General features: G+C 49.4%; 52 protein-coding genes and 1 pseudogene (2 of these 53 cut by a window edge). 20 read left to right on the top strand and 33 right to left on the bottom strand.

Going from position 1 to position 57,671, the window contains the following annotated elements:
• On the top strand, positions 1–1,794 hold the 3' end of the coding sequence (rpoC, locus tag EDI28_RS20265) for a DNA-directed RNA polymerase subunit beta' (RefSeq protein WP_128785705.1). The gene continues 2,424 nt to the left of window position 1, outside the view; only the last 1,794 of its 4,218 coding nucleotides appear in the window; its start codon lies off the left edge, out of view; the stop codon is at positions 1,792–1,794.
• A gap of 280 nt (positions 1,795–2,074) precedes the next feature.
• Here rpoC and rsd read toward each other — a convergent pair whose 3' ends face one another.
• Positions 2,075–2,557 carry a sigma D regulator gene (rsd, locus tag EDI28_RS20260; RefSeq protein ID WP_128785704.1) on the bottom strand — a complete coding sequence of 161 codons (483 nt, stop codon included), beginning with the start codon at positions 2,555–2,557 and terminating at the stop codon, positions 2,075–2,077.
• Between the two features lie 160 nt (positions 2,558–2,717).
• Here rsd and nudC point away from each other — a divergent pair, with 160 nt between their 5' ends.
• Entirely contained in the window at positions 2,718–3,485 is a 768-nt protein-coding gene (nudC, locus tag EDI28_RS20255) for an NAD(+) diphosphatase (protein ID WP_128785703.1), read from the top strand.
• Between the two features lie 229 nt (positions 3,486–3,714).
• Positions 3,715–4,782: a uroporphyrinogen decarboxylase gene (hemE, locus tag EDI28_RS20250; RefSeq protein ID WP_128785702.1), complete on the top strand. Its 1,068-nt coding sequence runs from the start codon at positions 3,715–3,717 to the stop codon at positions 4,780–4,782.
• Between the two features lie 100 nt (positions 4,783–4,882).
• On the opposite strand, the gene EDI28_RS20245 is transcribed toward hemE, so the two are convergent.
• Positions 4,883–5,479 (bottom strand): uracil-DNA glycosylase family protein, encoded by a 597-nt coding sequence (locus EDI28_RS20245; protein ID WP_128785701.1) that lies wholly within the window; start codon positions 5,477–5,479, stop codon positions 4,883–4,885.
• Positions 5,480–5,497: 18 nt separating this feature from the next.
• Positions 5,498–6,409 carry a D-2-hydroxyacid dehydrogenase gene (locus EDI28_RS20240; protein WP_128785700.1) on the bottom strand — a complete coding sequence of 304 codons (912 nt, stop codon included), beginning with the start codon at positions 6,407–6,409 and terminating at the stop codon, positions 5,498–5,500.
• Between the two features lie 154 nt (positions 6,410–6,563).
• Here EDI28_RS20240 and EDI28_RS20235 point away from each other — a divergent pair, with 154 nt between their 5' ends.
• Both EDI28_RS20235 and brnQ read left to right on the top strand, forming a co-directional pair.
• A complete protein-coding gene (locus tag EDI28_RS20235; protein ID WP_128785699.1) occupies positions 6,564–7,151 on the top strand; it encodes a YjaG family protein in 588 nt (195 codons plus the stop codon).
• A 516-nt stretch (positions 7,152–7,667) separates the two neighbouring features.
• A pseudogene (gene brnQ, locus EDI28_RS20230) lies at positions 7,668–9,008 on the top strand (branched-chain amino acid transport system II carrier protein).
• Positions 9,009–9,094: 86 nt separating this feature from the next.
• On the opposite strand, the gene EDI28_RS20225 reads toward brnQ, so the two are convergent.
• Entirely contained in the window at positions 9,095–10,150 is a 1,056-nt protein-coding gene (locus EDI28_RS20225) for a CNNM domain-containing protein (RefSeq protein ID WP_128785698.1), read from the bottom strand.
• A gap of 228 nt (positions 10,151–10,378) precedes the next feature.
• Between EDI28_RS20225 and hupA the strand changes: the two genes are divergently transcribed.
• Complete coding sequence (gene hupA / locus EDI28_RS20220) at positions 10,379–10,651, top strand: nucleoid-associated protein HU-alpha (RefSeq protein WP_036831349.1); 273 nt, start codon at positions 10,379–10,381, stop codon at positions 10,649–10,651.
• A gap of 41 nt (positions 10,652–10,692) precedes the next feature.
• Positions 10,693–11,391: a DUF1481 domain-containing protein gene (locus tag EDI28_RS20215; protein WP_128785697.1), complete on the top strand. Its 699-nt coding sequence runs from the start codon at positions 10,693–10,695 to the stop codon at positions 11,389–11,391.
• 75 nt (positions 11,392–11,466) lie between these two features.
• Here the strand turns inward: EDI28_RS20215 and purD are convergent, their stop codons facing one another.
• Positions 11,467–12,756, bottom strand: a complete 1,290-nt coding sequence (purD, locus tag EDI28_RS20210) for a phosphoribosylamine--glycine ligase (RefSeq protein ID WP_128785696.1) — start codon at positions 12,754–12,756, stop codon at positions 11,467–11,469.
• A gap of 113 nt (positions 12,757–12,869) precedes the next feature.
• Entirely contained in the window at positions 12,870–14,477 is a 1,608-nt protein-coding gene (gene purH / locus EDI28_RS20205) for a bifunctional phosphoribosylaminoimidazolecarboxamide formyltransferase/IMP cyclohydrolase (protein ID WP_128785695.1), read from the bottom strand.
• 236 nt (positions 14,478–14,713) lie between these two features.
• Between purH and zntR the strand changes: the two genes are divergently transcribed.
• Positions 14,714–15,139 (top strand): Zn(2+)-responsive transcriptional regulator, encoded by a 426-nt coding sequence (gene zntR / locus EDI28_RS20200; RefSeq protein ID WP_128785694.1) that lies wholly within the window; start codon positions 14,714–14,716, stop codon positions 15,137–15,139.
• A gap of 39 nt (positions 15,140–15,178) precedes the next feature.
• Positions 15,179–15,460, top strand: coding sequence for a pyrimidine/purine nucleoside phosphorylase (gene ppnP / locus EDI28_RS20195; protein ID WP_128785693.1), 282 nt, complete (start codon positions 15,179–15,181; stop codon positions 15,458–15,460).
• A 62-nt stretch (positions 15,461–15,522) separates the two neighbouring features.
• Here the strand turns inward: ppnP and EDI28_RS20190 are convergent, their stop codons facing one another.
• Positions 15,523–16,032, bottom strand: a complete 510-nt coding sequence (locus tag EDI28_RS20190) for a fasciclin domain-containing protein (protein ID WP_128785692.1) — start codon at positions 16,030–16,032, stop codon at positions 15,523–15,525.
• 370 nt (positions 16,033–16,402) lie between these two features.
• Between EDI28_RS20190 and EDI28_RS20185 the strand changes: the two genes are divergently transcribed.
• On the top strand, positions 16,403–16,918 hold the full coding sequence (locus EDI28_RS20185) for a Spy/CpxP family protein refolding chaperone (protein ID WP_128785691.1): 516 nt from the start codon (positions 16,403–16,405) through the stop codon (positions 16,916–16,918).
• A 282-nt stretch (positions 16,919–17,200) separates the two neighbouring features.
• A complete protein-coding gene (locus EDI28_RS20180; RefSeq protein ID WP_128785690.1) occupies positions 17,201–18,427 on the top strand; it encodes a tyrosine-type recombinase/integrase in 1,227 nt (408 codons plus the stop codon).
• A 22-nt stretch (positions 18,428–18,449) separates the two neighbouring features.
• Here the strand turns inward: EDI28_RS20180 and EDI28_RS20175 are convergent, their stop codons facing one another.
• The 19 genes from EDI28_RS20175 to EDI28_RS20085 form a co-directional block, all read right to left on the bottom strand.
• Positions 18,450–18,923, bottom strand: a complete 474-nt coding sequence (locus EDI28_RS20175; protein ID WP_128785689.1) for a hypothetical protein — start codon at positions 18,921–18,923, stop codon at positions 18,450–18,452.
• Between the two features lie 266 nt (positions 18,924–19,189).
• Positions 19,190–20,062 carry a DUF4435 domain-containing protein gene (locus EDI28_RS20170; RefSeq protein WP_164918596.1) on the bottom strand — a complete coding sequence of 291 codons (873 nt, stop codon included), beginning with the start codon at positions 20,060–20,062 and terminating at the stop codon, positions 19,190–19,192.
• A complete protein-coding gene (locus tag EDI28_RS20165) occupies positions 20,059–21,378 on the bottom strand; it encodes an AAA family ATPase (protein WP_128785687.1) in 1,320 nt (439 codons plus the stop codon). The genes EDI28_RS20170 and EDI28_RS20165 overlap by 4 nt, the downstream gene beginning before the upstream one ends.
• Before the next feature lie 123 nt (positions 21,379–21,501).
• Positions 21,502–22,353 (bottom strand): TIR domain-containing protein, encoded by an 852-nt coding sequence (locus EDI28_RS20160; protein WP_128785686.1) that lies wholly within the window; start codon positions 22,351–22,353, stop codon positions 21,502–21,504.
• Positions 22,354–23,239: 886 nt separating this feature from the next.
• Positions 23,240–25,735: a phage/plasmid primase, P4 family gene (locus tag EDI28_RS20155; protein ID WP_128785685.1), complete on the bottom strand. Its 2,496-nt coding sequence runs from the start codon at positions 25,733–25,735 to the stop codon at positions 23,240–23,242.
• A 2-nt stretch (positions 25,736–25,737) separates the two neighbouring features.
• The gene (locus EDI28_RS20150) at positions 25,738–26,322 is read right to left on the bottom strand and encodes a hypothetical protein (protein WP_128785684.1); all 585 of its coding nucleotides are present in this window, start codon (positions 26,320–26,322) and stop codon (positions 25,738–25,740) included.
• 99 nt (positions 26,323–26,421) lie between these two features.
• On the bottom strand, positions 26,422–26,646 hold the full coding sequence (locus EDI28_RS20145; protein ID WP_128785683.1) for a helix-turn-helix transcriptional regulator: 225 nt from the start codon (positions 26,644–26,646) through the stop codon (positions 26,422–26,424).
• 66 nt (positions 26,647–26,712) lie between these two features.
• Positions 26,713–27,585: a hypothetical protein gene (locus EDI28_RS20140; RefSeq protein ID WP_128785682.1), complete on the bottom strand. Its 873-nt coding sequence runs from the start codon at positions 27,583–27,585 to the stop codon at positions 26,713–26,715.
• A gap of 103 nt (positions 27,586–27,688) precedes the next feature.
• On the bottom strand, positions 27,689–27,985 hold the full coding sequence (fis, locus tag EDI28_RS20135) for a DNA-binding transcriptional regulator Fis (protein ID WP_005372656.1): 297 nt from the start codon (positions 27,983–27,985) through the stop codon (positions 27,689–27,691).
• A 22-nt stretch (positions 27,986–28,007) separates the two neighbouring features.
• Entirely contained in the window at positions 28,008–28,973 is a 966-nt protein-coding gene (gene dusB / locus EDI28_RS20130) for a tRNA dihydrouridine synthase DusB (RefSeq protein ID WP_164918597.1), read from the bottom strand.
• Positions 28,974–29,136: 163 nt separating this feature from the next.
• Positions 29,137–30,021 (bottom strand): 50S ribosomal protein L11 methyltransferase, encoded by an 885-nt coding sequence (prmA, locus tag EDI28_RS20125; RefSeq protein ID WP_128785681.1) that lies wholly within the window; start codon positions 30,019–30,021, stop codon positions 29,137–29,139.
• Between the two features lie 166 nt (positions 30,022–30,187).
• Positions 30,188–31,648: a sodium/pantothenate symporter gene (gene panF, locus EDI28_RS20120; RefSeq protein ID WP_128785680.1), complete on the bottom strand. Its 1,461-nt coding sequence runs from the start codon at positions 31,646–31,648 to the stop codon at positions 30,188–30,190.
• Positions 31,641–31,922, bottom strand: a complete 282-nt coding sequence (locus EDI28_RS20115) for a YhdT family protein (protein ID WP_128785679.1) — start codon at positions 31,920–31,922, stop codon at positions 31,641–31,643. The genes panF and EDI28_RS20115 overlap by 8 nt, the downstream gene beginning before the upstream one ends.
• Positions 31,923–32,116: 194 nt before the next feature.
• Positions 32,117–33,460 (bottom strand): acetyl-CoA carboxylase biotin carboxylase subunit, encoded by a 1,344-nt coding sequence (gene accC, locus EDI28_RS20110; RefSeq protein ID WP_128785678.1) that lies wholly within the window; start codon positions 33,458–33,460, stop codon positions 32,117–32,119.
• Between the two features lie 12 nt (positions 33,461–33,472).
• Positions 33,473–33,931, bottom strand: coding sequence for an acetyl-CoA carboxylase biotin carboxyl carrier protein (accB, locus tag EDI28_RS20105; RefSeq protein WP_128785677.1), 459 nt, complete (start codon positions 33,929–33,931; stop codon positions 33,473–33,475).
• A gap of 27 nt (positions 33,932–33,958) precedes the next feature.
• Positions 33,959–34,411: a type II 3-dehydroquinate dehydratase gene (gene aroQ, locus EDI28_RS20100; protein WP_128785676.1), complete on the bottom strand. Its 453-nt coding sequence runs from the start codon at positions 34,409–34,411 to the stop codon at positions 33,959–33,961.
• Between the two features lie 445 nt (positions 34,412–34,856).
• A complete protein-coding gene (gene acs / locus EDI28_RS20095) occupies positions 34,857–36,806 on the bottom strand; it encodes an acetate--CoA ligase (RefSeq protein ID WP_128785675.1) in 1,950 nt (649 codons plus the stop codon).
• 199 nt (positions 36,807–37,005) lie between these two features.
• Positions 37,006–37,629 (bottom strand): 3'-5' exonuclease, encoded by a 624-nt coding sequence (locus EDI28_RS20090; protein ID WP_128785674.1) that lies wholly within the window; start codon positions 37,627–37,629, stop codon positions 37,006–37,008.
• A gap of 9 nt (positions 37,630–37,638) precedes the next feature.
• Positions 37,639–39,441, bottom strand: a complete 1,803-nt coding sequence (locus EDI28_RS20085) for a DUF294 nucleotidyltransferase-like domain-containing protein (protein ID WP_128785673.1) — start codon at positions 39,439–39,441, stop codon at positions 37,639–37,641.
• 220 nt (positions 39,442–39,661) lie between these two features.
• On the opposite strand from EDI28_RS20085, the gene EDI28_RS20080 reads away from it, so the two are divergent.
• Positions 39,662–40,825: a 3-phenylpropionate MFS transporter gene (locus EDI28_RS20080; RefSeq protein WP_128785672.1), complete on the top strand. Its 1,164-nt coding sequence runs from the start codon at positions 39,662–39,664 to the stop codon at positions 40,823–40,825.
• A 124-nt stretch (positions 40,826–40,949) separates the two neighbouring features.
• On the top strand, positions 40,950–44,399 hold the full coding sequence (locus EDI28_RS20075) for a hybrid sensor histidine kinase/response regulator (protein WP_128785671.1): 3,450 nt from the start codon (positions 40,950–40,952) through the stop codon (positions 44,397–44,399).
• Position 44,400: 1 nt separating this feature from the next.
• Here the strand turns inward: EDI28_RS20075 and EDI28_RS20070 are convergent, their stop codons facing one another.
• The 7 genes from EDI28_RS20070 to EDI28_RS20040 are packed head-to-tail and all read right to left on the bottom strand — an operon-like array spanning position 44,401 to position 50,689.
• On the bottom strand, positions 44,401–46,503 hold the full coding sequence (locus tag EDI28_RS20070; protein ID WP_128785670.1) for a flagellar biosynthesis protein FlhA: 2,103 nt from the start codon (positions 46,501–46,503) through the stop codon (positions 44,401–44,403).
• A gap of 16 nt (positions 46,504–46,519) precedes the next feature.
• Positions 46,520–47,647 carry a flagellar biosynthesis protein FlhB gene (gene flhB, locus EDI28_RS20065; RefSeq protein ID WP_128785669.1) on the bottom strand — a complete coding sequence of 376 codons (1,128 nt, stop codon included), beginning with the start codon at positions 47,645–47,647 and terminating at the stop codon, positions 46,520–46,522.
• Entirely contained in the window at positions 47,647–48,423 is a 777-nt protein-coding gene (fliR, locus tag EDI28_RS20060) for a flagellar biosynthetic protein FliR (protein WP_128785668.1), read from the bottom strand. Before fliR ends, flhB begins: the two co-directional genes overlap by 1 nt.
• 4 nt (positions 48,424–48,427) lie before the next feature.
• Entirely contained in the window at positions 48,428–48,697 is a 270-nt protein-coding gene (locus tag EDI28_RS20055; RefSeq protein WP_128785667.1) for a flagellar biosynthetic protein FliQ, read from the bottom strand.
• A gap of 2 nt (positions 48,698–48,699) precedes the next feature.
• Positions 48,700–49,428, bottom strand: a complete 729-nt coding sequence (gene fliP, locus EDI28_RS20050) for a flagellar type III secretion system pore protein FliP (RefSeq protein ID WP_128785666.1) — start codon at positions 49,426–49,428, stop codon at positions 48,700–48,702.
• On the bottom strand, positions 49,428–49,784 hold the full coding sequence (gene fliN / locus EDI28_RS20045) for a flagellar motor switch protein FliN (RefSeq protein WP_128785665.1): 357 nt from the start codon (positions 49,782–49,784) through the stop codon (positions 49,428–49,430). The genes fliP and fliN overlap by 1 nt, the downstream gene beginning before the upstream one ends.
• Positions 49,785–49,795: 11 nt before the next feature.
• Positions 49,796–50,689, bottom strand: a complete 894-nt coding sequence (locus EDI28_RS20040; protein ID WP_128785664.1) for a flagellar motor switch protein FliM — start codon at positions 50,687–50,689, stop codon at positions 49,796–49,798.
• Between the two features lie 881 nt (positions 50,690–51,570).
• Here EDI28_RS20040 and EDI28_RS20035 point away from each other — a divergent pair.
• The 7 genes in view from EDI28_RS20035 to fliI are tightly spaced (at most 24 nt apart) and all read left to right on the top strand, a layout consistent with a single transcriptional unit that may run on beyond the window.
• Positions 51,571–52,446, top strand: a complete 876-nt coding sequence (locus EDI28_RS20035) for an OmpA family protein (RefSeq protein ID WP_128785663.1) — start codon at positions 51,571–51,573, stop codon at positions 52,444–52,446.
• Positions 52,443–53,885 (top strand): sigma-54 dependent transcriptional regulator, encoded by a 1,443-nt coding sequence (locus EDI28_RS20030; RefSeq protein ID WP_233353481.1) that lies wholly within the window; start codon positions 52,443–52,445, stop codon positions 53,883–53,885. The genes EDI28_RS20035 and EDI28_RS20030 overlap by 4 nt, the downstream gene beginning before the upstream one ends.
• 24 nt (positions 53,886–53,909) lie before the next feature.
• On the top strand, positions 53,910–54,254 hold the full coding sequence (gene fliE, locus EDI28_RS20025) for a flagellar hook-basal body complex protein FliE (protein WP_128785662.1): 345 nt from the start codon (positions 53,910–53,912) through the stop codon (positions 54,252–54,254).
• A gap of 13 nt (positions 54,255–54,267) precedes the next feature.
• Complete coding sequence (fliF, locus tag EDI28_RS20020; RefSeq protein WP_128785661.1) at positions 54,268–55,968, top strand: flagellar basal-body MS-ring/collar protein FliF; 1,701 nt, start codon at positions 54,268–54,270, stop codon at positions 55,966–55,968.
• Entirely contained in the window at positions 55,958–56,962 is a 1,005-nt protein-coding gene (fliG, locus tag EDI28_RS20015) for a flagellar motor switch protein FliG (protein WP_128785660.1), read from the top strand. Before fliF ends, fliG begins: the two co-directional genes overlap by 11 nt.
• Before the next feature lie 2 nt (positions 56,963–56,964).
• Positions 56,965–57,666, top strand: a complete 702-nt coding sequence (gene fliH / locus EDI28_RS20010) for a flagellar assembly protein FliH (protein ID WP_128785716.1) — start codon at positions 56,965–56,967, stop codon at positions 57,664–57,666.
• Positions 57,659–57,671: the 5' end (the start) of a flagellar protein export ATPase FliI gene (gene fliI / locus EDI28_RS20005; protein ID WP_128785659.1), read on the top strand. 1,328 nt of this gene lie beyond the right edge of the window; the window shows 13 of its 1,341 coding nt (coding positions 1–13); it begins with the start codon at positions 57,659–57,661; its stop codon lies off the right edge, out of view. Before fliH ends, fliI begins: the two co-directional genes overlap by 8 nt.

Raw genomic sequence — 57,671 nt, 5'->3', positions numbered from 1 at the left:
GTTATCACAACGGATGATTGTGGTACACACGCTGGTATCACAATGATGCCGCTAGTCGAAGGTGGTGATGTTAAAGAGCAACTAGGTGATCGTGTTCTTGGTCGTGTTGTTGCTGAAGACGTTATCAAGCCAGGTACTAACGAGGTTCTTGCTCCACGTAACACGCTTCTTGATGAGAAGTGGTGTGACATCCTGGAAGAGAACTCAGTTGACCAGGTGAAAGTACGTTCGGTTGTAACCTGTGAGAATGACTTCGGTTGTTGTAAGTTCTGTTACGGTCGTGACCTGGCTCGTGGTCACTTGGTTAACCAAGGCGAGGCAGTGGGTGTTGTTGCTGCTCAGTCAATCGGTGAACCGGGTACACAGCTTACGATGCGTACGTTCCACATCGGTGGTGCGGCATCTGCAGCAGCTGCAGAAAACAGCATCCAGGTTAAGAACAACGGTTCGATGAAACTACACAATGCCAAGTTTGTTACTAACAACGAAGGCAAGCTAGTTATCACTTCTCGTGCGTCAGAAATGAGCGTTATCGATGAGTTCGGTCGTACCAAAGAGAACTACAAACTGCCATACGGCTCGCACCTGACTAAAGGTGATGCTGCGGAAGTTAAAGCTGGCGAAGTTATCGCTAACTGGGACCCGCACACAATGCCAATCATCACGGAAGTGGCAGGTCGTGCTCAGTTTGTTGACCTGATTGATGGCGTAACGATTTCTCGTCAGACTGATGAGCTAACGGGTCTGTCTATGATTACTGTACTTGACGCTGCAGAGCGTACCGGTGCAGGTAAAGACATGCGTCCGACAGTTAAGCTAGTTGATGAAAACGGTAACGATGTAATGATCGCCGGCACCGAGATGCCAGCACAGTACTTCTTGCCGGGTAAAGCAATCATCCAGCTTGAAGACGGTGCCATGGTTGGTATCGGTGATACGCTAGCACGTATCCCTCAGGCATCTGGCGGTACGAAAGATATCACCGGTGGTCTGCCACGAGTTGCTGACCTGTTCGAAGCACGTAAGCCGAAAGAGCCAGCAATTCTTGCTGAAATCACGGGTATGGTTTCGTTCGGTAAAGAGACAAAAGGCAAGCGTCGTCTGATCATCACACCTGCCGAAGGCAATGCATACGAAGAAATGGTTCCTAAGTGGCGCCAGCTAAACGTATTCGAAGGTGAGAAGGTCGAGAAGGGTGATGTAATCGCCGATGGTCCAGAGGCTCCGCACGATATTCTACGTCTACGTGGTGTACACGCAGTTGCAGAATACATCGTGAACGAAGTTCAGGAAGTTTACCGACTACAGGGCGTTAAGATTAATGATAAGCACATTGAGACTATCATTCGTCAGATGCTACGTAAGGTAACTATCAGCGTCGCTGGTGACTCTGAGTTCCTTCCGGGTGAGCAAGTTGAGTTCTCTCGTGTAACAATCGCGAACCGTAAGCTAGAAGCTGAAGGCAAGCTACCTGCTACATACGAGCGTGACCTACTGGGTATTACGAAAGCGTCTCTGGCAACAGAATCGTTTATCTCGGCAGCATCGTTCCAGGAAACGACTCGCGTACTAACAGAAGCTGCGGTTTCTGGTAAGCGTGACGAGCTACGTGGCCTGAAAGAGAACGTAATCGTTGGTCGTCTGATCCCTGCTGGTACCGGTTATGCGTATCACCAGAAACGTCAGCGTCAGCGTGATGCAGAGCTAGAGCCTGTAGCACCTCAGGTTGATGCAGAGCAAGCGTCTCAAGATCTTGCAGCACTGCTAAATGCTGGCCTGAGCGACGAAAACTAATTAGGTTTCGTCTCTTGAGTTGAGCAAGAAAAAGGCACCCAATTGGGTGCCTTTTTGTTATTGGGGCTTTCAAAAAAATCCCCAGAGGATATCGCTCTGGGGATCGTAAGAGTTTCAGGGCAGAGGTAGCTTGTGTATTCATTCGTGGCGCAGGTATTACGTGGCAGAATGTTGGAGTTTCTGCGGGTCAGCGATAGGAACGGTGAATAACCCTAAGCCATGACACCTAAGTTCAGGGCCGTTAATCATCCGTATCCGTGTTCTCGCCTAAATTTTGGGTTTACGCACCCGGCGGACACGCTAAGCTTTCACTGATCAGCTCGATTAAGTTATCTTCCAGAGCGAACCGAAGCTCAATCAGTTCACCGACCGAGGAAAGGTCACTATCTAAATCAGGGATATCACCACCTTCATCGATAGCACAATAACGATCGGTGAAATTCAGTAAAGGATCGGTAGTTTGGGTGATTTGTGAATAGAGTAGCGAGATATCTTCGGTTGGTGAGTAACCTGTTGCATTCCAGCGTTCCATGACCATGTCATAGATTTTGAAATGGCCTTCGGAGATATAATCGACAAGTTGCTGGCTGAAAAGTTGAAGTTGTGAAGAGGTTGGAAGCTGGCGTGTATTGTTTTCAAACGGGGGGAGTCCCGCTAACTTGCAATAGTCGATCAGTAGCTGCTGACGGGACATCAGCCAGTGATCAATGACATCGCTGGTGCCGCCCCACTGTTTTTGTACTTGTTCGAATTTACTTAACATGACCATGCCCTCATGATCGATCAGTACCGACACAAGGGGTACTGATAACGATACCTGTGAAACTCTTAAAAAAGAGAACCTTGTATTACGGATTAATATTCCGTCATTAAGTTTAGATTGCCAGTAAAAACCGAACCCTGCAAGGATGGATGTGACATTGATGTTAAAAAAACAAGAATTAGCGTATTGGTGTGTAGTTAAAGATCGCAAATTATATATGAGCAATCATACACTTCCACTAATGACCCAGGATCAGATAGGCTTAAATAGCAAACAGGCACGCTATATTGGTGAGTATAATGAAAGGCCTGTTTATTGGCTGGAAGCTACTGAAAATCATAAGGAAGAGGACTTCTATTCTCAAAGAGAATTACTGACTCTCGACAGCGAGCTGTTCAACCTGGCAGGAAAAGCGACTCAGCTTTCTCATATGCTCCATAGCCAGGCCTTTTGCCCGGCCTGTGGTGAGCCGTGCAAGTTGGCATCGAATGACTTGGCGATGGTTTGCCAAGGCTGCCATACCCACCATTATCCGCGATTATCCCCCTGCGTGATTGTTGCTGTCCGTAACCAAGACAAAATTCTCTTGGCCCAGCACCCTCGGCATAAAACTGGCATGTATACAGTGATTGCTGGATTTGTGGAGGCCGGAGAAACGCTGGAACAGTGTGTCGCCAGGGAAGTTGAGGAAGAAACTGGGGTCAAGGTAGCGAACATTCGCTATTTCGGCAGTCAGCCGTGGGCATTTCCGTCTAACCTGATGATGGGCTTTCTGGCTGATTATACAAGTGGTGAGCTTAAGCCCGATTATGAAGAGCTAAGTGATGCTATCTGGGCGACAAGCGATCAATTGCCTGCATTGGCTCCGGAAGGAACGATTGCCAGAGCGTTGATTGATTACACCCTAACCTTGATGGCGGATCGATAGGATAAAAAAACCCTCCTAAATGGAGGGGCAAGGTGCAGTTATTTGCTCTCTACGAGCAAAATCATTGTTATTATTGCTAGCGCGCAGATTTTGTATCATGGGAACCCTGTGAGTCGCAAACCTAGTGAACAGATTGTTGCTATAAATATGATCGGCTTAACAATTGGACTCTTTTGTTGCTGTCACGGAGTGATACAATACGCCGCAGAATTAACCCATGGAGTCCAGAATGAGCGAATTAAAGAATGACCGCTACCTACGTGCGCTGTTGAAGCAACCGGTAGATTGCACACCTGTATGGATGATGCGTCAGGCAGGCCGCTATCTGCCAGAATACCGCGCTACACGTAGTGTTGCTGGTGACTTCATGTCGCTATGTAAAAATGCTGAGCTGGCGAGTGAAGTGACTCTTCAGCCGCTACGCCGTTTTCCGCTGGATGCCGCAATTCTGTTCTCAGATATCCTGACTATCCCGGATGCGATGGGCCTGGGGCTGTATTTCGAGGCGGGTGAAGGACCTAAGTTTGAACGTCCGATCACTTGCAAGGCAGATGTCGATAAAATTGGTTTGCCGGATCCAGAAGGCGAGTTGCAGTACGTGATGAATGCCGTCCGCCAAATCCGCAAGGATCTTCAGGGCGAGGTACCACTGATCGGTTTCTCTGGCAGTCCTTGGACGCTGGCAACTTATATGGTTGAAGGTGGAAGCTCAAAGGCATTCACCAAGATCAAAAAGATGATGTACGCAGAGCCGCAAACATTGCACCTGCTACTGGATAAACTAGCTGACAGCGTGATTGAGTATTTGAATGCCCAAATTAAAGCGGGTGCACAATCTGTGATGGTATTCGATACCTGGGGCGGCGTTCTGACCCCGCGTGATTACAACGAGTTCTCGCTGCGCTACATGCACAAGATTGTTGACGGCCTGATCCGTGAAAACGACGATCGCCGTGTGCCTGTTACTCTGTTTACCAAAAATGGCGGTATGTGGCTGGAGCAAATTGCTGCCACGGGCTGTGATGCTGTAGGTCTGGACTGGACGATCAATATTGCTGATGCCAAGCGTCGTGTTGGTGACAAAGTAGCCCTTCAAGGCAATATGGATCCTTCAATGCTATATGCTCAACCAGAGCGTATTCGTCAGGAAGTAGCGACGATTCTGGAAGGATACGGCGACGAAGGTACCGGCCACGTGTTTAACCTGGGCCACGGTATCCACTTGGATGTGCCGCCTGAAAACGCTGGCGTATTTGTGGAAGCAGTACACGAGCTGTCTAAGCCGTATCACAAATAAGAGCAAATACGAGACCCTAGGTGACTAGTCGTTCCTAGGTTGAGTATGAAGAGCCCATGCAGTTTACAGCGTGGGCTTTTTGCTTTCTCGCTTCTCGAAACTAGCTTCTTGAAATACCCAAATGCTGGTGGACGTAGTCGCGGATATACGGTACCACCTCAGCTTCAAACCATGGGTTTTTCTTCAGCCACAAGGTATTGCGAGGTGAAGGATGGGGCATGGGGATGAATTCAGGTGCCCATTGACGCCATGCTTTCACTGTTTCGGTCAGTGTCTTGGGTTTGTTTTGCAGGTAGCGTTGCTGGGCATATTGGCCGACCAATAACGTCATACCGACATTAGGCAGCAATGGCCAAACCTGCGGGTGCCATTGCGGAGCACATTCCGCTCTTGGAGGGAGATCGCCGGATTTCCCTTTTCCCGGGTAGCACAGCCCCATCGGCATGATAGCGATTTGTGCCGGATCATAGAACGTGTCGCGATCGAGCTCAAGCCATGCCCGCAGCCGGTTGCCGCTTGGGTCGTTCCACGGGATCCCGGTTTCATGAACACGCGTGCCCGGAGCCTGGCCGACAATCATCAGTTTTGCGGTGCTGGCAGCCTGTATCACTGGGCGGGGTCCGAGGGGAAGGTGATCCTTGCAGGTCTCGCAGTGGCGGATTTGATCCAGCAGGTTATCAAGTTGTTGAGTTGCCATAGCTGTTGCCTTTAGTCACTAATAACCACGGTTGAAATCAACTTGGTACATCATTGGCTGTTGTTGGATATATCGTTGATAGTTTGCTTTAAATATTTCGAAAACCTGTTCAGGAAAGCTTTCTGCTGCGATATGAGGAGTAATGGTTATGTTAGGGTTCTGCCAGAAAGGGTGGCTCTCGTTGAGCGGCTCCTGCTTGAATACATCAAGATAGGCATGGGTTACGCAGCCTTGCTCGATAGCGGTCAGCAATCCCTGTTCGCATACGGCATTACCACGCCCCACATTAAACAGTAGCGTATTGCGGCAGTGGCTCAAGGTACGGGCATTGAAAAGATCATCGGTCTCCGTCGTAGCAGGGAGGGTGGAGACCAGAATATCAGCCGTCGCCAACCCATCAGCCAGCTGGGTGAGGGGGTAAATTCGGTCAAAGCTAGTTTCTCCTGTCTGGCCTGAACGGTTAATACCGATGACTTCAAGGCCAAAGGCTTTGGCAACCCGTGCCAAATGAGTCCCGATGGAGCCGGTGCCAAGAATGACCATGGTTCTCTTGTCCAGCGGAGAATACGGAAATCGTCGCCATTGGGCTTGAGATTGTTGTTGCCGGTATAGGCTGAGCTGGCGGGTATGATCAAGGGTATACCCCATGACATATTCCGCGATCAACTGGCCAAAATGACCCCGAATATTGGTCAGGGTATAGTCTTGTCGGATATCTGGCCGGATCAGCGCATCAATCCCCGCATAGGTAGATTGCAGCCAGCGTAGCGCCGGATAACGCTCAAGGTAAGCGGCTATGCGAGGGGGATCGGCTAAAATGATGGAGGCTTGCGCTGGGTCTTCCGTGATTTCAAGTGCTGGTAGCTGGGCCTGGGCGAGCAATTTCCGGTAATCATCATATTGTCTTGCCACAATCAGTAATTTATTCATTCTTGTTCCTTTTATGCTGGTGACCGTTACCCTGGCAACTTTACTGCGAGCGACATCTATATATAGGAGTTGTTGGATATTGGAGCCGCTTAATATTGAAGTAGCTTGGGTATACAAGTACACTTCGGTGCAAATCACAACTGCAGATTATCCCATGCTAAAGAATCCAGTTCAGCTTCGCCTTGAAAAATTAGAACCGTGGCAACACATCACCTTTATGGTCTCTCTGTGTGAGCGAATGTACCCCAACTATGCACTGTTCTGTCAGGAAACTGAATTTGCGGATGAGCAGAAATATCGTTCGATTCTGGATAGTATCTGGGAAATCCTGACAGTCAAAACGGCAAAGATTAATTTCGAAAGGCAACTAGAGAAGCTAGAAGAGTTGGTGCCTAGTGCCGATGAGCATGATCTTTATGCGGTAAACCCGGCGATTGATGCCTGTGTCGCTTTGGCTGATTTGCTGCATGCCATGCTGGATCGTGATTTAATGCTGGAAACCCTGACGAAGCTGAGTTCTCTGTCTGCGGAAACCGTCGCTGATCTTGAGTTTGCTCAGACTGGTGTTGAGATTACCAACGAGAACCAGAAAGAGAACGAAGCGATTTGTGCCGAGTGGGATATGCAGTGGGCAATTTTCCGTGCCCTGAAAGAAGCTGAACGACGTGATATCGAGCTGATTAAGGATCTACGCCAAGAGTTGCGTGATGAGCCGGTCAGCAACATAGGTATCGAGCTGTAAGCCGAATGACCAAATTGAAAAAAGGAGCCGGAAGGCTCCTTTTTTGTACCTCCTTATATATCCTTATTCGGCAAGAGTGGCGATGGTTTTACTTATAGGGGGATTGTTGTGATGTTGTTAAGTTGATAGATCTGGTTTTTGGGTGTTACCTTGGTGTTATCAACTGCTTTGTTGCTAATTTTTGACCCAATACACTTATCTGGTGCTGCCGTCTTGTGTGATGTGTCTAAGGGCGTATATAACAAAGACTGGTCCGCAGCTTACTATCGCTGACGGAGTATATTCATCTGTCAAAGCGGGACAACGCATGAAAGCAATCCAGCCTTCAGTATCAGCATACAATAGCAGTCACCTTGCTATTGCTGCTTGCGCGCTCCTCCTGCTCTCTCTGAACCTTATTCGGAGCTGACAGGCTTTATCTTTTTTCTGTCAGCTTGTGAAGAAGCTGGCAGGGTCCCTTTAAAATCAATTCTCCTTCCCGTTTCCTCCAAGCTGAATGCTATACAGAGGAACACTATGCTGAATTCAACGTTAAGTTCAGGGCTGAACCCAAGATTAAATGCGCGTGATATCGCTGCCTTAGGCTTTATGACCTTTGCCATGTACTTAGGTGCCGGAAATTTGATTTTTCCGCCATTTCTAGGCTTTCAGGCCGGTGAACATTTTCTGGGCAGCATGATTGGCTTCTTGCTGACAGGTGTTGGACTGCCAGCGTTTGCATTGGTGATGGTGGCTCTGGTTAGAGGGTCTGATAATCTGACGGCAGCCTTACCGCGTCCACTTGCGACGAGTTTCTGGGTCATGGTTTTTATCGTTATCGGGCCGGCTTTTGTGATCCCTCGTGCTATTACCGTGGCTTACCAGTTTAGCTTGGTGCCCTTCATCGGCGATACGGGATTGATACCATTCTCCGCGGCTTTTTGTATGGCGACGGTTTTGTTTGCACTGTTCCCCGGTTAGCTGGTGGATACGTTGGGTAAGTGGTTAACGCCTTTGCTGTTGGTCATTTTGTCAGTCTTGGCTGTTCTGGCTTTCCTGTATCCTTCCGGCGAGGTGATGATTGCGCAAGGTCCGTATATTGACGGGGCATTTGCCGAAGGGCTGACACAGGGCTATATGACCATGGATGCGCTGGGTTCGATCGGTTTTGGTTGGATTATTTTCCGTGCGATCCAGAGTATGGGCATCAGCTGCCCGAAAGCCACGGCAAAATATACTGTTATTGCGGCAGTTATGTATGCCGTAGCAATGTCCGTGGTGTACTTGTCATTGGCGTATATCGGTGCGACTAGTGCTGATTTGGGGACTGATTTTACCAACGGCGGGGAAATACTTACAGCCTTCACCAACTATCACTTAGGTCTTACCGGTATTGTGTTGCTGGGAGCGGTGATGGTGTTGGCATGCCTGACGACGGCTATCGGGGTAACGACGGCAGGCAGTGAGTTTTATAGCACGGCTTTCTCAGCCATTTCATACCGCCGTAGTGTATGGGGAACCATGATCCTGGCGGGCCTGGTGGCGAATGTTGGTTTGGAGCAGTTGCTTGCGGTGACATTACCGGCCGTGGTCGCCTTGCATCCTATTGCGATAGCGCTGCTATTGGTTGCACCAGTCAGAAAAGTGCTAGCGCCAAGCATGGTCTTGGTCACGGTGGGCACGGCATTGGTTTTTGGTTGTATTGATGCCGTTCATATTTTGGGCCAGATGCCGGAAAATATGGGGCAGGAGCTAGAGCAGCACCTACCGCTGTATCGCTACTATGCGGGGTGGATTGTACCTACCGTAAGTATGCTGTTGGTAGGGTTAGTATGGTCGCGAGTGATGACCAAAAAACTACAGCTGGCGAAAGCCTAGATCGGAAACATTACTCTGGATCAAAGGTAAAACAAAGGGGCCATCGGCCCCTTTGTTTATTACTCAGTGTTTATTGTTCAGTGCGATCACTCATCATCTTTGCTTTCAATCACACCGTGGAGTTTCTTCCATTTCTCCCAGCGCTGATAGGCCAGTTGCTGCATGTCGGTGCTGGTATCCGCTTCATCGACAATCTCTTCGCCGACCAGGCTCTCGAAAATGTCCTCCAGGGTGATCAGTCCTTGTACGGTACCGTACTCATCAACCACCAGTACCAGTTGTGAGCGCTCTTTCATCAGTTGTTCGAAGGCTTTTGGTACACTGGCATTATTCATAATCACCGGGATCGGGCGCATCAGGGTGCCCAGCTCTTGCTGTCCTCGGCCGGCATGGCTTTCGGCAAACAGCTCAAGACGATGGACGAAGCCGATGATGTTGTCCTTTTGCTCACTGTAAATGAGTGGGCGGGAAAACGGGCTGTCTTTGTGCTCAGACAGGAACTCGTTGATTGGCTGCTCTGCCTCAACCCGGAACAAAACGGGACGCGGTGTCATGATTTTGGTAACGCTGACCTCACGGAACTGAAGCAGGTTGGTCATGATTTTTGACTCGCCCTCTGCGAGTTCGCCTGATTCTTTGGCGAGCATGGCCATTGCCGACAATTCGTCACGCAGTTTCGGCGGCTCATGGCCTTGTGACAAGCGTCGGGTAATTTGCTCTGATACCCAGACAAACGGTGTCAGTGCCCATACCATCCAACGCAATACGATTGCGGATTTGGGAGCCAACTGGCGCCAATAGGTTGCGCCGATAGTTTTGGGAATGATTTCTGAAAACAGCAGAATACCAATCGTCAGTATGGCGGAAAATAGACCCAGCCATTGGCTGCCGAATACGACCGCTGCTTGGGCGCCGGCGGTCGCCGCACCAATAGTGTGAGCGATGGTGTTAAGGGTGAGGATCGATGCCAACGGGCGGTCGATATTGTCTTTAAGGGCAGCAAGACGAGGTGCTGCCGGATGGTTCTGCTGGCGCAGAGTGCCAATATAACTTGGCGAAATACTGAGGAGCACGGCTTCGAGCACCGAGCAAATAAACGAAACACCAATCGCAATAGCGATGTAAATCGTAAGGAGTATCATGCTTACCTTGTCAGCTTAATAAGGAAATTACGCCTATATTAATTGGTGCGATAGGGAATAAATACAACTATTTCATTTTGCGTATTGGTAACATTTTGTGAACTTGCGCTCAGTTTATGGTTAAAGAGTCCGCACATAACCACATGATGGCCGACAAACCTTTGCCACACGGGCTTCTTTTGAATTAGAGTTGATGCGTCTGAAGAAAAACCTTAGAAGGGAAACCTAATGAACAAGACCCAACTTATTGACCTGATCGCTGAAAAAGCAGATCTTTCTAAAGCTCAAGCGAAAGTTGCACTAGAGTCAACTCTAGACGGCATTACCGATGCGCTTAAGGAAGGTGACCAGGTTCAACTAATTGGCTTTGGTACATTTAAAGTAAACCACCGCGCAGCACGTACTGGCCGCAACCCGCAAACTGGTCAGGAAATCCAGATCGCAGCTGCGAACGTTCCTGCATTCGTAGCGGGTAAAGCACTGAAAGACGCAGTGAAATAATCTATACTCCGCCAGGTTATTCATCTGGCGGAGTTATTGCTATGAAACGTCTTCTTCCTTTTTTTCTTATCTCGCTCCTGGCTGGATGTGAAACCACCGCTGTTCCCGAAAATTCCATTACCCCCGTTCTGACCCATACTGGCGGCCAGACGATGGGCGATGCTACCTCGCTGTACTGGTACTCTTCCCAGCAAAACCGGCCGGTGAAACTGGCTGAAGTGGTCACTGCCGGAGACTACGGTCAATACCAATCTGATTATCGCTGGCGCGATGGCAAGTTACGTGAGATTAAGCGTGATGGAACGCGGCTATACGAAAAGACCCTCAAACCTTTCACCCTTCATGTCCGCTATGACACCCAGGGTAGCGCGGTGTTCCAGCGTTATACCGTAGATGGCTCTGTGCTGCCGTTGTCTGACTCCCAGCTCTATCAGCTTACCCAACAGGCCGAGAATGCTATCAGCATTGTTAAAAAGCAGCGTAAAGACGATTTATCGCTGGTGCAGGGGCATTGGCAGGGTAACCGCTTGATTCGCTGTGGCAGCGAAAAGTCGTTGGAGATGACTTTCAATCCGGCTTTGCCTGAGTTTACTGCCCGGCAGCTTAGCCAACAGGGGCAGAATCGCTTCATCGTGGTGTCAGGCAAGGTTCGTCGGGATAAGGTCGAGGCGAGCCAGTTGTTGATGCTCGCTGATGACAGCGGACAATGTATTGCTCCTCCTGCTTTGCTTGAAAAGTAATCCTGTTCTTTTTTGAAAGCGAAACAAAAAACGCGCTGTGGACAGCGCGTTTTTTATTTGCATCTAGCGCCGGCGCTAGGCTTGTTGTTCACGCTCTATCGCACGGTAGCCGATATCATTACGATGGAACATACCATCCCAGCTTACCTGCTTGGTAAGTTCATAAGCGTGTTGCTGGGCTTCTGAGACAGTATTGCCAAGCGCGGTGGCACAAAGTACACGGCCGCCGTTTGTCACGATATCACCAGATTGATTATTCGCGGTGCCAGCATGGAAAATCTTCTGGCCGTCAACTTGCTCTGTTGGTAGGCTGATAACATCACCTTTGGCGTAATCTGCCGGGTAGCCGCCGGCTGCAAGTACCACACCAATAGAAGCGCGCGGGTCCCACTTTGATTCCGCCTGATCAAGCTTCTCATCAATCGCCATTAGGCAAAGGTCGACCAGATCAGACTCCATACGCATCATGATTGGCTGGGTTTCAGGATCACCGAAGCGACAGTTGTACTCAATGACTTTTGGGGTACCGTCAGCTGCGATCATAAGACCTGCGTATAGGAAGCCTGTATACGGGTGACCTTCGGCATCCATACCACGCACCGTTGGGTAGATAACTTCTTCCAGAATACGCTCATGAATCTCAGGCGTAACCACAGGTGCTGGTGAGTAAGCTCCCATGCCTCCCGTATTAGGACCGGTGTCTTTGTCACCGACACGCTTGTGATCTTGGCTGGTGGCCATTGGCAGAACGCTTGAGCCGTCGACCATGACGATAAAGCTCGCTTCTTCACCTTCCAAGAATTCCTCGATAACTACACGGCTGCCTGCTTCACCGAAGGCGTTACCTGCAAGCATGTCTTTAATCGCGCCTTCTGCTTCCTCGAGGGTCATCGCCACAATAACGCCTTTACCGGCGGCTAAGCCATCAGCTTTAACCACGATAGGGGCACCCTGCTCACGAACGTAGGCCAAAGCCGGTTCAATATCGGTAAAATTGGCGTATGCACCTGTTGGGATATGATGGCGAGCCAGAAAGTCTTTAGTGAATGCTTTGGAACCTTCTAGCTGAGCGGCAGCTTGTGTAGGGCCGAAGATTGGCAGGCCCGCCTCACGGAAAGCATCAACCACGCCGATAACCAACGGCGCTTCAGGGCCAACAATGGTCAGTTCGATGGCTTTTTCTTTGGCAAAGGCAACCAAGTCGGTAATATCTTCAACACCGATTGCCACGTTTTCAAGCTTTGGTTCAAGGGCCGTGCCGGCGTTACCCGGAGCAACATACACCGTGTCAACGTTTGGGTTCTGTGCGGCTTTCCAACCCAGTGCGTGCTCACGGCCGCCGGCACCAATAATCAATACATTCATAATATTCCCTTTGATTACTCCTCCCCTTTTTAAGGGGAGGTTGGGAGGGGTTAAGATAGCTAGCGCTTCAAACCCCCTCTAACTCCCCCTTGAAAAGGGGAAGAACCAAAAAATTAGTGGCGGAAGTGGCGCATACCCGTAAAGATCATCGCCATGCCGTGCTCGTCGGCGGCATCAATCACTTCCTGGTCGCGCATCGAGCCGCCCGGCTGGATAACACACTTAATCCCCGCTTCGGCTGCTGCATCAATACCGTCACGGAACGGGAAGAAAGCATCTGATGCCATCACGCTACCCGCAACCTCCAGGTTCTCGTCTGCTGCCTTGATCCCGGCAATTTTCGCTGAGTAAACTCGACTCATCTGGCCGGCACCGACGCCGATAGTCATGTCGCCTTTTGAGTAAACTATCGCGTTAGACTTCACGTACTTCGCGACTTTCCAGCAGAATAGTGCGTCTTTAAGTTCTTCTGCTGTTGGTTGGCGTTTAGAAACCACTTTCAGATCGTCCTCAGACACCATGCCTTGGTCGCGATCTTGGACTAATAGGCCGCCGTTAACGCGTTTCACGTCAAAGCCAGTTGTCTTCGTTGTCCACTCACCACACTCTAGTAGGCGAAGGTTCTTCTTAGCCGCGACGATTTCTACCGCTTCAGCAGAAACAGAAGGCGCAATGATAACTTCAACGAATTGGCGCTCAGTAATAGCGGTTGCTGTTGCTGCGTCTAGTTCGCGGTTGAATGCGATGATGCCGCCAAATGCTGACGTTGGGTCTGTTTTGAAAGCGCGGTCGTAGGCTTCTAGGATGTCTTTACCTAATGCAACGCCACATGGGTTTGCGTGTTTAACGATCACACAGGCAGGCTGGTCGAACTCTTTGACACACTCAAGGGCGGCATCGGTATCTGCAATGTTGTTGTAAGACAGCGCTTTGCCTTGGATCTGGCGTGCTGTTGATACAGAGGCTTCTTCCGGGTTCTTTTCAACGTAAAAAGCAGCGGCTTGGTGGCTGTTCTCACCGTAGCGCATATCCTGCTTCTTCTCGAATTGCTGGTTGAAGGTGCGCGGGAATTTACTTTTGTTTTCAGGTGAAGGTTCGTCGCCTTCCTTGTTGTCGCCGTAAGATGGCACCATGGTACCGAAGTAGTTGGCAATCATGCCGTCATAGGCGGCAGTGTGCTCAAAGGCCGTGATAGCCAGATCGAAACGGGTCGCATGGGCCAAAGAACCGTTGTTGGCTTCTAACTCGGCAAGGACACGTCCATAGTCATGGGCGTTAACTACAATAGTTACGTCTTTGTGGTTCTTCGCTGCAGAGCGCACCATCGTCGGGCCGCCGATATCAATATTCTCAACCGCGTCTTCCAGCGTGCAGCCTGCTTTTGCCACTGTCTGGGCAAATGGATACAGGTTCACCACCACCATATCAATCGGGTCGATACCGTGTTGAGCCATGACCTCATCGTCCTGGCCGCGGCGGCCCAATACGCCACCGTGTACTTTCGGGTGAAGTGTCTTGACTCGGCCGTCCATCATTTCAGGGAAGCCGGTATAATCCGATACCTCGGTGACCTTGATACCTTGTTCGGCAAGCAGGCGAGCAGTACCGCCAGTAGAAAGGATGTCAACACCACGGTTGGCAAGAGCCTGTGCGAATTCAACAATACCAGTTTTGTCTGATACGCTGATCAGCGCACGGCGAATAGGACGAGCGTTTTCCATTGCTACCATCTCTTTTATACACGGGGGAATATTTGCCAAAAGCCAACGTGGTATTGGTGCTGGATTTTGGTAAATACCCTCATTAGAATCGAAGAGTGCCAGATCCTTAGCAGGGGGCAGTGATTTTTTGTCGATGGCGCATATTTTACATGAAATCCAGCATCACGCAAACGTTTGCTTTTTGTGTTTTATGATGTTTACCACAGGTGTTGATGCTTAGAAAAAATGGGTTGGGTATGTATTTGATTGGACAGCTGGCAAAGTTGTGTGATGTCAGCAGCGATACGTTACGGTTTTATGAAAAGAACGGCCTGCTTAAGCCTGCGGGACGCAGTGACAGCGGATATCGCCTCTACAGTGAAGCCGATTTGTCACGGGTGAAGTTCATCATGCGCTCCAAGGCCATCGGCCTTAGCCTGGATGAAATTAGGGAGCTACTGGATATTCGACTCGAAGCCTGCCAGCACAGCTGCGCAGAAGTCAAAGCCATTACCCAGGCGAAGCTGGATGAAGTTGACAAGAAAATGGTAGAACTCAAGCGTATTCGGTTAGCCCTGAAGAAAATCAATGATGCCTGCTGTGGCCATATCGATGACAATGCCAGTCATTGCTCTATTTTGGAAGCGCTGGGGGATCATGATGACGAGGCAGACAAACTGTGATAGCTTCGAATTATCACGTAGTTATTGATAGGGAAAGTCATGTTAAAGGTAAATGAATACTTTGATGGTCAGGTGAAGTCGATTGGTTTCGAAACCCAGGGCGAGCACACCAGCGTCGGGGTGATGGTGCCGGGTGAATATACTTTCGGTACTGCTGCGCCTGAGCGTATGACGGTGGTCAAAGGTGCGCTGACGGTGAAACTGCCGGGTCATATTGACTGGGAAACCTATACTGCCGGCGATGACTTCGAAGTGCCGGGTGATTCATCCTTTCTGGTGATTGTCACGGATACCACGGCCTACCTGTGTGATTACCTGTGAGCGAGTGAGTAAACGTTACTCAGATAAAAAAGCTTCGCCGAGGCGAAGCTTTTTTGATGGCGTTATTCTTTCGGGATCAGCACGGTATCGATGATATGAATGATACCGTTACTAGCCTCGATACCTCCGGTAATAACCTTGGCTCCGTTGATAGTTACGCTATTTTCGCTGCTTTCGATTGTCACCGTCCCGCCTTGTAATGTCTTCGGCAGTTTTAGCATGCCGACCTCTTTGGAAGAGATAGCGCCGGGCAAGACATGATACTTAAGAAGAGCTTGGAGCTGTTCTTTGTTTTCGGGTTTGAGTAGTTCGGCCAACGCACCTTCCGGCAATTTGTTAAAGGCATCATCGGTGGGAGCCAGAACAGTAAACGGCCCTTTTCCTTCCAGGGTTCCGCTCAGATCAGACGCCCTAATGGCCATCACAAGAGTTTGGAAGTCATCATTGTTAGCTGCCACCTCGACCAGATTTATCTTTGGTTTTTCGTGATGCGTTGCGACTGCCAAGCCTGACAAGGTAAGTAGAAATAAGGCGCTTAGCGAATAGGAAATAAAACGTTGGACTGTTTTCATTGTTAACCCTCGTTATTGCTGTTTTGGTGTAATCAGAGCTTTAAACGTACAAAGAGGGAGTATGGTTCACCGAGAAAGGAATGTTGTCTCATAAACAGAAAAGCCCTGAAGCTGTTTTCAAGCTTGTGGACCACTCTGGAGATGGCTAGGGCATATACTTGGTGATGGTTATATCAACAATTTGTCTTTTTACATTAAAATAATAAGCAATGTAGATGTAATCAAGTTGGCGTCATGACCATTTTATGGCTTAAACCGCTGTAAAAAATTGAAAGCAAATGTATCAGATCACTATCCCATCGTTTGTACTACATTAGTACTATCTAATATTGTTTTCTTCTTGCCGTATTAAGTGTGAAGGAGTTACACCATGAAATATAAACAGACGCTCATTATTGGCATTGGCTCTATCGCGTGCTTAACCGCAGCTTTAGCCATAGCCGCCCCAAAATGGCAAAGTGGTATGACGGGAATGATGGGAGGGCCGGGGATGATGAGTGGCGCCTGCGCGATGGGAGGTAGTCCAGGGATGCTGAAGGGCTCCAGTCCTCAAGGGCAAGATATTGGGGTTATACAAACGCAGCTTGATGAACTGAAAAGTCAGCTCAAGTTAAGCAAAGAGCAACAGGTAAGGTGGGATGAATTCAAACTGGTTGTGAAACGACAAGCCGGATCAATGCTCGCGCACCGACAAGAGATGCTGGAATTCATGCAGAGCAGCCAAACCTTGACTCTACCCAAGCGCCTTGCCTTTCACTCCGATATGATGGGAAAACGTTTTGCCAGCATGACCTCCTATTCTGCCGCGCTGACAGACTTATATCAGAGCTTGACCCCTGAGCAACAAGGAATCCTCGATCAAGACGGCTTTATGGGGTGCTATTAATTATCCTAAATAACAGTTAGATAATTAAAAAAAGGCCAGTCATTAAGACTAGCCTTCTTTATGAATATCAGGTAATTAGTTCATGCCGTATTATCAAAATTACTGTTTTCAACTGTTCGCTATAGTTCTTGCCTGCTCGTACTAATCTTTAATTAACAATGATCTAGGTCGCATGTTGTTTGTGCGTGTTTTAGTTTGTTCTGGCTTTTATCGTTAACTCGGCGTACATATGGGGGTACATATAAATGAATATGTACCCCGAAAGCCAAGGAAGAGTCAGTTATGGGTAATTTGTTCGATAAGCACCTCAAAGCGGTACTTAACAAGCAGCAAGCAAAAGCGACCGTCTTAAGTGATGGCGGGGGGCTGGGGGCGAGAGTATCCCCTTTAGGGAAGGTTCGCTGGCAGTTCCGCTATAAAATCGAGGGCAAAAACAAGCGTCTTGATCTGGGCGACTATCCCGACTTACCGTTGATTAAAGTCAGGGAACTTGCCAGGCAGTGCCGTGAATGGTTGGCTGAAGGGTATGATCCAAAGCTAATGCGTGCTCTTGAACGAGAACAGACCTTAAAGCCTGTTACTGTCAAAGATGCCCTTGAATATTGGCTGGTGGAGTATGCTGAAGAGAACAGGGCTAATGCTGCCAAGCATCGTGCTCAGTTTGAACGACATATTTACTCATACATCGGCAATTTGCCATTAATCCAGACTGAAACCCGACACTGGATCGAATGTTTTGATCGGATTCGTAAAGGTATTCAGGGAAAGCAACGTCCGGCTCCCGTTGCTGCTGGTTACGTCTTGCAGAATGCCAAGCAGGCACTCCGATTCTGTCGGGTACGTCGTTATGCTGCCAGCCGTGTACTTGATGATTTGTCTATCAGTGATGTCGGCAAGAAGCAGTGCAAGAAAGATCGCGTGTTAAAGGACAAAGAGCTGGCAGATGTATGGTTGCTTTCTGACAATAGCAGACTGCTTCCTTATTATCGCAACCTGTTAAAGCTACTGCTCATCTTTGGTGCTCGCACTCAGGAAGTACGTCTTTCCACGTGGAAGGAATGGGATTTAGAGGCGAGGCACTGGACGGTGCCAAAGGCAAACAGTAAAACCTCTGAAAAGATTGTCCGACCAATCCCGGAGTCTCTGTGCTCTTGGTTGTTAGCCTTAAAACAGCAGGCTGGCCATGAGGATTATATCTTGGGTGAATTGAAGGCACCTGAAGCAGTCAGCCAGTTTGGGCGTATGATTTGGAAGCGCCTAAAGCATGATGAAGCTTGGACGCTGCATGATTTGCGTCGCACCTTAGCAACTAAGCTGAATGACTTAGGTGTAATGCCGCATGTGGTGGAACACCTGTTGGGGCATTCCCTCGGCGGGGTGATGGCAGTTTATAACCATAGTCAGTATTTGCCGGAAAAAGAAAATGCTCTGAATATATGGTTGGAACGTTTGACTTTGTTGGCAACGCCGTCTGAAAAGGTGGTGCTATTTGAAAAAGTGAAGGGGTAAAAGAAATTCCTGACAGTTATGATTATCCCTTTGATGGAAGAGAACTCGAATTTTCTGCCTCTGTTGCCACTTCAGAAAGAAGAAAGGCTAACGGGTTCTCTTGATTACCAGAAAGCTCTACCTGCTGCTTTGAGTTCCATTTATCATGGTTTCGGCACTGCAGCCAATACTCAATAGCACGGGTATCCGGCGGCAGCTCCTCGAAGTAGTCAACAACTGAGCCGTTGTTTAACACGCGCTGTTTCTTGACCGAACAACCTATAGCTCGGCTAAATAACTTAGACGCTACTTCTGCGTCCGCTTTCATCTTGCCCGCACGTTTCGCTGCATCGAATTCAGGGTGCCGGATAGACCAGTTACGGATGGTATCAACGCTTACTTCAAAGAAGTCAGCTAACTCTCGGTCGATGGCATTGAGTAGGCACAGCTTATAAACCTGCTCTACGTATTCAGGTTTGTACTTGTTGTTATAAGTGTTTCCCTTCGGTGCGACCATGGTTGAACTCTTTATATTAGTGATAGCTAAATTATATCATTGGGTAAGTTAAATTAGGATCTACTAATGTATATCGCGCGCGCGTGTGACCCGAAGTCTTAGGAGATAGGTGCCCTATAAATCTGGTTTTTAGGTTTTCTGGAGGGAGTAGCGTATGCTGAAAGCGGCATGAAATCCCATAGCAACGGTGAGGTGAGTACCATACCGATGCTATTTTCAGTAATAACCGCCGAGTGTAATGCGTCACCTTGATTGCTTTATAACTATTATGCGATCTGTTTAAATTCAGAAACCGTAGTTATAATGAATTGTTTCAAATCATTTAAGGAATCTAAATTACATGATCTTGCGAGTCTGAAATTTCTAGAGTCAATACTAAGATCAAGACCACAAATTTCCTTTATTTTAAATGACAATAATGGCAACAAGAAATCCTTTCCTGAGACTATATTTATAAAGTGTTCGTTTTCATGAACCCATTCATTAATATTATCTCTCGTTTCAGTTACAACTTCTTCACCAAAGTCATTGTTGAGTTCTATAAGTATATCATTAATGATTTTTCCAATTTTATCAATATCAAATATTGGTGGTGACTTTTTTACCCTTGTGATTATGGAATTAAAACCTCTACTTGTCGTTTTTATAGTTGGTTTCAACTTAAATGCAGTGGCAAAAACAACAAATAATTTTATTAAGCTTGCTTCAATTGAATCAACCCATTCATCCCATGATAACTTATCTTCAATGTACTCGACGGTTTTGCAACCTAATGTTTCTTGTATTAAAGCTATTGCAGCATCTTTGCAAAAAAGTGCATTTTCAATGCAATAAAATGGATACTGATAAAGACGAGAATCTTCGACTTTAAACTTACCTGAAACCCAATATAAATCACCATCAATGATGAATACTTTAGGGAAGGATTTATTCTGTTCTTTCGCCCCTTTTATCACCTCTAATCTGCAACCTAAAGGAATAACTTTTTTAATTCTAACTTTACCATCTAAAAGTCTTCCAAATAATTCATTATAAAAAACTGAACTATCTTCATCTTCAACATATATTTCTACATCTTGCAATGGTCGATATAAAACACCAATACTTGACCTGTACTTAACATTATAGCTTGGAATCAAAATGAACCTTCCATATTATTTTCACCATTTACAAACACACACTTATCATCAAAGCCATTGATGATAGCGGGTGAATGTGTTGCAAGAATAACTTGTAAGTTTGCGTTTGCCTTTTTTAGAGAGTCAACAAACATCTCCTGCCATGCTAAGTGTAAAGATAATTCAGGCTCATCAATCATGAATGAAGCTTTACTTAGTAATCTTCGGTTAAATATTATATGTGCAAATAACGTTATAATTTGTGTTTCACCAGAAGAAAGTGAATTAACCTCGATGTCTGTTCCATTCACATTTATTTTTAGATTGCCAGTTTTTATTGATATCTTCTTTCCTGTTTGTGAGAAAAAAGAATTCACAATGCTTTCAAATAAATCAACCTTTTCATATGCCTTGGTTTTATTTAATTGCGATGAACGAATGAATTTAACCAAGTTATCAATTCTAGTTATCTGAGGTTTATTGGCAAACATAAATGTCATAGCCTCAATATATCGCATCTTAGACATTTTGTTTTTATCATTTTCAAAGCGCTTTAATTCATTTACATTTTTCTTTAGTTCATAGAAATACTTATCAGTGGCTTCTTGAACATTAATTAAATTTTTATTTCTTAAACTAAGTGACTCTAAAGCATTAGTTATTACACTTCGCTTGACTTCCAAATCAGATAATTTAAAGTCATTGTCAAAACTAAATCCGTTTGAAACTTCAATAACATTAAAGGCGTCAATTAGAATCTTATCTTTAAGCCTTTCATCTTCAACTATGTTCTTACGGTCAATGGACCTAATCTCATTTTTTATAAGTGATTTAACATCTGATAAGGGGTCGATAACTTCATCATCATGAATAAGATAAGGGTCATCAGGCCATATTTGATGCTTAAATCTAATTTTATAGTTGTTCTCACTGTTCGAAAATTTTCTATCAAGTGATATCAGTATAGGATTTGCTAATTTAGCAATGCTAGAGATCATCTCGCTACTATCAAAATCATCATTTATTATTGATTCTATCCCATACTCAAACCTTTCGGGAGATAAAGAGCTCATTAAATATAATTTAAAGTCATCTTTATTTACTCTAATGGATGCAAGTTTGTTTGTTTTTGCCACAATAAAATCAATGGAGCAGGATTCAAATGGAATTCTAGCTAGCTCCTTAATATCAGGAGTTAATAATGCCATGATTAATTTTAGAGCTGTTGTTTTACCACATCCGTTATGTCCAACTAAAAAATTAATGTCCTCTTTGAAGAAAATATCGAAATTTAAATACCCATGAACTTTTTTAGCAGTAAACCTTTTAATTATCATAATTATCTCTAAATAGTTATAATACCATGCTAAGTTGTGAGCAACACAATGACTAAGCCACCGTATTGCACCTTAAGCAATAAACCAAATGCTACGCACTGAGAATAACTCTTTAACAGTTTCTTAGCTACCAATTGGCGGTTGTTGTGGAATGAACCAATCTGCTTGTCGCTGCTTAGGCTTGTACAGTGTTTCAATTTTTTGTTGATTCGTCAGGCATACATCAATACCATATTCCGTTAAAGAAAAACTAAAGTACTCATTGCCGTTAAAATCGGACGAGTTTAACTTTTCTATCATTCCTGCACGAACTAATTTGATAATTGCCAAATTGATCTGGGCTGAAGATAAGTCGAACTGGTTCAACCTATTATAAAGATCCCAGCTGGAACAACCATCCACGTCTGTATTTGTAGACTCTAACAACGCAGACATAACAATGATGTCTATGTCTAACAGGTCGGCTAACTGAGCGTTGACATCAATCCTTGGCTTTTCCGTATCAGCTGCATTTGACATCAAGCCCTGTTGATTGAATGACCTTTTGATATTTGTTGCGGCATAATTAAGCGATGAAGCCAAGTCGTTATCACTACGATTAGCGTCAAAATCTGTTGGGGTTATACCAAGCAAATCACTTGGGAAGTGTAATTCTACATTTCTTGGCTTTACTATAAAACAACGACTCTTACCAATTGCACCAATAAAAAGCCCTAGCTCAAATACTACATTGTCACGTACAACGTATTTTTCACGAGCCCTCATAACAGCAAGATCATCAGGGGAGAATATAAAAATGGCGAAGTCGATAGCTTTAGTTTTTTCGATTAAATCGTCGAGTGCATTACTTGATAGTTTAAATGTACCGTTACGCCATATTGTTACTTCTGCATCAAATTCGAGGTTTTCAGCTATAGCATCCGAGATTGGAAGACTCTCTACTGAAGAACCAATGAAGACTCTTGGTTTTCTCATTATTTTTCCATATTAACAATTTATACTTGATGCTACTTATGGCAGCTAACGCCAGCCATATTGTGTGCCCCTCCTAACCAGCAAAATCCACCGAACTCTATACCAAAACCTCCGAGTGTAACGCATCACCTTGATGGCCTTGTTATGGCAAAATTAGTCCAGTTACTAGATTTTGACACGCTACCGCCCTTGGACACACAGAGTCCACGAGTGTATACAAATGCGGACAATCTTATCAGAATATGTATAGATTTTGTTGGCTTAGCTCAACGTTATGTGAATCAAGGTGCTATATGTAGAACAAGTTAATTATGTGGGCTTTGTAGACGAGGTGGGATCTTTGGGGGATGGGGATCATCTATCAACGAATTCATAATATTAAGCGTTACTTATCAAAGTTTCGGACTTTGAAAATCGGTTACATTTCGGATGGACATATGTGAAGGGGGGAGGGGGTATTTTGCCGTGGTCCAGCCCCCCCCTCCTGCCTATGGGCTATGAGGTGCAGTTAGTTTGAGGCAGTTCGGTAAATTGAAGCTTAACCTGACCCCTGGCTCAACCATGTTGCAGTGTTCTCTTCAGGCCAGCCAGATAAGGATCCGTGGTGTTTAGTGGAAAAAGTGGGTTTTCAGCTGGCACCTTTTCCCTATAGTACAAACACTCGTCCGTTGCTATTGGTTTAAAGTTGAGCATGTGTGTGATCGTAGAAAGTTATTAATAAGAGAAAAGTCCACTTTTCCCACCTAGACTGGTTAGAGTGCCGGGTTGCCCTTTAATAATGCAATCATCGCGATACAATGAGGCAGATAGTTTCTTATAGTGTGGTGATGGAGGTTAGGGGGAAAGGTGGCAGCAAAGGCCTCTATGTTCCCCCGGTTATATTTCGCTAGAATCGTAGTGAAGGTCGATCGTCATAAAGAGATGGATAGCAGCTATACCCATTGTTAAGGCTCGCTACATGCCCATGGTTAGCCATGTATGCTTTGAATTGCTGCTTGCTGTACGGCTTTCTGTTGTTATGGCGACACCAATCATGATAAATCGTATAAGCGTGACTGACCTTTAAGGGTTGATGTGCTTTATTTGCCTCTCGGTTTCCGATGTCATTGTCATCATCGTTGAGCCAGCAAGCTACGCTATCCCCCTCTCGCTGCCATTCATTGAGACATTTATAATGTGTCGCTGACAAATATAGACCGTTATCGAGATAATCTTTCACCCCCATGATTGCCCAGCCTAATATTACTGGTAACTCATCATCAATAATGCGGTCAACTAATGTTGGATCTCGCTCATTCTCTGGCTTGCTGTTCGCGAAGTGAATGATGGCCCAGCGTCGCCAGAACCCTTCACTATGGTCTTTGGTGGTAAGGAAAAAGTTTCCGTTGAACCAGCACCCGGCATCGGGAACAAAAGTAAATACTTTCCCGTATGGCTCGCGGGCTGATTTGGTATCACCACCGGTAATCGCTTTAAATGCAGCACTCGGAACCGGCTTGTCTTTGTCAATTTCAGGAACAAGATTCAGTAGCTTTCCGGCAAATGATGCAACTTTGTAGTCGTTGTCCATCTCGTGTGGGCTGACGCTTGCCCTGTACTCGCTGGGAACCAGTGCCTCCAAGATTTTTAAATATAGTGACTTTCCTGAGCCGCCAGCCCCGAATAAGAAGATCGCTCGTTGTATTTGAGCTTGTAAGCCCAGCAGGGACAAGCCCGTTAGCATTCGCAGTTGGCGAATCTGTCCATCCACGTCCGTCGTATCAAATGCTTCCCGCAGCACACCAAGCAATAATTCCGGCTCGTGATCAAAGGCAGGTTCAATCTCTAACCGGAAACGAGCATGGTGCTCCGGTGATGGTGGTAGCTTCACCAGTGCCCCATTTTGAACACAGATAAAACCGGATGGGGTATAAATGCCTTTCGGGGCATTGGCAAAGAAGCCAGGTTCCTCGACCGTGTTGTAGCTGTGTGACGCTATAGCTTTATAGTCAGGTTCTCGCTTACAGCGATCCTCTGTTTTAAATAGCTTAGCAACATCAACACCAACTTGAGGTAGCGCGGTATCATCCCAGATACCTTTTTGTTCACCGTACAACCATAGGCGGCCATATTCGCCAATTGGGCGGACATCACCGAATCTCTCAATATACTTGTCAGCCATCTCACCATGGGTCAGAGGGATAGGCTCTTCTGCGGTATTGAGTTCTCTGACTGCGGCTTTGATTTCGGCAATGTCCACCTTTGTTACATCTTTAAGTTGGTGACGCATGTACCCTACATTCATAAAATTTGCCTCACGGACAAAGCCAATTGCCGCATTAAAAGCATCTTCGTTGCGATTATCTTCTTTTAACGCTTTGATGGCTGCGTCAAAGTCTGGATATTCTGGCTCACCATCTTGGCTAGCAATCTCGGTTTCAACGGAGTCATTTTTTTGTTGATAGGCTGAAATCTGAGCCTCAATGTTGGCTTCGATGATTTCCTTAATTGGCTGTCCAGAAAGGTATATGTCAGACCAGTCTGTGCCGCCGCTCTCTGGTACATCACCTTCTTCCATTGGAATAAGGTTCAGAACTGCCTTATGGGGTGCTGCCGCCTGTGCTTCGCTCAATGCCTTAAATCCGGGCTTATCATTGTCAGATGCAACAAACACATAGTCGTGCTTGGCTGCAACTAATGGGGCTATGTTCTTTATGTTGCCAGCATCAAATCCAACATATGTTGTCATGCCAGTCTGTTCGTAAATAGTACGGCCCGTACCCCAGCCTTCGGTGATGATCCCGAGGTCACCACCATCACCTAGCATGAGAAATGCCCCACGCTTTTGGGAGCCTTTAAACCACGGCTTATCCCCGTTGCCAAACAGACGTTGTAAGCCCGCCATAACACCATCAGCGTTATAGGCCGGAACAATTAACGCATCGCCAGTTTGTTTTAAGCCTTCGTTAGCTAACTGCTTTTTTATCAGATATGGGTGATTGCAATCAGCATCGGGCAGAAGATCGAACTCAGGTGCAAAATTATTAACCAGCTTCTCTTTCTGGCTGCCCAGAAAAGGAGTGTTGGGTATGTGGTCGTCATTCGTTACGTTCAAAGTGTCAGCCACCTTTTGAGCTGCTTCTTTAATGTCACAGCCGTAATAATCACGGACAAGAGCCAGACCATCTCGACTCTGCTCGGGACACTGATTGCAGAATGATGTACCTCGCCCTTCCAGGTCATCGAACCGGAATCTATCTTTGCCGCCGCAGACTGGGCAGGCGGAATGCCTGCCCTTTTCATCCACGATGATCCCCAGTGCATTGTGAATATATCCCCATTTACCGCGGGCCATTTCAGCAATTGCACTAACTTGGTTGCGAGGATTAATCGTAGTCGTCATTATTATTCACCCCCGTCCTCGTCATTTGCAGCATCGAGCGTTGTGCAGTGATGTAGAAAATCATCTTCAATCACTTTCCACTGCTTAGGTGAGATAGCTTTATGCTGGTAGTGTTGGTGCAAAATTCGTTTTAATGCACCGTCAATTCCACGACGTTTAAGTAAGTTGTCAATATCGTGAGTTTCTCGCGTTGTCCTGCGAGCCCAGGACGATCGCTTTATTTTGTTGAAAACAGCGGCAGGGTCAGTGAGCAGGTGCTGTAATTGCTCTTCATGGATGTAATAACGTTTGACCCTGGTGCTTCGGCCAGAGTCAGATGTTACACGGATACTCTCATCCCATATCGGGAAGTAATGCTTACGGCGAAGTTCGCCTACTGTGCCGTCTACGCGAGGTGCGACAAAATCAGCCCCTACATCATAATCACCGTTGGAAATGGTTTTACCGTCAACCAGAACCGCAAGGAACTGAGCCTCTTTCGCTGTAAGGAGCATTATTGCTGAAAGAACCTCCGGTACATGCTGGAAGGTTTCGTATAGCTTTTGAAGAGCCAATTCCGGCGAAAAAACATCTTTAATTCGTAGCATAATGCACCTCCTGAGTCCCTTCTGAATTAATCTGTGTACAGGTGTTGCCTCGTATGACGAGTGGTAGAACTGGCAACTTTGTTGTTTTGACGTGATGATTCATACCTCCTCCTGTTGTGCTATCCAGTAGAGAAGGTCAGAGAGCAGCCATACATTGGTATTGCCGATTTTTCGGCGTTTAGGAAAACGCCCTTGTTTTTCTAGTTGCCAGGCTTGTGAGCGTGAAAGAGTCGTAATGCGTTTACGCTCTGCTTCACGGCAGAAACGTTCGCTTTCAGCGTACTGCTTTAAAATTTCGGTGGGTGTTGGAGTAGTATTAAGCATAAATGCCCCTGTTCGTTATCGAATGAGGGCATTTTGCTCTGTTTTCGTGTGCGAAATAAGAGGAAACTATGAGGTGAAATGTTGAAAAGCTTCCCCCCCCAATATGATGTCAGTTGCACTCATTCGTCCGTTCCAATATTTTAGTGCGTCGGTTACTTGCTCTTTTTCTACTTCGTAGCCGAGGTAAATAGAAGCTAGGCTGGCTACACAGGATTTATTCGGTGAGGCAAAGCAAAACTCAAACCATACGACAATATTTCTGATGAGAGTCACCTGTTTATGGAAGCCCTGGCTTATGGCTAGTGACTTATTGATTGGGCTGTTCTTATCGTATAAATGTCTTTGGAAGCCGCGAAATGCGCAAAGGTTTGTGTGAAGGGCTTCAAGGGTGCTGGTTGCTGCCCTTGGTATCTTCGGGCGTGGTAGGTGTAGGCATTTTAAGTTATTTTCTAATTCATTTAGCTTTGATAATGATTCCTGCTTTATATCAAGCGTCTGAATGCCATACGTTAGGTGTTTACGGCATTCATTAATACGTGAGAGAGGGGCCGATGACGGAGCCTCAATTTGTTGGATGTACTTGAGCTGTGTCTCGCAGTTGCTGATTATTTTATCTAACAGCTTCATCCTTTTTGCATACGTGAGCTTATCCCATACATCATCTTCTTTGTGGGCATCAAGGCCTGTCTCTATGACGTTGAGAAGAGTCAGTAGGTGCATCTCTACCTCCTCTGGCTTGTAGATATGCTGAGACGAGAGCAGACGCTCATACAGTCGCCAAAACTTCTCTGTATCGGTAGTCTTATCACTGAGCTTATGTGCAACATCGAGGTTGATGATCTGGCGGTCAATGTCGGCTGAAGGTGTGTCAATAGATTCAAGGTGGTCCATAAACATTGAATAAAGCCAGCCTTGCCTGGGGGGGATGATAAATTCCATCTTACTAAATATCTCCAGGGTACATATAGGGGTACATATAGCAAAAAAGCCCAACTCAAGTTAATGAGTAGGGCTTTGTAAACAATAACTTAAGCCGTTTGGTTTAGTTCATGCCGTATTTCTTAAGCTTCTTGCGAAGCGTACCGCGGTTGATACCCATCATGGTTGCTGCGCGAGTCTGGTTACCGCGGGTGTACTGCATGATGGTGTCTAGTAGCGGCTGCTCAACTTCAGCAAGTACTAGCTCGTACAGATCATCGACTTCCTGACCGTTTAACTGAGCAAGGTAGTTTTTAAGCGACGCTTTGACAGAGTCACGTAGTGGCTTCTGTGTGATTTGGTCCTGTGAAGTTACAGTTGTCACTGTTAATGCTTCGGAAGTCAGATTTTGTTCGAACATATTCTGTAAGCTCTTCTAGTATTTATGCAACGTTTTCGAAGTAGCCTTGCAGCGCATCGAGTTGCTGTTGGGCATCTTCGATAGCGTTGAAGGTCCGGCGAAAATCACCAGCAGGTGCATGCTCTTTTAAGTACCAAGACACGTGTTTACGTGCAATGCGTAACCCTAGGTACTCCCCGTAGAAACGGTGAAGCTCCTGAACATGATCCTGCATAATGCCACCGACCTCATCCATGGACGGAGCCGGCAGGTGTTCGCCAGTTGTTAAGTAATGGTGGATTTCCTGGAAAATCCACGGCCGTCCCTGTGCAGGTCGGCCAATCATCAAAGCATCGGCACCGGTATAATCCAGTACGAAGCGTGCCTTTTCCGGAGAATCGATATCACCGTTAGCGATCACCGGAATCGAAACAGCCTTTTTCGCTGCTTTGATGTAGTCATATTCTGCCTCGCCTTTGTACATGCAGGCTTTGGTTCGGCCGTGAAGGGCCAGCGCCTGAATGCCACACTGCTCGGCAAGTTGTGCGATATTGACACAGTTACGGTTATCAAGATCCCAGCCTGTACGCGTTTTCAGCGTGACAGGTACATCGACAGCATCCACCACAGTACGAAGAATATCTTCGATTAGCTCGGGGTGCTGAAGCAGTGCCGAACCAGCAAGTCGCTTGTTGACCTTTTTGGCGGGACAACCCATATTGATGTCGATGATTTGCGCACCGTTCTCAACACTAAATTGTGCCGCTTCAGCCATCAGCGTCGGATCCGCGCCGGCTATTTGAACCGAGCGAACCCCCGATTCACCTTCGTGAACCATCCGGTTCTGGGATTTGGACGTTTTCCATAGGTCTGGATTTGAAGACATCATCTCGCTCACAGCCATACCTGCACCGTAACGCAGGCATAGTTCACGAAATGGCCGATCGGTCACACCCGCCATTGGCGCGACTATCAGCTGGTTTTTAAGTTGATAAGGACCGATCTTCAAACGTCTGTTCCTGACTGTGCCAGTAAGGGCGCGCATTTTACGCATTTTTTCCCTTTCTGAAAAGGCCAATAATTGAGCATTTAGTTTTTGATTTGCAAAAACGTATGTTTTTCAATCAATTGACCATTTATTGCACAATAAATTTGTCTTGAATTAATGATGGTTAGGCCTTGCGACCCGCAATGCGACACCATTCTTCACGGGCTGCAATTGGGTCTAGACTCAGTTCATCACTATAGTATGAAGCGACGTCTTCAGCCTGACTTTCCAGTACGCCGGAGATGGCAAGATCACCGCCAGTCTTCACCAGGCTCTTAATGACCGGAGACAGCTCTCGCAACGGACCGGCCAGGATGTTGGCAACGACGATGTCTGCCTGGATGCCTTCAGGCTGATCTTGCGGCAGGAACAGCTCCAGTTTGTCGGAAACGCCGTTACGTCCTGCATTGTCGCGAGAGGCGAGAATTGCCTGCGGGTCGATGTCGATACCAATTACTTTGGCGGCGCCAAGTTTGATAGCAGCAATCGCCAGGATGCCAGAGCCACAGCCGAAATCGACCACGGTCTTGCCGGTTAGATCTTGACCGTCCAGCCACTCCAGGCATAGAGAGGTTGTCGGATGGGTACCTGTGCCGAAGGCCAGGCCCGGATCAAGCAGTACATTTACGGCATCCGGCTCTGGGGCTTCACGCCAGCTAGGGCAGATCCACAAGCGGCGGCCGAAACGCATGGGGTGGAAGTTTTCCATCCACTCGCGTTCCCAGTCCTTGTCTTCCAGTTGCTCAACTTTATAGGCGAAGTCTTCGGCGATCAGCGGGCTGTTTTTCAGCATGCCGAGTACGAAATCCATGTCAGTTTCAGCGTCATACAAACCAATCACATCGGTATCGCCCCATAGGCGGGTTTCGCCTGGTAGCGGCTCGAAAACTGGCGTGTCTTGTGCGTCGAGGAAAGTAACAGACAGAGCGCCGGTTTCTTCCATCATCATATCGCCAATAGCTTCAGCATTTTCTGCTGTTGCGTTCAGTTTAATTTGAATCCAAGGCATGGGTTAGTTCGCTTTAATGTTTGGCTACGGTTCAAGGATGCGGAGTCTAGCATAAAATTTAGTCAGCCCGCATCAAAATCATGGGCCCGTAGGTGAGTGTTTTATGGGATCAATATGGCCAAAAGATAGCACCAAATAGTGCTATCTTGCGGTTAAATGGTACGTTTTATAACTGATGTTGCGGGCTCGGTGCCGTCACGGGCCTGGCGAGGCTACCCAGAATAAAGGTCACCAGGCTGAGGGCCAGTGTCGGAACGATGGCATGCATCCCGCCCAGGTCCGGTTTGGCTAGCGACAGGCTGATGTAGCATCCCAATCCGGAGAGCATAGAGGCAAATGCCCCGGTTGCAGAGGCTTTTTTCCAGTATAACCCGAGGACAAGCGGCCACAGGAACACGGCCTGCATACCGCCAAAGGCCAGCAGGTTGAGCCAGATGATCATGTCTGGCGGATTGGTTGCGGCAACAAATACCAGAGCAGAAAAAATGCCGGTTACCCATAGCGACAGCTTAGGCAGGCGGGATTCGGCCTCAGGTCCTTCGGCTGCCTTGGGGTTGATGTAGTTAAGGTACAGATCCTTGAGCAGCGTTGCCGAAGCCTGGATCAGCTGTGAATCGATGGTCGACATGATAGCGGCCATCGGACCGGCTAAAAAGACACCGGCGACGACAGGGGGCAGTACGGTCATCATCAGGGTCGGCATGATCTGATCCGGACTGGCAATATCCGGTACGATGGCACGGCCAAGCGCACCGGCCAGATGCATGCCCAGCATCAGGAAGGCAACCATTGCGGTGCTGATCACCATCCCCTTGTGCAGCGAGTTGCTATCTTTGTATGACATACAGCGCACAGCCGCGTGCGGCAGACCTATGACCCCGAAACAGACCAACACCCAGAAACTGAGCATGAAGGGCTGAGAGAGAAAATTGTCCGGGCCAAATGGTGTGACTAGTTCGGGGTTGATATGGTGCAGCTCGGTTACCAGCTCGCCGACACTGCCGCCGGCATGGACAATACCCACCAAGAGGGCAATGGTGCCGATGATCATCATGATGCCCTGCACGGTGTCAGTCATCACCACTGCGCGGAAGCCGCCAATGGTGGTATAGAGTCCGACTGTTACGGCAAACAGCATCAGGCCGTGGGAGTAGGACAGCCCGGTTACCGTTTGTAACAAGCGGGCACCGCCGACAAACTGCACCACCATGGTGCCAAAGAAAGCCAATAGCAGAGCCAGCGAAGCAAAGATCACCACACCGCGGTTTTTATAGCGGGCATACAGGATGTCATTGAGGGTCAGGGCATTATGGCGGCGGGCCTCGATAGCAAATTTCTTACCTAGGACCCCCAGCGTGAGCCAGGCGGCAGGTAGCTGGATCATCGCCAGCAGTACCCAGCCCAGTCCCATTTTATAGGCAGCACCCGGTCCGCCAATGAACGAACTGGCACTGGCGTAGGTGGCTGCCAGCGTCATCGCGAGCACGAAGCCTCCCATGCTGCGACCGCCGACTAGGTATTCATTGAGAAACCCTTTACCGGTCTGGTGATGACGGCGGGTAAAGAGGGCCAGGCCAAAAACGGCTGCCAAATACAGGACCAATGGAATAAGCAGCTGACTATTCATCCGGGGTATCCTCGTCGATATCCAACGACATGTCCTGGTAGATATACTTCACCATCAGGCCACACAAAAGGGTAAAAATCACCGGACCGATAATACAAGCGAGCAAGAACCAAAGCGGAAAGCCCCAATACAGCTCCGGTAGGCTGTCGTGGACGTTGTTTGGTGCGAATGCATACGCCGAGCAATACCACCAGACAAAATAGGCGAGAGCGAGGCCTATCGCCCATTTGGCTTCCTTGTGGGCCTGGCGATAGCGAGCAGAGAGTGTCTTCATGCCGAAGTCTCCAGTCAATCAGCAACACGACTCAGAAAAGAGGTTGATAATACTGAGAGTGAGCAATGTTCATACAAATAAAGGTGAGGTATTGTGGCAAAAGATAGGGAACAGTGCTAGAAATCACATCAAATTGAATCTTAAAACAATAAAAAAGGCTGCCAGAAGGCAGCCTCTTATCAAATCGCCATCAATTACTGCAGACCGAGTTTCTTCTCGAGATAGTGGATGTTGGCCCCACCATGCTGGAAGTTTTCATCTGCCATGATTTCTTGCTGCAGAGGAATGTTGGTCTTGATACCGTCGATGATTGCTTCGCCCAGCGCGTTGCGCATACGCGAGATCGCCACGTCACGGTTCTCGCCGAAGGCAATTAGCTTGCCGATCATTGAATCGTAGTGTGGTGGTACGGTGTAGCCGGTGTAGATATGAGATTCCCAACGGATACCCATGCCGCCTGGCGCGTGGAAACGCTCAATTTTTCCCGGGCAAGGCAGAAAGCGTTCTGGATCCTCGGCGTTGATACGACACTCAACAGCGTGACCGCGAACCTGGATGTCGCTCTGGCTGAATGACAGCGGCTGGCCTGCAGCAATACGCAGCTGCTCTTTGATTAGGTCAACACCGGTAACCATCTCGGTTACTGGGTGCTCAACCTGAATACGGGTGTTCATCTCGATGAAATAGAACTCGCCGTTTTCGTACAGGAACTCAAAGGTACCCGCACCGCGGTAGCCGATTTCGATACATGCACGCGTACAGCGTTCACCGATGTACTTACGCATTTCTTCGGTGATGCCCGGTGCCGGTGCTTCTTCCACAACTTTCTGGTGACGACGCTGCATTGAGCAGTCTCGTTCGCCAAGGTGGATAGCATTGCCCTGGCCGTCAGCCAGAACCTGGACTTCGATATGACGAGGGTTCTCGAGGAATTTCTCCATATAAACCATGTCATTGTTGAAGCAGGCTTTTGCCTCTGCACGAGTCATGGCAATCGCCTCAGCCAGATCGGCTTCGGTGCGTACCACTCGCATACCACGGCCGCCACCGCCGCCTGATGCCTTGATGATCACTGGGTAGCCGATGCGCTTGGCAAAAGACTTGTTCTTGACCGTGTCGTCATCAAGAGGGCCATCAGAGCCAGGTACGCAAGGAACACCCGCTTTTTTCATCGAGGTGATTGCCGATACTTTGTCACCCATTATGCGGATAGTTTCCGCTTTCGGGCCAACAAAGATAAAGCCGGAACGTTCAACCTGCTCGGCAAAATCTGCGTTTTCAGACAGAAAACCGTATCCCGGGTGGATAGCGACTGCACCGGTAATTTCAGCTGCGCTGATAATACGCGGAATATTCAGGTAGCTGTCGGTTCCTTTGGCCGGGCCGATACATATGGACTCGTCAGCAAGAAGAACGTGTTTGAGCTCGCGGTCAGCCGTAGAGTGAACCGCAACGGTTTTGATCCCTAGCTCTTTACACGCACGCAAAATACGTAGCGCGATTTCGCCTCGGTTGGCGATAACTAATTTATCTAACATAAGAGGCCCCGGTTACTCGATGATAACTAGCGGCTGATCAAACTCGATCGCATCACCATCTTCAGCCAGAATTGCAACAACAGTACCCGACTGATCTGCTTCGATTTGGTTCATCATCTTCATTGCTTCGACAATGCATAACGTGTCGCCGGCATTGACGGTTTGACCAACTTCAACAAATGTTTTTGCTTCAGGGCTAGGTGCACGATAGAAAGTGCCGACCATTGGAGAAAGAACCTGATGGCCTTTTGGCACAGCCGGTGAAGCCGGAGCTTCTGCCGCTGCTACTGGCGCAGGTGCTGCTACTGGCGCAGGCGCTGCTACTGGTGCTGCTGCGAAGACTTGAGGCTGTGCTGTTACAGGCGCGTTGCGACTGATGCGTACAGACTCTTCGCCTTCAGAGATCTCAAGCTCCGAGATACCAGACTCTTCAACCAGTTCAATTAGCTTCTTGATCTTACGAATATCCATGTGTCTTTCTCTTTATATGTTGTTCATTTAGCTTTCTGCAAGCAGGCGTCGAACCGCTGCGTGCAGGGCGAATTCATAACCATCCGGGCCGAGGCCACAAATCACGCCGACTGCCTTATCGGACAGGTAGGAGTGATGACGGAATGGTTCACGGGCGTGGACATTAGACAGGTGCACTTCAATAAACGGGATTTGGACTCCGAGCAGGGCATCGCGGATCGCCACGCTGGTATGCGTAAATGCGGCCGGATTGATGATGATAAAGTCCACCTTGCCATGGGCATTGTGGATAGCATCAATCAGTTCATGCTCTGCGTTAGATTGAATGTGGTCTAGTTCTACACCCAGTTCAGTTGCTTTGGCAGTTAAATTAGTAACGATCTGAGCCAGCGTCTGTTGGCCATAATGGCCGGGCTCTCTGAGACCTAATAAGTTCAGGTTAGGTCCATTGATAAGTAAAATTCGTTGAACGGTCGACATCTTGACGTTATATCACTTGTTTTTGAGGTTTTACTCTAACAACGCGCAGAAAACTGCAACCTTGCTTCCTATGTGTCCTAATTTTTGCTGCCAAAACATGCTTGGTGAGCAATTATAGTGAATTCAACGCAAATCGCAGCAAAATACTGGTCTAATCACCACAATTTATATGAACACTTGTACGCTGGATTCACGAGATTGTTGAATTAGACGATAGTTTATTCGTAGAGTTCAGCCCGAGACATCCAAGTTGTGGCGGAGCCCACGTTTTTGGTTGCGGACTTATTTCATTTATCACATTCCTGAATGTTGGTACGACGAATGTTTGCTTGGTTTCGGGTAGTGTTGCCTGCTTGATAATAGAAGATCGCGATATGGTAGGGAATTTTTATTATAGATAACAAAACCGCCCGCAGGCGGTTTGATATAAGAACAAGAGAAAGGGTCAGAGTACTTTCTGTTTCTCGGCAATAAGCTTGTCGACGACGCTTGGATCGGCCAGTGTCGAGGTATCACCCAGTGTACCGGTATCGCCGGTGGCTATCTTGCGCAGAATACGACGCATGATTTTACCGGAACGGGTCTTCGGCAGAGCATCTGTCCAGTGGAGGAAGTCAGGTGTTGCAATCGGGCCGATTTCTTTACGTACCCATTCCTTTACTTCTTTATGCAGCTCGGCACTCGGCACCTCACCGTTGTTGAGGGTGATGTAGGCGTAGATGGCCTGTCCTTTGATATCGTGCGGCACCCCGACAATGGCAGCCTCGGCAATCTTGTCGAATGCCACCAGGGCCGATTCGATTTCAGCGGTTCCCATTCGGTGCCCGGAGATATTCAGTACATCATCGACCCGCCCCGTGATCCAGTAGTAGCCGTCTTCGTCACGGCGGGCACCGTCACCCGTGAAGTACATGCCCTGGAAGGTGGAGAAGTAAGTTTGCTCGAAACGCTCATGGTCACCCCATAGTGTACGCATCTGACCCGGCCAAGAGTCAACTATCACCAGGTTGCCTTCGGTAGCTCCTTCAAGGATGTTACCCATGTTATCGACAATTGCAGGCTGTACCCCAAAGAAAGGACGGGTCGCCGAGCCGGGCTTCAGTTCCGTCGCTCCCGGTAGCGGGGTGATCAGGATCCCGCCGGTTTCGGTTTGCCACCAGGTATCGACAATCGGACAGCGGCTGTCACCGATAGTACGGTGATACCATTCCCATGCTTCCGGGTTTATCGGCTCACCCACCGATCCCATAATTCGTAGCGATGAACGGTGAGTTCCCTCAATGGCCTGGTTGCCCTTGGCCATCAAGGCACGGATGGCGGTCGGCGCTGTATAAAGGATATTGACGCTGTGTTTGTCGACAACTTCGCTCATTCGGCTGGTGGACGGGTAGTTCGGCACACCTTCAAATAGCAAGGTGGTTGCGCCAATGGCCAACGGACCGTATACCAGATAGCTGTGGCCGGTGATCCAGCCGACATCCGCAGTACACCAGTAGACATCGCCTTCCTGGTAGTCGAAGACATATTTGAAGGTCATGGTTGCGTAAACCAGATAGCCGCCGGTTGTATGCAGGACGCCTTTCGGCTTGCCGGTCGAGCCTGAGGTATACAGAATGAACAGCGGATCTTCGGCGTTCATTTCTTCCGGCTCGCAGTGCGCAGAGGCTACTGCGGTAGCATCGTGCCACCAGACATCACGTTGATCATCCCACTCGACTTCGCCGCCGGTACGCTTGAGTACCAGCACTTTTTCAACCGTAGTAACGTCGTCGTTGGCAAGGGCGTCATCCACATTTTTCTTCAGTGGAACGGCACGGCCACCACGGACGCCTTCATCGGCAGTCACAACCACCTTGGCATTGGAGTCAATAATGCGGCCTGCCAGTGCCTCCGGTGAGAAACCACCGAATACAATGGTATGAACCGCGCCGATACGGGTACAGGCCAGCATCGCAACAGCGGCTTCGGCAACCATCGGCATGTACAGACAGACAACATCACCTTTGCGTACTCCCTGGCTTTTCAGGGCGTTGGAAAACTTACAGACTTCCTCGTGCAGTTCATTGTAGGTCAGGGTCGCGTCATCGGAGGGATCGTCCCCTTCCCAGATAATAGCGGTTTGTTCACCGCGGGTAGCCAGGTGGCGATCGATGCAGTTGGCAGATACGTTCAGGGTACCGTCCTCAAACCATTTAACACTGACGTGACCGGTGTCAAAGGAGGTGTTCTTAACCTGGGAAAAAGGTTTTATCCAGTCAACAATTTGGCCGTGTTCGCGCCAGAAGCCGACAGGGTTGATCACTGACTGCTGGTACATTTCGCGATATTGCTCGTCATTGATATGGGCATTAGCAGCAATATCCTTGTGTACTGGATATATATGAACCTCACTCATTCTGTTCTCCTTGTGTTCCGTCAATGTCCATACCGGACCGGATAATCATTCAGTTTGGTATATAACTTGTGACAGATCGCAGCTAGCCACAATTAGACTTTAGGATGAGATAAGAGAAGTTATTGTGGCAAGGTATAAGTTACATTGGGTTTGCATTAAAAACCTTGTGCCGCGCAAGGTGCCGGATGGCATACCGCAATCAGGCCGAGCGCAGGGTAGGAATGTCGCCATGCTTGAGGCGAACATAAATCAAGGCGGCAGTGATGGCATCCTGGAGCGCATCATGGCGCTCGGTGACAGGTAGATCCAGATGGCGGCTAATTGCCTCCAGGCTGAGATCGTAATAGGCATTGGGGAGCAGACGCTCGAGCCTTTCATGGTAGAGATGGCTGACCTCGACCATTTTATTGGGCAGGGCAAAATCAAACAGGCGCAGGAAATAACGGTCGAGAATCGTCTTGTCGTAGCGTATGTGGTAACCCACCAAAGGCCGATTGCCGATAAACTCCAGCAAGACAGTTAGCGCCTGTCGTTCGTCGAGCCCTTCCTGTAGGTCTTGGTGGCGGATCCGATGGATAGCGATAGAATCAGCGTCGAGGCTGACCGGCGCACGCAGGGTCAGATGAATGGACTGGCTGGTTAATATCCGGTTGGCTTTTATCCGGGTGGCCGCAATGGTGACCAGTTCGGCGCTGTGAGGATCCAAGCTGGTGGTCTCGCAGTCCAGTGACACCAGCTCATCACCCTGATAACTGTCGAACAGCACCTGATAGGGACTGTTTTTGAGCCTGTTCTGATACCACCAGCGTCGTAGAATATTCATCCTCGCTCCTTAATCCCTGATCTGATAGTGATAACCCAGCCATTCTTTGAATTTCTTCACTACATGCAGGCTGTGGCGAAGCAGATCGCGCTCGGCCCGGCTGAGATAGCTGATATTGAGGTGTTGCTGCAATCCGTTGGTTTGGTGATCCAGCTGCTGCCGTAGCCGAAGCTTGATAAACAGCTTAAGCGCCTCGCTCAGGTTCGATGCGGTTGATGGCTCCAGTACCTTGTGTTGTTCGAGTCGAATAAGGCGCTGGAAGGTGTTGTTGTCTTCGATGTTGTGTTCCAGCGCCAGGGCACGGACGCCGTGGACGATCGGAAAGACGCCGCCTCGTTTGATATCGAGCCCTTCCTTGCTGGCTTTCAGCTTGCCAAACAGGGTCAGCGGTACGCTGAACTGTAATGCCGGACGGGTGAAGGTGGCCAGCAGTAATTCCTGCTCGGCCAACTGTTGGTGAAGGTGTGCCTGCAAGGGGACGAGCAGGGCACGGTTACCAGCGACAGCATGGCTGTCGGCCAGGATAGCCAGATCCATCATGGTTGCTTCGTTCCCGGCTCGTGTGTATTTGCTTATAGTATGTAACCACTCACTTTGGTGTTTGACCCATTTGGGGTTGTTGACCATCACCTTGCCAGGACATAACGGATAGCCGAGCTGATACAGGGTGTGGGTAAGCTGTTCCATCACCTGCTGGCAGTCCGGCCAGTCGATACCGTCCTGGATGATCAGCGCGTTGTCCTGATCGGTTTTCAATATCTGCTCGCCGCGTCCTTCCGAGCCCATCACCATAAAGCAGCATTGGTCGTGCATCTGTGGGGGCACCACCAGCTTAAAGGCTTTTTCAATGATTTGTTCATTGACCGTGGCGATGAGTTCCATCACAAACAGGGTATGGATCCCATTGTTAAATAACGTTTCCACCAAGCGGTGCTGACTGCCGGCCGCCATTGCCAGCTCTTCGATGGTCTCTGCCCGGGCAATCCGCAGAGTCAGTATGTGCGAGTGGGTCGAAAATAGGCTGAGTACCTGAGTGAGGTCCAGCATCCCGGCAACCTGGCTGCCATCGAGAACCTGCACCCGTTTAACTTTGTTACGGGTCATGGCCAACATGGCATTGAACAGAAAGTCACCTTTGTTGACGCTAATAACCGGCGTGGTTGCTATCTGACTGACCGGAGTCGTAGCCGGCAGTGCATCAAGCATTACGGCATGAAGCAGGTTGGTGCGGGTAACAATGCCGTACTGCGGCATGGTATTGAGCTCGACCAAGGCGGCATCTATCCCCTTGCTGCGCATTTGTTCTGTCACCGACTTGAGGTCGGTATCGTGCGGCACAATCAGGCAGGGCTGGATGTTGTCGTCACTGACCTTAGTCAGAATAAATTCGGCCAGGTTTTGCTGTTTCTGGGCTTCATCCAGCAACTGCTGACGGCGTGCCAGGTTACCGTCAAAGTAGGCGGCAAACTGGTCGCAGGACTGATAGAACTCAACAAAAATGTGTTGGGGCAATAGGTAGCATAAGGTGTCTTCCAGTGCGGTGTAGCGGTGACGGCTGTGGTGCTCGAGCTGTGAGCGGACATCAAACATATCGTCGGCAGTATAGTGGGCGAAGATTTCTTTGCTGTCAGCCGACGTTTCCTCAACGCTGCCTTTGATGATGATGTAGAGCTGGGTACATGTTTCCGCGGCATCAATGATGATGTCGCCGACCCGGTAATAGGCAACATCCAGCGCTTCCTTGAGCCTATGCTGCTGCTCATTGCTGAGACGGTCAAAGGGGGGCAGTGAAGTATCAAACTTATCAGACATGGCAACCATCCGGACTATTGAGTGCATTGCGCATTGGAAAGTGGGTTTGGCAACGATGCTGATAGTGTCGCCCAGGATGGGGATTGGTTCCAGACGACTTTAGTCTTGTATAAAAAGAGGAAGCGAAATTGTCTGATAATTTCATTGGGGGGGCAGAGACGAATTCGGCATAATAGGCGCTCTTTATTCGTAATTCTTTTCTTTGCATATAGGACTTGGCATGTTTCGTAGTAGCCCTTATGGATGGACCTCGCAGTACTTGCTTGGATTTTTCTTTAACTATGGTGTTTATCTTCCCTTTTGGGCGTTGTGGCTTGCCCACCTTGAGGTGAGCGCCTCGAATATTGGTTTGTTGCTGGGTCTGGGCTTTGGCGTGCGCTGTCTGGCGAATTTGGTGATCACCCCGCGTATCCACAAAGCCGAGCATTTGATCCCTGCGCTGCGCTGGCTTGCCTTGGCTGCATTGATCAGCTGTGTTGTCTATATCTATTGCGGCGGTAGTTTGTGGGCGCTCACTGTCGTAACTGTTATTTATAACATGCTGGTTGGTCCTATTGTTCCGTTGTCTGATGCGCTGGCGAATCACTATGCCAAAGATGGCCATTTAGACTATGGTCGTACCCGGCTGTGGGGCTCGATTGCCTTTATTGCCGGTTCCACCGTGGTTGGCCTACTGGCGGCTGAATATAGCCCTGATGTGATCCCGTGGGTGGCGGTATCGGGTTTGGCGGCGGCACTGGTGTTGTCGATGCGTCAGCCAACTATTTTGCCAAAGTCAGAAGTGAGCCATGATCAGGCCCGCCCGGCCCTGATGGAATTGATGCGCGATAGCCAGGTCGTCCGTTTTCTCGGTGCGGTAGCGCTGTTGCAGGGAAGCCATGCGGCTTACTACAGCTTCAGTGCGATCTACTGGAAAGAGGTGGGTTATAGCGAAGCGGTGATTGGATACCTATGGAGTTTTAGTGTCGTTGCGGAAGTTGCCGTGTTTGCGCTAAGCAAGCGACTGTTTGCTGGCTGGAGTATTACGGCAATGTTCCGTCTGGCCGCATTTGGTGTCTTGTTGCGCTGGGGATTAACCGCAACGATGACAGAGCTGCCGGTATTGGTGATGTCGCAAGCCCTTCACGGGATCACCTTTGCGGCCTGTCATCTGGCTACTATTCGTTATATTCAGCATGCTAAGAGTAACCAGATGGTCGCTCTGCAGGCTTTGTATAACGCGCTGCCGATGGGGGCCTTCATGGCAATGATGACGGCGCTGAGTGGTTGGCTGTACGGGATCTGGGGTGCCGACCTGTTCTGGCTGATGGCTGTGATGGGGCTTCCTGTGTTGCTGATGAAGATCGAATCACGGCCTAGACAGCGTGTCGTGACCAGCAGCTAGTAATAAAATTATAGATTTAGGCCGGAAAAGGACGTTTCGGCCAAAGCTGTGATCATCTTGATTGAGTCGGTGGGTATGAATTCGTTACCATGGGCTTACATCTTATTTACAATCAGGACGTATCATGGCACAGGGATGGATCGTGGTGCCGGTCTCGCTGGCTTATTTCGGACTGTTGTTTCTTATCGCTTGGTATGGTGATAAAAAACCGCAGTGGATGGCTGGCTGGCGACCGTGGATCTATAGCCTTTCAATTGCGGTCTACTGTACCTCATGGACCTTTTATGGCACGGTCGGGCAGGCCAGTCAGGATATCTGGTCATTTCTACCTATCTACCTTGCGCCTATTTTGGTTTTCACCATTGGCTGGCGCATTCTGGCGCGACTGATCTTAATCGCCAAGCGCGAACATATCACCTCCATAGCTGACTTCATTGCGGCCCGTTACGGAAAGTCTCAGGGCTTGGCCGTACTGGTTACGATTATTGCCGTGGTGGGGATCCTGCCGTATATCGCCTTGCAGCTGCGTGGTATTACCATGGGTCTGGAACAAATTGCCCCAGAGCTGGGCCAGAAAAGCGGGATCGATGATGCCGATATCGCCTGGATGGTTACCCTGGCCTTGGCGGTTTTTACGGTACTGTTCGGTGCCCGGCATATCGATACGACCGAACATCACCGTGGCATGATGATGGCCGTGGCGTTCGAGTCTATTGTCAAGCTGGTGGCTTTTTTGGTGGTCGGGATCTTTGCCGCTGGCTTGTTGTTTGAGCTGCCCGACTTACAGGCGGTGAAGCTGGAATATTTGCAGCCGCGAACGCCGAATGTCGGTAGCCTGCTGATCCATACAATGCTTACCATGGCAGCAATTATCTGCCTGCCACGCCAGTTCCATACTATCGTAGTGGAAAACAGCCGGGCTCAGGACCTGCATATGGCGCGCTGGGTTTTCCCGCTGTATTTGCTGTTGATGGGGGTTTTTGTTATCCCGCTAGCGTTGGCCGGTCAGGCTATGCTGCCGCATATTTCCGCCGATACCTATGTGATTAACCTGCCTTTGCTGCAGGGCGCCGAAAGTATTGCCTTGCTGGCATTTCTCGGCGGAACGTCTGCCGCGACAGGGATGGTGATTGTCTCGACGATTGCGCTGGCAATCATGGTGTCCAATGACTTGGTTCTGCCCCTGCTGCTACGGCGGCTGCGGGTGTCAGGCCGTAATTTCAGCGCCTTTTCCGGTATGTTGCTCAATATTCGACGCGGGCTGATCCTGTTGTTATTGATGGCTGCATGGGGGTTCCACCAGGTACTGGATGAGATCCAGTCGCTGTCAGGCATCGGTTTGCTGTCCTTTGCGGCGATAGCCCAGTTTGCTCCTGCCCTGCTGGGGGGGATCTATTGGCGGGAGGGCAATCGCAATGGTGTCTATGCCGGTTTGCTCGGTGGCTCGGCGGTGTGGGTGATCACTATGATGGGCCAGACCAGCATGCTGGCCGGCAATGCAGATACTAACCTGTTGCTGTGGCTGCTAACCCCTCCTCAATGGCCGATATTGCATGAGCTGTCCGCCGTTGATTGGGGCATGTTGCTGAGTTTGGTTGTTAATATTTCTTTGTATTTCTCAATATCGTTGCTCACCCGAACCTCTCTGACAGAACGCTTGCAGGCCGCAACGTTTGTGGGGGCACCGTTGCCTGAATCTGACAACGGTAGCCTGTACCAGACCCGAGTAACGGTTGCCGAGCTGGAAATGCTGGCCGGCCGATTTGTCGGTCGCAAGCGGGTGCGCAATGCGTTCCGCCAGTTTGCCGATCAGCATCAGGCCGACTTGCTGCCACAGCAACAGGCAACCGCGGCGCTAATCCGCCATACCGAACGGGTACTGGCCGGGGTTTTTGGCGCGTCTTCGGCGCGTTTGGTACTGACGTCTGCACTGCAGGGACGCAACATGCAGCTGGAAGAAGTGGCGACGATTGTTGATGAAGCCTCCGAGCTGTTTGATTTCAGCCGTGGCCTGTTGCAGGGGGCGATTGAGCATATTAGCCAAGGTATTACGGTGGTGGATAAGCAGCTACGGCTGGTGGCCTGGAATCAGCGCTATCTGGAGATGTTTACTTTTCCGCCGGGGCTGATCCAGGTAGGTCGGCCAATTGCCGATGTCATTCGCCACAACGCCAAGCTGGGGCTGTGTGGTCCGGGCGATCCTGAATTACATGTAGCCAAACGTGTTGAGCACCTCCAGCGCGGCACGGCTCATATCTCCTCGCGGATCCGGCCGGATGGTCAGGTCATCGAGGTACAGGGCAATCCGATGCCGGGCGGTGGGTTTGTCATGAGCTTTTCTGATATTACCGCGTTTCGCCAAGCAGAGCAGGCGCTAAAAGAGGCGAATGAGAACCTTGAAGAGCGGGTGAAACTACGTACCAAGGAGTTAGAGCAGCTTAACCAGCAGCTGGTTTCTGCCACCCAGCAGGCTGAGCAGCAGGCTCATTCAAAAGGACGTTTCTTGGCTGCAGTAAGCCATGATCTTATGCAGCCTTTAAATGCGGCCCGGTTGTTTTCGTCATCCCTGACGGAGGTGGCCAAAGAGGAGGAAACCACCAAGCTTGCCCACCATATTGAAAGTGCCCTCGGGGCGGCAGAAGATCTGATTGGCGACTTGCTGGATGTCTCCAGGCTGGAGGCGGGCAAGCTACAGGTGAATGTCCATCCGTTCCCAATCAGTGATGTGCTTAATACCCTGAGTGCCGAGTTTGGCGCCTTGGCACACCAGCAGGGGATCAGGTTCGAAGTGGTTAATAGCGATGCGGTGGTTGTTTCCGATCCCAAGTTGCTGCGCCGGGCGTTGCAGAATTTCCTGACGAATGCCTTTCGCTATAACCCTAATGGGAAAGTCGTGCTGGGTGTGCGCAGAAAGCAGGGGCAGCTAAAAATTGAAGTCTGGGATAATGGCCCGGGGATCCCGGAGGAAAAGCAGGCCCATATTTTTGATGAGTTTACCCGTATCGAGCGCAGCGGTGTCGATCATGGTCTCGGCCTTGGGCTTGCGATTGCGCGCGGGATCAGCCGGGTACTGGCCCACCAGCTATCACTGCGATCCTGGCCTGGACGAGGTACGGTCTTTGGGCTTGATGTCCAGCGGGGTATGCTGACCCATAGGGGAGAACAGGCCAAGCCGACAGAGGCAAAAGCCGCACCATTGGCTGATCTCAAGGTACTCTGTGTCGATAACGAACCGGACATTTTGCTGGCAATGGAAACCTTGTTGGTTCGCTGGGGGTGTGATGTCCGGTTGGCTGAAACCGTGGCAGGGGCCATGCAGCAGCTCGATGATGGCTGGCAGCCGGATTTCGTGCTGAGCGACTACCACCTTGCCAATGATCAGACCGGGCTGCAGGTGTTACAACAGTGTAGTTTGCGGTTGGGCAAGACTTTCCGCGGTGCGGTCATTAGTGCTGACCGCACCGCGGAAACCCAGCAGGTGATCCGTGGGCATGGCTTTAGCTTTATCAGCAAACCCGTGAAACCGTTGAAGCTACGGGCTCTGCTGAATCAGCATGTACGGGAAATGGGCTAAGCTAGCCCATATTCCCGACCACGGATACATTTTTGTCATCCGGTATTTCATTGAAAGACAAGACATGCAGGCCACGGGCGCATACCCGGGCGTAACGGGCGAGCAGCGGGCGCAGCTGCGGCAGTACCAGCAAGATCGGGCTGTGGCCGTGAAGACGCATATTGTCCAGCACTTCAGGCAGGCTGCGCTGTAGCTTTTCAATCACCGTTGGTTCCAGGGCAAAGCCGTCTAACTGGACATGCCCGCCCGACTGCGCCTGGCTTAGGGCTCCCAGCAGCATGTTTTCCAGCTCTCCGGAAAGGGTGACTGCCGGTACATCTGCCCGCATACCTATCAGGCTTCCCAGTACCACCCGGCGCAAGACACAACGAACATCGGCGGCAAGCAAAATCGGATCCTGTGAGAGCTCTGCCGACTCTACCAGCGAGTTGGCAATCGTGACGATATCGGCCAGCGACACGCCGTCGATTGTCAGTTGACGAAATACCCGCAGTAATTGCTGCGGATTCAGCTTCTGCTGCAAATCATCTGCCAGTTTATTATTCAGGCCTGCCAGTCGTTCAATGACCCCCGTGACTTCTTCTGAACTCAAAATATCGTCAATATGGTCATTGATAATTTTGCTGACGTGGGTCGAGATAATGGTGGCATGATCGACGACAGTGTAGCCGAGATTGACCGCTTTATCTTTTTCGGTTGGCAGAATCCAGAGTGCCTCCATTCCATAGGCGGGATCTTTGGTGATGATGCCGTCAACATTGCCGTATACCTGCCCCGGATTAATGGCCAGTAGGCGATCGGCCTCGAGATCGGCCTGAATAATCGTCGCTCCCCTGACGGCAATTTTGTACTGGCTGGCTTCAAGGGCGAGATCATCTTTGACATGGATTTGCGGGATCACAAATCCTCGTTGCTCGGTCAGGGTCTTGCGGATCCCTACCAATCGGCTGAGCAGCTCGGCCCCCTGGCGGCGGTCAATCAAGTTCACCAAACGGAAACCGACGTTCAGGCTCAGGGCATGGACTAAAGGAATATCACCGGTGGCCAGCTCTTTGTTTTCAGGCAGGTCATGTTGCTCGACAATTTCTTCGGCCCGGGCCAAATCTTCATCATTGACCTCCGAGCTATCAATGTGGCGCATTCGCCAGCCGGCAAGGCCGATGACCGCAGCAAAGCACAGGAAGGCCAGGTGCGGCATTCCCGGGATCAGGCCGAGTATCAGCATAATGCCGGAAACTACAAACATAATGACCGGCGAGGCCAGCATCTGTTTGCTGATTTGTTTTGATAAATCGTTACTATCGGCAACCCGGGTCACAATGATGGCTGCGGCAGTGGCCAGCAGCAAGGACGGGATCTGGGCGACCAGACCATCACCGATAGTCAGCAGGGCATAGGTTTCAAAGGCTTCAGAAAAAGACAGGCCGTATTGGAATACCCCGATACTGATCCCGCCGATGATGTTGATGAACAGGATCAGCATCCCCGCGATGGCATCACCGCGGACAAACTTCGATGCACCGTCCATCGAGCCGTAGAAATCGGCTTCCTGGGCAACGTCCTCACGGCGGCGCTTGGCCTGATTGTGATCGATAATACCGGCATTCAGGTCGGCATCGATGGCCATTTGTTTACCCGGCATGGCATCAAGGGTGAAACGGGCACTGACTTCGGAAATCCGTTCGCCACCCTTGGTGACAACGACGAAGTTTATGATCATCAAGATCACAAACACCACCATACCGACCACATAGTTGCCGCCGATCACCACATCACCAAATGCCTGAATCACCTTACCGGCCGATTCACCACCTTCGTGGCCATTGAGCAATACCACCCGGGTGGAGGCAACGTTCAGCATCAGGCGAAGCAGGGTCGCTACCAGCAGGATGCTCGGGAATACCGAGAAGTCGAGCGGTCGTTTGCTGTAGACACTAACCAGCATCACCAGCAGGGCCAGGACGATGTTAAAGGTAAATAGCATATCCAGCACAAACGGCGGGATAGGCAGGATCACCATCGACAGGATTGTCATCAGGAGCAGAGGGATCCCCAATTGTCCTTTAGCGAGTAGCTGTAGCAACGGGGTGAGTTTTTGTTTCATTTCAGCTCAGTTCCGGTTAGCGGCGCAATTCTTGAGGAATTGTGACTTGTGGGAATTCAGGTTTATTGGACTGACGCCCCTGCCTGTATTGCTCCATTTGGAAAACAAAGGTCAGTACATGGGCAACGGCGACATATAACGGGGCCGGTATTTCCTGCCATTCGTTCGTGGAGTAATACACTGCACGGGTGAGGGCCGGAATTTCGACAATCGGACGATCATGCTGGCGCGCGACCTGCTGCATTTGCAAGGCCATTTGGTCAACGCCTTTTGCCAGCACAAAGGGGGCTCCAGCCTTGTCCAAATCATATTTTAGGGCGATGGCATAGTGAGTCGGGTTGGTGATCACGACATCGGCCTGCGGTACCGCCTTCATCATTTGGCGTTGGGACATCTGGCGCTGCATCTGTCTGATCTTCGCTTTGACTTCAGGTTTACCTTCACTGTTCTTGTGTTCTTCCTTGACCTCTTGTTTGGTCATCTTGAGTTGTTTGGTGTATTCCCAGCCCGCATACGGCAACTCTAAGACAGCAATTAGCAGCAGTGCCAGGCCGAAACTGAACAATCCCTGCCACAGCAAATCGATGGTCTGCAAAATCGCCTCGGTGAGCGGCAGGCGCTGGAGCATGACAATCTTGGTCAGGTTGCTGCTCAGAAGCAGGTACAGGGTGGTGCTTATCAGCGTCACTTTGAGGATACTTTTGATCAGCTCGGCCAGAGATTTGGTCGAGAACATCCGCTTGACCCCCGATATCGGGTTGAGCTTGGAAAGCTTTGGTTGGGCGGCCTTGCCCGAGATATTCCAGCCCCCGCGAACAATGTTGGCGAGTATGGTGATCAGAACAAGAAGCCCAAGCATCGGCGCGACGGCAAGCAGCATTGATTTCAGGCTGATCCCGAGGTGCTTGAGCATGTATTCGGGCTCGAAGGCGGCACTCTTCGGTAATTTCATATTCAGGGTCGTGATCACCTGGAACATCTCTGCCAGCGCTCCCGAGAAGGCATTAAGCAGCAGTGCGGCACCCAGGGTCATCAGTGCCGTGACCAGCTCTTTCGAGCGGGGGAGGTTACCGTCTTCCCGGGCCTTGCGTAGCTTCTGTTCGCTGGGCTGTTCTGTTTTGTCCTGGCTGCTATTGTCACTCATTAGCGACTCGCCTCCAGGTTCGCCATCATCTGCAGAGTCTCACTGCAAAGACGGGTAAAGTTCTCCGGAATACCGGAAGTCGTAATGAGCAGGCACATCAGGCCGAGCAGCATGGTCATCGGAAAACCCAGCGCAAAGACATTGAGCTGCGGCGCGGCGCGGTTCATCATGCCGAACGCGCCGTTGACCAGAAGCATTGCACATACCGCAGGCAATGCGAGCAGGAAGGCGGCCGCGATCATCCAGCCCAGCCGCATGACTACGCTGTACAGGGCATCCTGGCTTGGCATTTGGCCAACCGGCCATACTTCAAAGCTTTGTACCACCACATCGAGAGCGACTAAATGACCGTCAAGGGCGAGAAACAGCAGTAAGATGTATAGCTGATAGTATTTGCCGAGGGTGGGAATACTGACGCCATTAATCGGGTCATTGCTCATTGCCATACCCAGCCCCATCTGCATGGATAAGATTTGTCCCATGGTGGTAAATACCGCAAACAGCAATTCAAGCATCAGCCCCATAATGCCGCCAATAATCATTTGCTGGGCACCGAGCAACAGGGCATCAAGCGAGAGGGGATCAACACTTGGCATCGGGGGCATCAGCGGTGCCGCCAGGATGCTGATCATCAATGCCAGCCCGATGCGGATTTGAGGGGGGATGTTAGACCCGCCAAATATCGGCATCATGAGCATTGCGGCACCGAGGCGAAAAAAAGGCCACCAGATCTGTCCGAGCCAGGCGGTGAGCTGGGCCGCTGAGATATCTAGCATGGCATTAGCCGATCAGGTGCGGGATGTTGAGGAATAAACGGTTGAACAAATCGCTGAAAGTACGCAGCAGCCATGGGCCGGCAAACCCCAGCATGGCAAATGTCATTAGCAAGCGAGGCAGAAAGCTCAGTGTCTGTTCGTTAATCTGAGTTGCCGCCTGAAAGATACTGACCAGCAGGCCGACCAGCAGGCTGGGGATGATCATGACACAAACCATACTAACGATGATCAGCAGTGCCTCTCCAAAAAAAGAAGCGATAAATTCAGTACCCATATCTATCCAAAGCTCGCACTGAGCGTACCAATGGTCATTGACCAGCCATCGACCATGACAAAAATCATGAGTTTAAATGGCAGCGAAATAATTAATGGCGACAGCATCATCATCCCCATTGCCATCAATACGCTGGCAACAACCATATCGATGATCAAAAACGGAATGAACAGCATGAAGCCGATCTGAAATGCGGTTTTCAGCTCGCTGAGAATGAAGGCGGGCATGACGATCAAAAAATCGAGGTCGTCCATATTCTGCGGTGCCGGCTCATTGGCAATGCGCAGAATTTGCTCGAGGTCAGTTTCGCGGGTTTGCTGAAGCATAAACTGGCGCAAGGGCTTTTCTGCGGTATGGAAGGCATCGAGCATGGTCAGTTCCCCGCTCTGGTAGGGGACAACGGCATTATCGTAGATCTCATAGATCACCGGACGCATGATAAACAGTGAAAGCGTCAGGGCGATACCGACCAGTACCCGGTTCGGGGGGCTTTGTTGCAAACCCATCGCCTGGCGCAAAATACCCAGTACGATGATGATTCGGGTAAAGCTGGTGACCATCAACAGCATGGCCGGTAAAAAGGCCAGTGCCGTCATTAGCAGGAATATTTGCAGCTTGACGCTGTATTCCTCCGAGCCATTAGGACCGTTGATAGTCAGTAGCGACAAGTCCTGCGCCAGTGCCGGATGACTGAACAGCAGGAGCGCCAGCAATAGCCCGAGCCAGCGCATTATTTGGTTAATCCTTTTAGCATGTCGTTGTCATCCACGACATTGACCAGACGCAGGCCGTACTTGTTGTTGACGATAACGACCTCGGCATGGCCGAGCAGGGTGCCGTTGACCTTCACGTCCATGGCTTCACCGCTCAGTTTATCAAGCTCGATAACGGTGCCGAGCGAGACATTCATTAAATCACCCACCATCAGCTCGGTGCTTGCGACTTCCAGGGTCAGGTTCACCGGGATATTGCGAATGAACGACATATCCTTGGCGGCCGCGGGTGTGCCGGGAATCGGGTCCTGACCCAGGCTACCCAAGTCCAGTTCATCAAGGTCAATATTCAGATCGTTGGTTTGTTCAGACATGGTCGTTCCTGTTACTGTTTAATAACATCTTGAATTTGAAGTACAAGACTTGCATTGTTTTCTGCAATCCGGGCGGTGAATAGGGATGTCTTGCCAGCCCTGACTGTCACTTCGTTCGGTAGCTCGATAGGAATGACATCACCTTGTTTCAAGTCCATCACATCGCCAAGAGGCAGGCGACGCTCGCAAAGAGTGGTCATCAGCCGCATAGGAGTCTGGCATAGTTTGGCTTGAATTCGCGCTTGCAGCTCGGGGTCGGTTTCTACATCGGTCGGCTTGCATTGCTGCTCCCGTAAGAAGTCCATACCGGCAAAGGGCAGGGCGATATCAAACCAGCCCTGGTGGCCGCAGACATCAATGGTAAAGCGACACACTTGATAGAGTTGGTTGTTTTGTATCGGGTTGCCCAGACGAAGCGTATTTTTCTCGGTCAGTTGGCTGTGCCAGCTGGTAATGCTGTGCCAGCCGTTGGCAAACTGGCCCAGGGCCAGGTTGAAAAAGCGTTCAACCAGGCGTAATTCAGTATCACTCATATCACTGTGGCGTCGAACATTATTGCCATTGCCGCCAAAAAACAGATCCACCATAAAAAACAGTAAATCGCCCTCGATAGAGACGGCACCATGTAAATCGTGCGGGCTAACCGTAAACTCGCGATACAGGCTGGGCTTCTGCAGCTGCTGCAAGTAGTCCTGCAGCTTTAGCGTATCTTGCTGCTCGAAGCGAAATTCAACAGGATGGCGTAGCAGATGATGGAAAGACTGGCGGGCAGATCGTTCAAATTGCTTGCAGACGTTATCGATGATGGCTTGCAAGGCTCCGATACGGTGTTCAGGACTTGCGAGATCAAAAGCACGGACTTCAACCTGGTCAAGTTCTGAAATTATTTTGCTCTTTTTCGTCATAACCTTAGGCAACCCATGGATTTACGTTAGACATAACAGTACGTCGAATATGCTTATTCAAATAATTAAGCGCTGCATTAATATAAAAACAATGTGTTTATCTATCTACCCTCATAAATAATAAACACTGTTTCTTTGTTTTTTTATTTAATTATAAATCAACATTTAACCTATAGTCGCAGTTTAATTAAACGTTGTTTGCTAAAATGCTGGAATCAGGGTCACAACAATTAATATTAAGTGTTATGTTTAATTATTGGTGAATGTTAACACTCGAGCAAAAGGTGCGCTTACTGTTCATTATTTGAGCGTTTAATGAAAGTGTTATTTTGCCCGTGGATTATTTTTTAATCTCATTTGTGTTGTTTTTCGCCAATAACCTATATTCTCTCGCATCCGTATTGACTATAATGTTAATTAGGACATCAATATCAATCGCGGGAGACTACCGTTTGAACAGTAGGTTTGTCAAACAAATATACTCTCAATTAGGCATGTCAAAAAATCATCATATATTTTACCAGACATTCATTATATTGACAGTTGACATACTATTCTGAATGATTTCTTATTCACTTAAAAAATATATATAATAACTTTATCTTAGACGTTTGAGTGATTATCAATCTGTGGCATTCAAATTCTGATATTCTACATTGGTGCTGTTGATTGTACCTTGTGGGTTTTACATTACCTCATACGTCACGTTTACTTTTTTGTAGCATTTCATTGCTGTATTGACATGTGGTGAAAGCAATTTTTTGCTTGATTGAGTGATCAATTAAGTCTTTAAAGTGATGACTTTTCTTTTAATTAGGGAGGAATGTCGCTTTTTGTATTGTCATATATTTACCGTGGTTATGTTATTTTTAGGCTCTTCGATGGTTAGAAAAAGCAGTATTATTCTATTGGTCCTATTGGCATCATTCTCGGTTCATAGCCAAGAAGCTGTAAAAGTATCAGCACTGGATAACAGTCAATGGGTGTTCTCTGGTAATAATACGTTGTGCTCGATTGCGCATGAAATAAAAGATTTTGGCATCGCAAAGATTATTGCAGAGGCCGGAGAAGAATTAAGAATTGAGCTTAAGTCTAGTGAACTAACCAACTTAACAGAACTGCGTTCTGTATACGAGATATCCCCAGTATGGAAGGTCGAGAATACCCAATATATTGATGACATTGGTGAGGTTAATTATTCTCAGTCTACTGGTGAGATTATTGTTAATGATGCAGATTCAGTCTTTGAAAGTTTAAAGCGTGGCGCATGGATAAAAGTTGTCATTAATAACGGCCGTCAATTTAATGACGAGATTGTTTTGTCCAATATTAACTTTTCTACACCAGCCGAAGACTTTACTGTTTGCCGAAATCAACTAATACCGGTCAATTACCAGCAAATAAGAAACAGTGAGTTTTATTTCCAGCCTGGTTCGTCTCAAGTGTCAAAAAATAGTCACCGAACGCTGAGAGGGATCACTGAATATGTCAAGGCGACCTCATCGATTGGCAGGATACTGATTGATGGTTACTCGGACAATCGCGGCCGTACTGGTGTGAAGCTCCGGATGTCTAGAGATCGTGCCGAGGAAGTCGCTTCATTGCTTATCGAATACGGTATTCCTCGTAAAATGATTCAGATACGTTCCCATGGCGATCGTTACCCTGTCGAGGATAATGGCCATGCGGCAGGACGACAAAAAAATCGTCGGGTAACCGTTCGTTTAATCAAGAAATCTGTGGTAGGAAGATCATGAAAAATAGCTGGCAAGTTTTGATGTTTCATCCTTACCACCCGGTACAGGAACAGGTACTCGTCGAGGGAGAAGCCGTCGGGTATCAATTGAGCCAGACTGACAGTATGGCCGACTGTCTGCATCTCTTGTCGTTGCAGCAGTGGGACTTGCTGCTGTTGCCGACATGCCTGGTGGACGGTACTGAGGCGGCCGACTTGATCAAGTTGGTTCGACCGCGATACCAAGGTGCTATCGTCGTGATCTCCGAATTGCAGCACGCTGCGCAGGTGACGCGAGCCCTGCAGCAGGGAGCGACAGACTATTTGCTGCTCCCGTTTGGGCACATGCATCTAGGGCAGCTTGTGCAACGCTTGGTACAGCCACAGCAGCAAAAACAGCCTATTGTGGCCGAATCACACCGGAGCAAACAGATGTTTCAGCTGGCACAACGGGTGGCACAGACTGATGCCTCGGTGCTGATCAACGGCGAAAGTGGTACCGGAAAAGAAGTACTGGCTCGTTTTATCCACGAATCATCACCCCGCTCGGTCGGTCCTTTTGTCGCCATTAATTGTGCCGCGATCCCGGAAACGATGATTGAATCCATTTTATTCGGTCATACCAAGGGGGCGTTTACCGGTGCGACATCGGCTCAGCCCGGTAAATTAGAAATTGCCAACAGCGGTACCTTGCTGCTTGATGAAATTGGCGAGTTGCCCTTGGCAATGCAAACCAAGTTATTACGGGTGCTGCAGGAGCGCGAAGTCGAGCGTCTCGGCAGCCACCAGAAAATAAAACTAGATATACGGGTATTGGCGGCGACCAACCGTGATCTTGAACAGGCCGTTGCTGACGGACGGTTCCGTGCCGATCTTTACTATCGGCTGAATGTTTTTCCTTTGCACTGCGCCACACTGAAAGAGCGCAAGGAAGATATCGTGCCATTGGCCAGCTATCTGATGATGCGCTACATGCCGAATACCCAAACGACGATTGAATTTACCGCTGAAGCTCAGGATGCATTGTGTCATTACGATTGGCCGGGCAATGTCCGTGAGCTTGAGAATGTAATCCAGCGGGCGCTGGTGATGAGTCGCGGTTGCCTGATCCGTGCTGAAGATCTGATGCTGCCTATTCAGTTAGATGGAAAGGAGTTAGAGGCTCAGGATCCTGCCGCCGTGCTGGAAACATGGGCCACCCCAATAAGTCCGCGCAAAACAGCGACAAGCCGATCGAAGCCAAACTTACAGAAAAGCCGTAAATTGGCAGAGTTTGACACCATTATCGAAACGCTGCGCCGCTTCAACGGCCACCGAAGCAAAACTGCCGAAGAGCTTGGTGTGTCGACCCGCGCCCTGCGGTACAAAATCCAGACGATGCGCGAACAGGGGCTGGATATCGACCAGATTCTAACCGGGCAAAATACTGATTTTTCTGTAGCCAACACAAACTATTCATAACCGCTATTTACACGAGAACCTGACATGCAAGATAAAGTGATGAGCATGGAATTGCCATTAAGCCAGATGAGTGAGGTTCGAGCACAAATGAATGTGCTGGAGACGACTCAGATCGCGCCTAACCCAATAACAGCGAACCAAGTGAACTCGGTGAGCTTTACGGATGTGATTTCACAAACCTTAAGCAGTGTCGATCAGCAGGGCAAAGAAGCCTCGGCCATGATGACCGCCGTGGATACCGGTAAGAGCGATGATTTGGTCGGGGCGATGGTTGCCAGCCAGAAAGCCAGCTTATCCTTTGCTGCCCTGGTGCAAGTGCGTAACAAGCTACTGACCGCCTATGACGATGTCATGAAAATGCCAGTGTGATGAGAAGAATTAAGTGAGTGAATTAATTAAACAACGGCTGGCCAACATGACCAGCCCTTCTAGTATGGGACGGGTCATATCCGGAGCCCGTCTTGTTGCGTTGCTCGGGGCAATTGCCGCGCTTGTTACCGTCGTAGTTGTGATTGGTCTCTGGCAGGGGGGCAGTCAGTATCGCCCGCTGTATGGGGAAAATGAGCAGTTCGACCGAACTCAGGTGCTGTCGGTGCTAGAGCAGAACGGGATGGATTTCTACATTGAGCCCCAGCAAGGGAATGTCATGGTCGAGCGCAATAGCTTGGGCAAGGCTCGCTTGGCCCTGGCGACGGCAGGTGTTGAAGCGCAATTGCCTACCGGGCTCGAAATTCTATCGCAAGATTCTAGCCTTGGAACCAGCCAGTTTATCGAGAATGCTCGCTACCGCCACGGCTTGGAAGGCGAATTGGCTCGTAGCATCATGACGCTGGAAGCGGTGAACAATGTGCGGGTGCATTTGGCGATCCCGAAGCAGACCTTGTTTGTCCGCCGAGAGAAAGAGCAGTCGTCGGCCTCTGTGGTGCTGTCATTGCGTCCGGGCCAGAGCCTAAAAACGGAGCAGGTCACAGCAATTGTTAACCTAGTTGCGGGCAGTGTACCGGAGCTGACGGCAGAGCGGGTCAATGTTATTGACCAGCAAGGAAACCTGCTGTCGGCGGTGATCGGCGGCAGTGATCAGCACGGTAGAAACAGCAGTCGCTACCTGGAATATGTCCAGCAACTGGAGCGCAGCCATATTGAGCGAGCCTCACGGATGCTTCGCCCGTTGGTCGGAATGAACAACTTTCAGGTCGAGGTGGCGGCAGACATCAACTTTGACCGGACCGAGGCAACTGAAGAGTCTTACGCGCCGGATGGTTCGGTCAGAAATGAGTTCGATTCTTATGACCGCCGCACGGCCAAGCCTGCCGAAGGGGTTCCGGGGGCATTGAGCAACCGTCCGCCGGAAGAGGGCGAAGATGAGGGTGACAATAAAGCGGCTAACGAACGCGGCGAATCGTCTCGTGACTACGCGTTGGATCGTACTCTGAAACATACCTTCTACCAGCAGGGCCAGTTGAACCGCCTGAGTGTATCTGTGTTGCTCAACGGTCAGCCTGATACCTTTAGTGCTCAGCAACTATCTGATATCAAGCAGATGCTTGCAGACTCGATAGGCATTAACGAGGCGCGCGGCGACAAGTTTACTGTCATGGTTTACCCGTTTACCCAGGCTGAAGCCAACTTACTGGGCGATGAGCCAGTTTGGTGGACCCAAATGGTGTGGTTGGACTATCTGCGCTATATCCTCTCGGCGATCGTCGCCCTGGTGATTTTGTTGGTGGTGGTTCGCCCTGCGATCCGTCAGCTCTCCGGTGGGGCCAAATCGACGGATGTCGTTGTTCCTGAACAGGTGTTCCCGTCGTCGGATGAAACGCCAGTGGATATGGAATCTTCAGTAACGACGGTCGAGGATCTTAGCCGTGAATCTGAAGCCAGTACTTCGGTTATGACGGCACAGACAGTCAATGCGGGGGGCGGACTCAGCTCCGTGGTGGCAAACGGCGACCTTCCCGAACTGCCAAGCCCTGAAACAGGGTTAGAAGCACAGTCGTCCTATCTGCAGATGCTCTCCGAGAAAGAGCCCGAGCGTGTCGCGCATGTCGTTAAACAATGGATCACACCGAAAGATGACAATTGAGAATAACCCAGGCATTGAACAAGCTGCGATTCTGTTGCTGAGTATGGGTGAAGAAGCGGCGGCAAATGTATTGAAACAGCTTGACCGTGAGCAGGTTCGCCAGCTTTCAATTGCGATGGCCGGTATTCCGGCGGTCAAAAAGGCTCAGGCCGAAAAAGTCTTTCAGCGTTTTTTTAGCGACTTTAAGAGTGAGTCCGGTATTTCCGGTGCCTCGCGCAGTTATCTTGAGCGTACTCTGAACAAGGCGTTGGGCCTGTCACTGTCGCAGCCGTTGCTGGACTCGATTTATGGTGACTCGCTCAAGCGTAATCTGCAGCGACTGCAATGGCTCGAGCCTGCCAAGCTTGCCGAGCTGATTTCTGGCGAGCACCCGCAGATGCAGGCGGTGTTCCTGGCCTATCTGGAACCGGAAGTCGCCACCCAGCTATTGGCGCGCCTACCGGCCGAAGGTCTGGATGATTTGCTATATCGCCTTGCTAACCTGACAGAAATTCATCCTGATATGATTGATGAGGTGCACGTCCTGCTTGAGAAGTTCCTGGCTCAGGTGGGTCAGCAGAACAGCACTTTGGTCGATGGTACCGAAAAAGCCAGCGAAATTATCAATCGCCTGAAAGGGGATCAGAGTCAGAAGGTCATGACCGGATTGAAAGAACTGGATCCGGTACTGGTCGCGACACTGGAAAGCAAAATGTATAACTTCGATATTCTGGTGCGCCAGAGTGAAGATACACTGGAGCGCCTAGTGGAGGAAGTCGACCAGGAACTGCTGGCTACGGCCTTGAAGGGCAGCGATCAGGTATTGCAGGACAAGATTTTTGCGACGATGCCGAAACGTGCCGCCCAGTACCTGCGCGAAGCGATGGAAGGCAAAGGTCGAGTACGTTTGAGTGCGGTAGAAGATGCTCGCGAGCAGCTGATCGCTATGTTGCGGCAGTTGGCTGATGACGGCGAAATCGAGCTGCAGCTCTTTAGCGAACCAGTTGTGGAGTAATGATGAAGAAGCAGGCAGTAACCGTTCTTCACCCCCAGCCGGGGCAGTATCGGAACTATCATTTTCCGCCGCTGGTTCAACCGGAGGAGGACTTGTTCGGCGATGAGCCAACAAGCTCTTATCAGGATGAATTTAACAGCGGGTTTCAGGACGGCCAGCAAAAAGGCCATGAGCAGGGTTACCAGGAAGGGCTGGCTCAGGGCCAGCAGTTTGGTCAGCAGCAAGGACTGGAACAAGGTCGCCAGCAGGGGATTCGCGAAGGTGTTACACAGGTCCAGCAGCAAATGGGCGGTACTGTGGCTTCGGTTGATCATCTGATGCAGCAGATCCAGCAGGTATTTCACCAGCACGTCCGCCAGCAGAGCGAAATGATTTGCGATTTGGTACAGAAGGTCGCCCGCCAGGTGATCCGTGCCGAGCTGACTCTCAAGCCGAGCCAGATGGTGAACTTGATTGAAGAAACCCTGGCGCAGATGCCCGAGCAGAAACCGGAGTTGGTAACTTACCTCAACCCGCAGGATTGCCAGCGGCTGGTGGAGCTTGTACCGGATCTGGTCAGTGGCTGGAATCTCAAGCCGGATGACTCGTTGACGGTCGGCAGCTGCCGGGTGGTGACCCGTGATTCGGAGTCGTTTGCCGATAGCGAAGAGCGTCTTGAGGCCTGCATGGAATCAATACGGGACAACCTGTTAACTGATGCGTGATTTAT

This window comes from Photobacterium chitinilyticum (genome assembly GCF_004104355.1).
GTDB lineage: Bacteria > Pseudomonadota > Gammaproteobacteria > Enterobacterales > Vibrionaceae > Photobacterium > Photobacterium chitinilyticum.
Note: the sequence above shows the minus strand (reverse complement) of the source record. Positions and strands in the feature narration are given on the sequence as shown.

Coding starts and splice junctions, on each gene's coding strand:
- fliE (WP_128785662.1), top strand. CDS start 53,910: ATGCAAGATAAAGTGATGAGCATGGAATTGCCATTAAGCCAGATGAGT.
- EDI28_RS20140 (WP_128785682.1), bottom strand. CDS start 27,585: ATGGAATTTATCATCCCCCCCAGGCAAGGCTGGCTTTATTCAATGTTT.
- EDI28_RS20235 (WP_128785699.1), top strand. CDS start 6,564: ATGCTAAAGAATCCAGTTCAGCTTCGCCTTGAAAAATTAGAACCGTGG.
- ppnP (WP_128785693.1), top strand. CDS start 15,179: ATGTTAAAGGTAAATGAATACTTTGATGGTCAGGTGAAGTCGATTGGT.
- EDI28_RS20070 (WP_128785670.1), bottom strand. CDS start 46,503: ATGAAACAAAAACTCACCCCGTTGCTACAGCTACTCGCTAAAGGACAA.
- EDI28_RS20090 (WP_128785674.1), bottom strand. CDS start 37,629: ATGAATATTCTACGACGCTGGTGGTATCAGAACAGGCTCAAAAACAGT.
- rsd (WP_128785704.1), bottom strand. CDS start 2,557: ATGTTAAGTAAATTCGAACAAGTACAAAAACAGTGGGGCGGCACCAGC.
- EDI28_RS20075 (WP_128785671.1), top strand. CDS start 40,950: ATGGCACAGGGATGGATCGTGGTGCCGGTCTCGCTGGCTTATTTCGGA.
- nudC (WP_128785703.1), top strand. CDS start 2,718: ATGTTAAAAAAACAAGAATTAGCGTATTGGTGTGTAGTTAAAGATCGC.
- EDI28_RS20080 (WP_128785672.1), top strand. CDS start 39,662: ATGTTTCGTAGTAGCCCTTATGGATGGACCTCGCAGTACTTGCTTGGA.
- EDI28_RS20030 (WP_233353481.1), top strand. CDS start 52,443: ATGAAAAATAGCTGGCAAGTTTTGATGTTTCATCCTTACCACCCGGTA.
- EDI28_RS20180 (WP_128785690.1), top strand. CDS start 17,201: ATGGGTAATTTGTTCGATAAGCACCTCAAAGCGGTACTTAACAAGCAG.
- fis (WP_005372656.1), bottom strand. CDS start 27,985: ATGTTCGAACAAAATCTGACTTCCGAAGCATTAACAGTGACAACTGTA.
- zntR (WP_128785694.1), top strand. CDS start 14,714: ATGTATTTGATTGGACAGCTGGCAAAGTTGTGTGATGTCAGCAGCGAT.
- EDI28_RS20215 (WP_128785697.1), top strand. CDS start 10,693: ATGAAACGTCTTCTTCCTTTTTTTCTTATCTCGCTCCTGGCTGGATGT.
- fliH (WP_128785716.1), top strand. CDS start 56,965: ATGAAGAAGCAGGCAGTAACCGTTCTTCACCCCCAGCCGGGGCAGTAT.
- EDI28_RS20165 (WP_128785687.1), bottom strand. CDS start 21,378: ATGATAATTAAAAGGTTTACTGCTAAAAAAGTTCATGGGTATTTAAAT.
- accC (WP_128785678.1), bottom strand. CDS start 33,460: ATGTTAGATAAATTAGTTATCGCCAACCGAGGCGAAATCGCGCTACGT.
- flhB (WP_128785669.1), bottom strand. CDS start 47,647: ATGAGTGACAATAGCAGCCAGGACAAAACAGAACAGCCCAGCGAACAG.
- EDI28_RS20190 (WP_128785692.1), bottom strand. CDS start 16,032: ATGAAAACAGTCCAACGTTTTATTTCCTATTCGCTAAGCGCCTTATTT.
- EDI28_RS20035 (WP_128785663.1), top strand. CDS start 51,571: ATGGTTAGAAAAAGCAGTATTATTCTATTGGTCCTATTGGCATCATTC.
- EDI28_RS20225 (WP_128785698.1), bottom strand. CDS start 10,150: ATGATACTCCTTACGATTTACATCGCTATTGCGATTGGTGTTTCGTTT.
- EDI28_RS20155 (WP_128785685.1), bottom strand. CDS start 25,735: ATGACGACTACGATTAATCCTCGCAACCAAGTTAGTGCAATTGCTGAA.
- panF (WP_128785680.1), bottom strand. CDS start 31,648: ATGAATAGTCAGCTGCTTATTCCATTGGTCCTGTATTTGGCAGCCGTT.
- EDI28_RS20185 (WP_128785691.1), top strand. CDS start 16,403: ATGAAATATAAACAGACGCTCATTATTGGCATTGGCTCTATCGCGTGC.
- EDI28_RS20085 (WP_128785673.1), bottom strand. CDS start 39,441: ATGTCTGATAAGTTTGATACTTCACTGCCCCCCTTTGACCGTCTCAGC.
- purD (WP_128785696.1), bottom strand. CDS start 12,756: ATGAATGTATTGATTATTGGTGCCGGCGGCCGTGAGCACGCACTGGGT.
- fliG (WP_128785660.1), top strand. CDS start 55,958: ATGACAATTGAGAATAACCCAGGCATTGAACAAGCTGCGATTCTGTTG.
- hemE (WP_128785702.1), top strand. CDS start 3,715: ATGAGCGAATTAAAGAATGACCGCTACCTACGTGCGCTGTTGAAGCAA.
- EDI28_RS20040 (WP_128785664.1), bottom strand. CDS start 50,689: ATGACGAAAAAGAGCAAAATAATTTCAGAACTTGACCAGGTTGAAGTC.
- fliP (WP_128785666.1), bottom strand. CDS start 49,428: ATGCGCTGGCTCGGGCTATTGCTGGCGCTCCTGCTGTTCAGTCATCCG.
- EDI28_RS20175 (WP_128785689.1), bottom strand. CDS start 18,923: ATGGTCGCACCGAAGGGAAACACTTATAACAACAAGTACAAACCTGAA.
- purH (WP_128785695.1), bottom strand. CDS start 14,477: ATGGAAAACGCTCGTCCTATTCGCCGTGCGCTGATCAGCGTATCAGAC.
- EDI28_RS20115 (WP_128785679.1), bottom strand. CDS start 31,922: ATGAAGACACTCTCTGCTCGCTATCGCCAGGCCCACAAGGAAGCCAAA.
- EDI28_RS20055 (WP_128785667.1), bottom strand. CDS start 48,697: ATGGGTACTGAATTTATCGCTTCTTTTTTTGGAGAGGCACTGCTGATC.
- EDI28_RS20240 (WP_128785700.1), bottom strand. CDS start 6,409: ATGAATAAATTACTGATTGTGGCAAGACAATATGATGATTACCGGAAA.
- EDI28_RS20145 (WP_128785683.1), bottom strand. CDS start 26,646: ATGCTTAATACTACTCCAACACCCACCGAAATTTTAAAGCAGTACGCT.
- fliN (WP_128785665.1), bottom strand. CDS start 49,784: ATGTCTGAACAAACCAACGATCTGAATATTGACCTTGATGAACTGGAC.
- EDI28_RS20245 (WP_128785701.1), bottom strand. CDS start 5,479: ATGGCAACTCAACAACTTGATAACCTGCTGGATCAAATCCGCCACTGC.
- acs (WP_128785675.1), bottom strand. CDS start 36,806: ATGAGTGAGGTTCATATATATCCAGTACACAAGGATATTGCTGCTAAT.
- EDI28_RS20160 (WP_128785686.1), bottom strand. CDS start 22,353: ATGAGAAAACCAAGAGTCTTCATTGGTTCTTCAGTAGAGAGTCTTCCA.
- EDI28_RS20150 (WP_128785684.1), bottom strand. CDS start 26,322: ATGCTACGAATTAAAGATGTTTTTTCGCCGGAATTGGCTCTTCAAAAG.
- aroQ (WP_128785676.1), bottom strand. CDS start 34,411: ATGTCGACCGTTCAACGAATTTTACTTATCAATGGACCTAACCTGAAC.
- fliR (WP_128785668.1), bottom strand. CDS start 48,423: ATGCTAGATATCTCAGCGGCCCAGCTCACCGCCTGGCTCGGACAGATC.
- hupA (WP_036831349.1), top strand. CDS start 10,379: ATGAACAAGACCCAACTTATTGACCTGATCGCTGAAAAAGCAGATCTT.
- prmA (WP_128785681.1), bottom strand. CDS start 30,021: ATGCCTTGGATTCAAATTAAACTGAACGCAACAGCAGAAAATGCTGAA.
- accB (WP_128785677.1), bottom strand. CDS start 33,931: ATGGATATTCGTAAGATCAAGAAGCTAATTGAACTGGTTGAAGAGTCT.